Below are 56,452 nucleotides of genomic sequence, written 5' to 3' on the forward strand. Positions count from 1 at the left end.
CAGCCGCCGGTGCGCGATGCGGGCGGAGATCCGGTGACCCCGGCGCGCGGCTCGGCGGTGCCCACCACCCGTCCCGGCCGCCCCCGCGAAAACGACGGCGGCATGGAGCCCCAGCCCCAGGCGTAACAGGGGGTAGGCACCCGCGTATTACCCGGGACGCTCGCCGAAAGGCGAGCGTTCTTTTTTGTTTACCCGAACCCTCTACTTTCAATGGGGCAAGAGGATTCTCGCAGCCTGTAATAATTGCTCATCACATGTGATGAGACTTGGCAGGGCGAAGTCTTGACCCGGATCGGAGGGAGATGCTTTGAGGAAAGCAAAGCGCGGGATTGTGCAAAGAAAAGGGGAGACCAAGCCCATGCGGAAATACTTTGGGACCGATGGGATCCGGGGGCGGGCCAACGGGATCATCACGCCCGATCTGGCCCTTCGGGTCGGCCAGGCGGCCGGAATCATGTTCAGCCAGTGCGGCGATTACCGCCACCGGGTCGTCATCGGCAAGGATACGCGCCTGTCCGGCTACATGATCGAGAACGCGCTCGTCGCGGGCTTTACGTCAGTGGGCATGGACGTGCTCGTCCTCGGCCCCATGCCGACCCCTGCCGTGGCCATGCTCACGCGCTCCATGCGCTGCGATCTCGGCGTCATGATCTCCGCCTCGCACAATCCGTACGAGGACAACGGGATCAAGCTCTTTGGCCCGGACGGCTTCAAGCTCAACGACGAGGTCGAAAAGCAGATCGAGGCCCTCATCGACTCGGACCTGACGGCGCGGCTCGCGGGTCCCGCCGCCCTCGGGCGGGCCAAACGCCCCGAGAGCATCCACGCCCGCTACATCGAATTCGCCAAGCGCACCCTGCCGCGCCAGATCGATCTGGAAGGCATGCGGGTTGTGGTCGATTGCGCCAACGGCGCCGCCTACAAGGTCGCGCCCGAGACCCTGTGGGAACTCGGGGCCGAGGTGGTGAGCATCGGCGTCGATCCCAACGGCTTCAACATCAACCACGAGGTCGGCTCCACCGCTCCCGAGGCCTTGGTCCACAAGGTGCGCGAGCTGCGCGCGGATGTGGGCATCGCCCTCGACGGCGATGCGGACCGCGTTCTGATCGTGGACGAGAAGGGCCAGAAGGTGGACGGCGACCAGCTCATGGCGGTGGTCGCCCGCTCCTGGAAAGAGGACGGACGCCTCGCTCAGCCGGGTATCGTCGCGACGATCATGTCCAACCTGGGCCTGGAGCGCTATCTGAACGGTCTCGGTCTCAACCTCGTGCGAACCGCCGTGGGGGACCGCTACGTGCTCGAGCACATGCGCGCGCATGGCTACAATCTCGGGGGCGAGCAGTCCGGCCACATCATCATGTCGGACTACACAACGACCGGCGACGGCCTCGTCGCTGCCCTTCAGCTGCTCGCCGTGGTCAAGAGCATGGGCAGGACCGTGTCCGAGGTCTGCCATTGCTTCGAGCCGCTGCCGCAGGTTCTGAAGAACGTACGCTACAAGGCAGGCAAGCCGCTCCAGGACGCCTCCGTGATCAAGGCCATCGAGGCGGGGCGCGAGCGCCTCGGAGCCTCCGGCCGCCTCGTCATCCGGCCCTCCGGCACGGAACCGGTGATCCGCGTGATGGGGGAGGGCGACAACGAGGCCCTCGTGACCCGCGTGGTCGACGATGTGGTGGATGCCGTCACCCAGGCGGCCTCGCAAGTCGCCGCTTAAAAGCCGCAGGCCACCCATCCGGAACAGCGGAAGGCATGGATGGACGCATCCATGCCTTTCTTACGTTCGGCATCGGCCTGCCCAGGCATGTCCCGGGAATCCGCGGCTTCCTTCGCTCGCCTCATTCGTTTTGCCTCGTCATCATCGGCCTTGAGCCGGTGATCCCGATGGAGAAAAGCGCAGCTCCCTGAGAATCAAGTTTAACGTTCTATTCAACATGTAACGTTATATACTTGAGGGTCCGCCGATAAATTCGCGGCACACGGTTCGTTGAATGAAGAAGAGTTCCATGAGTTTCATGAAGACTGCGTTCCTGGCGGGTCTCGCCGGCATGACCGCTCCGGCTGCGACGGCAGCCGATCTCCCGCGCCGCGTTCTCCTCCCGCGTGCGCCGGTCCTCGACACAACCGAAAGCTGGTATCTGCGCGGCGATGTCGGCTACACTCGTTACAAGCGCCCGGGAGCAGATTTTGCGCTCGGTCAGGTCGAGGGCGACATGGCCCGTGAAGGCTTCCGCGGCAATGGGGTTGCCGGCGTCGGCATCGGCTATCGCTTCGGCCCGCTGTTTCGGGCCGACCTGACCGTAGACCATCGGTTCGACACGCGCTTCAAGGGCCTTCCGTCCGATGCGGGCATCGTGGCCGGATCCGTCTCCGACAGGGGCCGCTTCCAATCCTCGAGCCTGATGCTCAATGCCTACGCGGATCTCGGCACTTACAAAGGCTTCACGCCGTACCTGGGCACGGGTATCGGCGTCGCGCACAACATCCTGAGTGACTACACGCGCACGGGCGCGGCCTTGGGGACGGTAGAGCGTCTAGCCGGTGAAGACGATTACGACCTTGCCTGGGCGCTCATGGCGGGCGTCGGCTACAAGCTCTCGAGCAGCTCCACCGTGGATCTCGGTTACCGCTATGTGAGCCTGGGAGACGTGAAGACCCGCGGCTACGAGAGCGGCGCAGGCGCCGACGTGGAATCCATCGGCTCGCACGAGGTGCGCCTGGGCGTGCGCTATGCCCTTCCATAGAGCATCGGCTCTTACTCCGCCGGATGGGCAGGCGGCTGCGACAAACGCGGCTCCTCCCCGTGGGGACGCTGACCGGTTTGCGCCCGCAAGCGGTCGAGCATGTCGCTCACATAGGTCGCGGGCTTGGTGTAGCCGCCGATGAGAAGATAGATCGCGGGCACCACGAGCACGGTCATCAGCGTCGACATGGTCACGCCGCCCACGATCACCGTGCCGATTGCGCTGCGGGCCTCCGCGCCCGCGCCCGTGGACCAGGCGAGCGGGATCGCGCCGCCGATCATGGCGATGGACGTCATGAGGATCGGGCGAAGGCGCAGCACCGAGGCCTCGATCACCGCATCCCATACCGACATGCCCCGTTCGCGCAGCTGATTGGCGAATTCCACGATGAGAATGCCGTTCTTCGTCATCAGGCCGATCAGGAGGATCATGCCGATCTGGCTATAGATGTTGAGGGACTGTCCGGTGATCACGAGCGCCGCCAGGCCGCCGGTGACGGCGAGCGGCACGGTGAGCATGATGATGAAGGGGTTGATCCAGCTCTCGAACTGCGCCGCCAGCACCAGGAAAACCACCAGCAGCGCCATGCCGAAGGTGACATAGATCGCGCTCGAGGATTCGAGGAATTCCTTCGATTGGCCGCTATAGCCGATGCGCGCGTCCGCCGGCAGGTTCTCGCGCACGATCTGCTCCAGAACCGCGAGGCCCTCGCCGATGGAGGCGTTGCCCTGGAGGCCGGCGTCGATGGTGATCGAGCGCATGCGGTCGAAGCGGTTGAGCGTCTGCGGGGCGGCGGCCTCGGTCAAGCTGACGAAGGAGGAGAGGGGGACGAGTTCGCCGTTCGTGGCGCGCACGAATGTATTGGCAAGATCGTTCGGGGTCGCGCGGTCCTCGGCGCGTCCGCGCATGATGACGGCATATTCCTCGCCGCGGTTGACGAAGGTGGAGACCTCCCGCTCGCCGAACATCAGCTCCAGCGTGCTGCCGATATCCTGCACCGACACGCCGAGGTCGGCGGCGCGCTGCCGGTCGATCTGCACGCGGATGTCCGGCTGGGATTCCCGGTAGTTGGAATCCATGTTCACGAACATGCCGGTTTCCTGCGCCTTCTCCATGACGATGTCGCGCCACTCGCGCAGGGTGTCGTAGTCCGGGCCGCCCAGCACGAACTGGATCGGCTTCGACGGTCCGCGCTGGCCGAGCGAGCCGGGGCTGATCGGGGCCACGCGCGCGCCGGGGAAGTTCGCGACCTTGCGGTTGATCTCCTGCACCAGCTCCTGCTGCGTCATGGTCCGCTGATCCCAGGGCACGAGGCGCACGATGATCATGCCGGAATTAACCGGCGAGGGACGCGCGAAGCCCGGCGCCACCTGGCTGGTGATGGAGGAAACGACGCCCTGCTCCCGATAGGGCAGAAGAATCTTCTCGACCTCCTTCACGCGCTCGCGGGTGTAGTCCAGGCTCGAGCCCTCGGGCGCTTCGATGCGCACGATGATCGCGCCGCGGTCTTCCGTCGGAGCGAAGGTTTTCGGCAGCATCTGGAACAGGCTATAGGCCGAGAGGCACACCATGAAACCGATGGCGAGAATGACCAGGGGAGCCTTGAGAACCCGGGTCAGGATCTTGCGGTAGACGTTGTTCATGCCCGTGAAGAAGGGCTCGGTCATCGTCTGAATGCGGCCATGAGCCGGCACCATCAGCTTGGAGCACATCATCGGGGTGAGGGTTCGCGCCACGACGCCGGAGAAGAAGATGGCGGCGGCCAGGGTGATGCCGAATTCCCGGAAGAGCTTGCCCGTGTTGCCGGTCATGAAGGCCAGCGGCACGAACACCGCCATCAGCGTGGCCGTGGTGGCGATCACCGCGAAGCCGATCTCGCGCGCACCGTCGAAGGAGGCGAGCAGCGGGGGCTGGCCTTCCTCGATGCGGCGGTGAACGTTTTCGATCTCCACGATGGCGTCGTCCACCACGATGCCGATGGCGAGCACCACGGCAAGCAGGGTCAGCACGTTGATGGAGGCATTGAAATAGGCCATCACCATGCAGGCCGCGATGATCGATACCGGGATCGCCACGATGGCGACGATGGTGGAGCGCCAGTCGCGCAGGAAGACCAGGATCACCAGCACGACGAGACCAACGCCTTCCAGCAGGGTCTGCAGCACGCCCTTGATGGAGGCGCTGATGAACTGGCTCTCGTCATAGGAGATCTGCGCCGAGGTACCCGGTGGAAGCGAGGACTTGAGGTTCTCCAGTTCCGCGCGCACGCCTTCCGCCACCGCAAGGGTGTTGGCTGTCGACTGACGCACGATGCCCAGGCCCATGGCGACCTTGCCGCCCTCATAGAACTCGAAGCGGTTGTCCTCCGGGCCGACCTCGACCTGGGCGACCTCGCCCAGGCGCACGAGATAGCCGTTCTTGTTCGAGACGATGAGCTGCTGGAAATCCTCCCGGCTGGAAAGGCGGGAATCCGTCTTCACGGTGAATTCGCGCTGCGAGGATTCGATGCGCCCGCCCGGAAGCTCCACGTTCTGCCGCTTGATGGCGCTTTCCAGGTCCTGCACGGTCAGGCCGCGGGCGGCAAGGGCGGCGCGGTCGACCCAGATGCGCATGGAATACCGGCGCTCGCCCGCGAGATAGACGTTGGCGACGCCGGGCACGGTCGAGAGACGATCGACATAGACGCGCTTCAGGAAATCGCTGAGTTCGAGCGCATCATAGGTGGAGGAGGTGACGCTGACCCACATGATGGCGGATGCATCGTCGTCGACCTTGCGGATGACGGGCTGATCGACGCCGTCCGGCAGGCGCCCGACCACGCGGAACACCGCGTCGCGCACGTCCGACGTCGCGCCCTCGGGATCGCGCGACACGTCGAACTCGATGGATACGGAGGAGCGCTCGTCCCGGCTCTGCGAACGGATCTGCTCGATGCCTTCGATGCCGGCGATCGCGCCTTCGATCACTTCCGTCACGCGGCTCTCGATGACCTCGTTCGAGGCGCCGCGATAAACGGTGGATATGGACACGACTGGACGGTCCACGCTCGGGTACTCGCGGATCGGCAGGTTCATGAGCGCGGACAGGCCGCCCACGATCAGCAGCAGGCTCACCACGACGGCGAAGACGGGACGGCGGATAAAGAGGTCGGAAACCTGCATGGCTCTGGTCGTTCCGGTAGGATCAGAATAACTCGACGGCATTCTCCTCCCCCACCGGGGGGAGGGGACAAGGGCGGGCCCTCAACACCGCAACTATCGGGCCTCCGCGGCCTGCGCCGTACCGATGGCGTGCGGCAGGTTCAGCGAGGAGCGCGAGGGCTGTTGGCGATTGGCGGCCGGGGTCCCCTGCGGCTCGCCGCTGGAGCCGAGCGGACGGGCGATCACCTCGGCTCCGGGGCGCACGCGCTGAACGCCCAGCACGACAATGGTTTCGCCCGCCTTCAGTCCTTCCACCACCTCGGCCTTGCCGCCCTGACGCTGGCCTAGAACGACGACGCGGCGCTCAACCCTGTTGTCTTTCACGGGATAGACCACGTGGCGCAGGCCCTCGCTGACGATCGCCTCCTCCGGCACCACGACGGCTTCATCGTTGGACGAAACCTCGAGCTTGACCGCCAGGAACATGCCGGGCTTCAGGGCCTCGTCGGGATTGTCGAACTCGGCAGTCAGGCGCGCGGTGCGGGTCGCCTGATCGATACGGGGGTCGATGGTGGACACCTTGCCGGTGAAGCTGCGGTTCTTGTAGGCCGCGGAGACGGCGGTCACGGGCTGGCCCGGCTCCAGGCGGCCGAGGAGGTTTTCGGGCACGGCGAAGTCGAGGCGCACCTTGGAGAGATCGTCGAGGGACGTGATCCGGGTGCCCGGCGCGACATAGGCACCGAGCGAGACGGAGCGCGTTCCGACGCGCCCCTCGAAAGGAGCGCGGATCGTCAGGTCCTCCAGCCGTGCCTCGGCGGCCTTGCGCTGCGCCTGTGCCGAGGCGATGGCACCCTCGAGCGATTTCATCTGCGCGGTCAGGTCCTCGACCTGGGCGCTGGTGCCGGCTCCGGTGCGGTTGAGGGCCTGGGCGCGCTCCAGCTTGATGGCGACCTCGTTGCGCTGGGCGACGGCCCGGTTCGCCTCGGCAATGGCCTGGTCGATGTCGGCCTGACGTTCGGCGGCATCGAGCTGGACCAGCACGTCGCCCGCCTTGACCTTCTGGCCCTCCTCGAATCCGATCTCGGAAATCACCCCCGCCACCTTGGCGGTCACGGTGATCGATTCGTAAGCGCGCACGGTTCCGATGGCCTCACGCGTCTCCACGATGCGCCCGGTCCTGACCATATCGACCTCCACCAGCGCCGGACCGGTCGCGCCACGGTTGCCGCGGCCCCCGGAGGAAGCGCCCTGCTGCTCGGCCGAGGGGGTTCCCAGGTATCCGCCCTGATACGCATACCACCCGCCAAACCCTGCTGCCCCCAGCAAGGCGATGACGGCGAGTTGACCGGACACACGCATGCTCGCTCCTTGAACTCTCGGAAGTCTTTTATCAGTCAAGAATGAATTTGATTGGCCTGACACATCTCGGGTCAGGCTTTACGACTATAACGCAGCAGGCCCGATGTTTTGTATTACGTTTTCGTAATCTGACGATTTTCCTGCTGTCTATCCTTTCAGCACCTGCCTTGACCGCGGGCATGGCTTCCGCCATACCGGTCGGCGGGACACCTCTCCCCACCGAGAGGCGCCCATCTGTAAGGATGGATCACATGACAGACCTGCCCAGCGCGCGTCCGCGCGCGCCTTTCTTTTCGTCCGGCCCCTGCGCCAAGCGCCCCGGATGGTCCCTGCAAAACCTGAAAACCGAATCCTTGGGCCGCTCGCACCGCGCCAAGCTCGGCAAGGCGCGCCTGAAGCTCGCCATCGACCTCACCCGCGAGGTGCTGGAAGTGCCGACCGATTACCGCATCGGGATCGTGCCCGCGTCCGATACCGGCGCGGTGGAAATGGTTCTCTGGTCGATGCTGGGCGCCCGCCCGGTCGACATGCTGGCCTGGGAGAGCTTCGGCGAGGGCTGGGTCACCGACGTGGTCAAGCAGCTCAGGCTTCCCGATGCCCGCGTGATCAGCGCCGCTTATGGCGAGCTTCCCGATCTCTCGCAGGTCGATACGAAAACCCGTGACGTGGTCTTCACCTGGAACGGCACGACCTCTGGCGTTCGCGTGCCGAACGCCGACTGGATCGCGGCGGACCGCGAGGGTCTCACCATCTGCGACGCAACCTCCGCGGCCTTCGCGCAGAAGCTCGATTTCGCCAAGCTCGATGTGGTCACCTTCTCCTGGCAGAAGGTGCTGGGCGGCGAAGCGGCTCACGGCATGCTCATCCTGTCCCCCCGCGCGGTCGAGCGGCTCGAGACCTACAAGCCCGCATGGCCGTTGCCGAAGATCTTCCGCATGACCAAGGGTGGCAAGCTCATCGAGGGCATCTTCCAGGGCGAGACCATCAACACCCCGTCCATGCTGGCCGTCGAGGATTACATCGACGCACTCGAATGGGCGAAATCCATAGGCGGCCTCGACGCGCTCGTCGCCAAGGCCGACGCCAACGCGAAGGTCGTTCACGATTGGGCCGCGAAGACTCCGTGGATTGCCAATCTCGCGAAGGACCCGGCGACCGCCTCCAACACCAGCGTGTGCCTCGTGGTCGCCGATCCGGACGTCGTCGCGAAGGGACCTGAGGCCGTGGCGCAGGTCGCCAAGGGCATCACGGCGGCGCTCGACAAGGAGGGCGTCGCCTTCGACATCGGCGCCTATCGCGATGCGCCTCCGGGCCTGCGCATCTGGTGCGGCGCGACGGTAGAGCAATCCGATCTGGAAGCCCTGACGCCCTGGCTCGACTGGGCCTTCGCGCAGGAAAAGGCGAAGCTCGCGAAAGCGGCCTGACGCTCGAATTCTACATGCACGTCATCCCCGGGCTCGTCCCGGGGACCCACGCCCTTTCTGGCACGTGAGCTTGTACCCCGGCAGACGTGAATGGCCGGGTCGAGCCCGGCCACGACGACATGAGGTTTTGCCCATGCCCGCTCCCCGCGTTCTGATTTCCGACGCTCTCTCCCCCGCCGCCGTGCAGATCTTCAGGGATCGCGGCATCGAGGTCGATTTCCAGCCCGATCTCGGCAAGGACAAGGAAAAACTCGCCGCCGTCATCGGCAACTATGACGGCCTCGCCATCCGCTCGGCCACGAAGGTGACGGCCAAGATCCTCGAGCAGGCGAAGAGCCTGAAGGTGATCGGCCGCGCCGGCATCGGCGTGGACAATGTCGAGATTCCCGCCGCCACGGCGAAGGGCATCATCGTCATGAACACGCCCTTCGGCAATTCCATCACCACTGCCGAGCATGCGATCGCAATGATGTTCGCGCTCGCGCGCCAGATTCCGCAGGCCGACGCCTCCACCCAGGCGGGCAAGTGGGAGAAGAACCGCTTCATGGGCGTCGAGCTGACGGCCAAGGTTCTCGGCGTCATCGGCTGCGGCAATATCGGCTCCATCGTCGCCGACCGCGGCATAGGCCTCCGCATGAAGGTGATCGCCTTCGATCCCTTCCTCTCGCCGGAGCGCGCCGTCGAGCTCGGCGTCGAGAAGGTGGAGCTCGACGACCTGCTCCGCCGCGCCGACATCATCACCCTGCACGTGCCGATGACCGAGAAGACGAAGAACATCCTCTCGGCCGAGAACATCGCCAAGACGAAGAAGGGCGTGCGCATCGTCAACTGCGCGCGGGGCGGCCTCGTCGACGAGGTGGCTCTGCGGGCGGCGCTCGATTCCGGCCATGTGGCGGGTGCGGCCTTCGATGTGTTCGTCGAGGAGCCCGCGCTCACAAACCCGCTCTTCGGCCATCCCAACGTGGTCTGCACGCCGCATCTGGGGGCTGCCACCACGGAAGCGCAGGAGAACGTGGCGCTCCAAGTGGCCGAGCAGATGTCCGATTACCTGCTCCAGGGCGCGATCCAGAACGCGGTGAACTTCCCTTCGATCACCGCCGAGGAGGCGCCGCGCCTCAAGCCCTTCGTGGCGCTTGCGGAGAAGCTCGGCTCCTTCCTCGGGCAGCTTACGGAAGCCTCCATCAAGGGCATCCGCATCGAGTACGAGGGCGCGGTCGCCGACATGAATACCCGCGCGCTGACATCGGCCGCCGTGACCGGCGTGCTGCGTCCCTTCCTGCAGGATGTCAACATGGTGTCGGCCCCCGTGATCGCGCGCGAGCGCGGCATCACCGTGGAAGAGGTCAAGCGTGAGAGCGCGGCGCGCGATTACGAGAGCTTCATCCGCATCGTCGTGGATGCCGAGGACATGCCGCGCCACGCTGGCGGAACCGTGTTCCAGGACGGCAAGCCGCGCGTCGTCGAGATCCGCGATATCGCGGTGGATGCCGAGTTCGCGCCGCACATGGTCTATGTGCGCAACGACGACAAGCCTGGCTTCATCGGCCGTTTCGGCACGCTGCTCGGTGAGGCGGGCGTGAACGTGGCGACCTTCGCCCTCGGCCGCGACAGGCCGGGCGGCGACGCGATCTGCTTCGTCTCGGTGGATCAGCCCGTGTCGGAAGAGCTTCTGCGCCGGATTGAGGAGATCCCGCAGGTCAAGCGCGCCCGCGCGGTTCACTTCTAACGGAGGCATCGTCCGGCGAAGCGGCCGCCCATTCGCCGGGAAGAGGATGCCGGAAGAAGGGTAAAGTCATGGCTCATGTCCCGTCGCAACGCTTCGTCCTCACGCTCGCCTGCGCGAACCGCCCCGGCATCGTCGCCGCAGTGGCGGGGCATCTGTCCGAGGCCGGCCTCAACATCCTTGACGCCCAGCAATACGACGACACGCAGACGGATCGCTTCTTCATGCGTGTCGTTTTCAATCCGGTGTCCGGACGGGGTGATATCGACGCCCTGAAGGACGGCTTCGTGCCCCTGGCCGATCGCTTTGGCATGACCTGGACCCTGCGCGACATCGGCGAGAAGCGCAAGGTCATGCTGCTCGTCTCGAAATTCGATCATTGTCTGGCTGACCTGCTCTATCGCTGGCGCATCGGTGAGCTGGACTTCGAACCCGTCGGTGTGATCGCCAATCATCCCGCCGAAACCTACGCCCATGTCGGGCTGGGCGATGTTCCGTTCCACTACCTTCCCGTCACGAGGGACACCAAGCTCGAGCAGGAGGCCAGGGTATGGGAGGTCATCCGCGACTCGCAGGCGGATCTCGTGGTGCTCGCCCGCTACATGCAGGTTCTGTCCGACGGGCTCGCTGCGAAGCTCGCGGGACGATGCATCAACATCCACCACTCGTTCCTTCCCAGCTTCAAGGGTGCCAGGCCCTATCATCAGGCCCATGCCCGGGGCGTGAAGCTGATCGGCGCCACCGCTCATTACGTGACCTCCGATCTCGACGAAGGCCCGATCATCGCGCAGGACGTGGAGTCGATCACTCACCGCGACAGTGCGGAGGATCTCGTGCGCAAGGGGCGCGACATCGAGAGACGCGTCCTCGCCCGCGCGGTGCGCTACCACCTGGAGGACCGCATCCTGCTCAACGGCCGCAAGACGGTGGTGTTCGCGGATTGAGTTCGGTCCTTCCTGTGTCATCCCCGGGTTTGCCCCGGGGATCCCGACGATCTGAAACGTCGCGCCTTTCCGACCGGGACGGCCGGGGCGAGCCCGGCCATGCGGAGGACCGGCGAGGGAGCTACTTCCGCTCTGCGAGCCAGATGCCGCCGAGCACCAGGAACAATCCGAGCGCGTGATAGAAAGCAAAGGGTTCGGCCAGGAGCAGCACGGCGAGAAGTGCGCCGAAGACCGGCACCAGGTTGACGAAAAGGCCCGCCCGCGCAGGGCCGATCAGCTCGACTCCGCGGATGAAGAAGAGTTGCGAGATCAGGGATGGGAACAGGCCGATATAGAGCAGGATCAGCCAGCCTCTCGGCGTTGGCCATTGCATGGCGCCTTGCACGATCTCTATCGCGAGGAGGGGAATGGAGGTGAGGAAAGCCACGCCTGCGAGGGCCGTGAAGAAGACGAGGCCGGACACCGGCGGACGGCGGCGCAGGCCCAGCGTGTAGCCCGCGTAGAACACGCAGGCGATGAGCATCCACACGTCGCCGATGTTGAGCGCTAGGGCCTTGAGAATCTCCCAATCCGCCTTCACCGACACCAGCACCACGCCGAGGATCGTCACGATCATCCCGAGGATCTGCAGCGGGATCACGCGGGCGCCGAAGAACAGGATGGTGCCGATCAGCACCAGGACCGGAATGGCGCCCTGGAAGATCGTGAGATTGACTGCGGTGGTGTGGTAGGCGGCCGCATAGAAGAGGGCGTTGAAGGCGGTGAATCCCGCGGAGCCCATGAGGATCGTATAGAACCAGCGTGAGCCGATCTTCGGCCATTCCGCGACGACCTGCTGCCCGACCAGGGGGCTGAGGATGAGGACGACGATGATCCAGCGGAGGCAGGTGAGCAGCATGGGCGAGACATGGCCGACGGCGAGGCGCCCGGCGATGGCGTTGCCGCCCCACATGAGGGTCGTCAGAATCAGAAGCAGATAGGCCTGTCCCCAAAGACCCTTCCAGAGTGATTGCAGGGTTTTCATGGAAAATGGGACCTCGTGCCTCTTGCCGCCCTGCGCCGTTTCGATAAACCAGCGCCCAAAGCAGGGGTGACGGTTATGGCCTTAAGGTTTCTGGTGGTCGAGGGCAATACGCGTGGCGCAAGGGAGGCCCACAGGGCAGCCTATGGGCAAATGCTGTCGGAGTCCTATGCTCATGTGATTCACGATATCGAACGGGACGCGGTGTGCGACATCGCCTTTCCGACGGACGAGGGCGCGAATCTGCCTGACCGGGCGGGGCTTGAATCCTATGACGGCATCGTGCTCACCGGCTCGCACTTGAACATCTACGACCGAACACCCGAGGTCCTCCGCCAGATCGACCTGATGCGGGCGGTCTATGCTTCGGGCACCCCGTCCTTCGGCTCCTGCTGGGGCCTGCAGGTGGCCGCCGTGGCGGCGGACGGGGACGTGCAGAAGAACCCGCTCGGCCGCGAAGTGGGCTTTGCCCGCCGTCTGAGGCGCACGGAGGAGGGACAGGGCCATCCCATGCTCGAGGGACGGCCGGAGGTCTATGATGCGCCCGCCATCCATCTCGACATGGTCACGGCGCTGCCCGAGGATGCCACGGTGGTCGCCACCAACCCGGTCTCGGCGGTCCAGGCGGCGGAGATCCGCCGCGACGGCGGCGTGTTCTGGGGCGTCCAGTACCATCCGGAATTCAGCCTTTCCGAACTGGCCGCGATCCTGCGCCAGCGGACGGAGCTGATGGTCCGCGAAGGCTTCTGCCGCACGCCCGAGGAGGTCATCGCCTATGCGGACGAGCTGACGGTTCTCGCAACCGATCCTACCCGCTTCGATTTGGCCTGGCGGCACGGGGTCGACGCCGAAGTGCTGGACTCCGCCCGCCGCACCCGCGAGATCCGCAACTTCATCGAGTATCGGGTGAAGACGGAGAAGAGCGGGCGGGGCCGGGCCTGAGCCCTTCGGGGCCGGCGGCCCTCAGAGCACATCCAGGATGATGCGCTGGGACACAGGCGTGGCGGAGGTGGGCGCGCGCACGACGAAGCCGCGGCATTTCGTGGTGACGGGATGGATCGGCGTCCGGCGCCGGTCGGAGCCGACCAGGTAGTTCACCGTATAGTAGGTGTGACCACCCACGAAATTCGTCTCCTTCGTCTCGAAGACATACCCCACCTCGGTCGGGCTGATCCGGTAGATCGCCTGCGGCGGCCCGAGGGCCGCGATGCGCTCCGAGATCGGACGCCCGATAAAGTCCGTGCATGATACCCTCGCGGCCTCATGCACGGTCGGGACGCAGCCCGCAGCGCCGAGCGCCGCACCAAAAACGACAGCAATTCTTGTCACGGATTCCCCCGGTGATGGGACATTCATCTCCCGCCCTGAGAAAAGGATCTAGATAATCGAGTGCCGTTAGGGAAGATGTCGGGGCTCCATGCTCCGCCACTCCCCGACAAGCCCCACCGGTCCCGGGGACGCTGGCGCCGGCCTTTATTCCGTCTCTTGAAAAGCCGAGAGTGAGGGACATCTGGCGCACATCAGGACGGAGCACGATGCATGGGACAAGGCGCATTCCGGCTTGACCTGACGCGCACGATCCACGAAGAGGGTCTGCAAGGTTTTTACTCAACCCTGGCCTTGCGCCGGGGTTTTTTCATGTGAGGCTTGAGCGATGGCGAACGTGGTTGTCGTGGGCGCCCAGTGGGGCGACGAAGGCAAGGGCAAGATCGTCGACTGGCTGTCCGAGCAGGCGGATGTGGTCGTACGGTTCCAGGGCGGGCACAATGCCGGCCATACCCTCGTGATCGGCGACAAGGTCTACAAGCTGTCGCTGCTGCCCTCCGGTGTGGTGCGCCCCAGCAAGCTCTCGGTCATCGGCAATGGCGTCGTGCTCGACCCCCATGCCCTGGCGGCGGAAGTCGAGCGCCTGTCGGAGCAGGGCGTGTCGATATCCCGCGACAATCTGCGCGTGGCCGAGAACGCCACGCTGATCCTGTCCATCCACCGCGAGCTCGACGCCCTGCGCGAGAGCGGCAGCGCTGGCACGAAGATCGGCACCACCAAGCGCGGCATCGGCCCCGCCTACGAGGACAAGGTGGGCCGCCGCGCCATCCGCCTCATGGATCTCGCCGATCTCCCCTCCCTGCGCGAGAAGATCGACCGCCTGCTCACGCACCACAACGCCCTGCGGCGCGGCTTCGGCCTCGACGAGTTCAAGCCGGAGGAGATCTACGAGGAGCTGGCCTCGGTCGCCCCGAAGGTGCTTCCCTACATGGATGCCGTGTGGCGCCTGCTCGACGACGAGCGCCGGGCCGGCAAGCGCATCCTGTTCGAGGGCGCTCAAGGAGCGCTGCTCGATGTCGATCACGGCACCTATCCATTCGTCACCTCCTCCAACACGGTGGCGGGCCAGGCGGCGACGGGGTCGGGACTCGGCCCGGGCGGAGTCGGCTACGTGCTTGGCATCGCGAAGGCCTATACCACCCGCGTGGGCGAGGGGCCCTTCCCGACCGAGCTCCATGACGAGACCGGCGAGCTGATCGGCCGGAAGGGCAAGGAGTTCGGCGTGGTGACGGGCCGTAAGCGCCGATGCGGGTGGTTCGACGCCACCCTGGTGCGCCAGACGGTGCGCACATCGGGCATCGACGGCATCGCGCTCACCAAGCTCGACATTCTCGACGGTTTCGAAACCATCAAGATCGGCGTCGGATACAGGCTCGATGGGCAGACCATCGACTATTTCCCGGCCAGCCAGGGGGCTCAAGGGAGGGTCGAGCCGATCTACGAGGAGTTCGAGGGGTGGAGCGGTTCCACCGCAGGCGCGCGCTCCTGGGCCGATCTCCCGGCTCAGGCGGTCAAATATGTCCGCCGCATCGAGGAGCTGATCGGCGCGCCCGTCGCGGTGCTCTCCACGTCGCCCGAGCGCGAGGATACAATCCTCATGAAGAACCCCTTTGAGGGTTGACGGCGGAGCCTCTCCGGGTCATTCCCAAAGAAATGGCAGATTATTACCCACTCATTGCACGGGCCGTCGAAGGCCTGACGGAGCAGACGCCTGCCGCGCGGCACGCTGTCTACGAGCGTGCCCGGACGGCTCTGGTCGCCCAGTTGAGGTCCCTTGATCCGCCTCTGTCAGAGGCGGACATTCGGAAGGAATGCGCGTCTCTCGACGAGGCGATTACGCGCGTCGAGACCGATCATGCACCCCCTCCGGCAGGCTTCGATCCCGACGCCTTCGCCGAGATGGTGGCAGAGGATCAGCGCCAGCAAAGCCCGGCGGATCGGTTGCGCAGCGTGATGCCCCCGCGGCAGCCTCTCCGGGCGCCCTCCCAGGTCGAGCCCGAGCCCGCCCCCCATGCCTTCGGGGAAGAGGCTCCCGTTCGTCCGCGGATCGACAGCCGGCCGCATCCGGCCATGCAGAGCAACCGGCAGATGCGGTCCGTCCTGCTCGGCGCGGCCATCGTGTTCGTCATCCTCGTCATCGGGGGGCTGGCCTGGTGGCAGAGCCGCTCGGATGCGCCCATCCCTGAAACTCCCGTCGCCGAGACGCCTCAGGAGGCGCCGGCCAGCAACGAGTCGGCCAAGATCGACGAACGGGTCGGAGGGCAGGCGCCGGCCGTCTCCCCGAACGCTGACCAGGCGATCGGCGTGGCGCATCGCGCGGTCTTCTACGAGGAGGACGCGACCAATCCTCAGACTCCGAAAGCCCATGTGGGGCGCGTGGTCTGGCGGCTCGAGGACGTGAATCCCGGCCAGGGCCAGTCGCTCGAAAAGGCGGTGACCGCCAATGTCGAGATCGCCGAGGCGGGACTGACCATGAAGATGGTGCTGCGCCGCAATCTCGACACGACGCTGCCGGCATCGCACACGATCGAGCTGACCTTCACCACCCGCGAAGGCGACAGCGGCCGCGTGATCCGGGATGTGGGTCTCCTGCAGTTCAAGAACGAGGAGGCCGCGCGCGGCACGCCGATCGCGGGCTTGCCCGTTCCCGTACGTGAGAACCTGTTCCTGATCGGCTTGTCCAACCTGCAGGGCGACGTGGAGCGCAATACCGAACTCTTCGTGCGCCGCAACTGGATCGATCTGCCGGTCCGCATGGCCTCGGGCCAGCGCGCCATCCTGAGTTTCGAGAAGGGCGCCACCGGCGAGCAGGTGCTGACCAGCGCCTTCAGCCAGTGGCAGTAGGGCACAGCGTTCAGACAGCAAAAAGCCGCGCTGAGATGCGCGGCTTTTTTATGGAGCCGAGAGGCGGTGGTCAGGCCGAGGCCTCGGCCGACGAGGTGTTCTCGATCTGAGTGAGATTCTTCTTCACCGCTTCCTGCACCTTCTCGAAGGCACGCACCTCGATCTGCCTGACGCGCTCCCGGGACACGCCGAACTCGGTCGAGAGCTCCTCCAGCGTGATCGGATCGTCCGAGAGCCGCCGGGCTTCGAATATCCGGCGCTCGCGCGGGTTCAGGACCGTGAGGGCATTGCGCAGTGCGGTCAGCCGGTTCTGGCCTTCCTCCTCCTCCACGAGCACCTGCTCCTGGCTTTCGCTCTGGTCGACCAGCCAGTCCTGCCACTCGCCGCCGCCTTCACCTTCGTCGCGCAGAGGCGCGTTGAGGGAGGCGTCGCCGCCGAGGCGGCGGTTCATGTCCACCACGTCCTGTTCGGTCACGCCGAGCTGGGTCGCGATCTGCTTTACCTGGTCAGGGCGCAGATCGCCCTCATCCAGGGCCGAGATGCGGCCCTTCGCCTTGCGCAGGTTGAAGAACAGCTTCTTCTGGTTCGCGGTGGTGCCCATCTTCACGAGCGACCAGGACCGCAGGATGTATTCTTGAATTGCCGCCTTGATCCACCACATGGCATAGGTGGCGAGGCGGAAGCCCTTGTCGGGCTCGAAGCGCTTGACGGCCTGCATCAGGCCGACATTGCCTTCGGAGACCACCTCGCTGATCGGCAGGCCATAGCCACGGTAGCCCATGGCGATCTTGGCGACGAGGCGCAGGTGGGATGTCACGAGCTTGTGGGCAGCCTCACGGTCTCCATGTTCGCGCCAGCGTTTGGCGAGCATGTATTCCTCATGCGGCTCAAGCATGGGGAAGCGACGGATTTCGTCGAGATAGCGGGAAAGGCCCCCTTCATTGGCAAGCACTGGAAGCGCTGCAGCCATATCTTCTCCTCCTTTGGCTCCCTCGTTCCATGAGGCAAGCCTGAGGCGGCCCCCTCGATGGCTGGCCGCCCAACATCCTTATATAAGCGGTTCGACCTTGTCCGGATAGAGGCGCCAGGCTTCAAGACCTGGTGAACGCTTCAAAGTCGCAAGGGTGCCAGCGTGGCAGAACTTTGCGACGCATTGACGCTTGGACGTCAGGCTCTCAGCGCGTCCAGGAGTTCGGCCAGGTTCGGCGGAATGGGGCTTTCGAAGCGCAGGAACTCCCCCGTCCTTGGGTGCTCGAAGCCCAGGACCGCCGCATGCAGGGCTTGCCCGTTGACGGCTGCCAGGGCCTGCTGCTGGGCCTGCGTGAGGCGGTTCGCCTTGGTTTTGAACCCGGAGCCGTAGACCGCGTCGCCGAGCAGCGGGTGGCCGATATGAGCCATGTGGACGCGGATCTGGTGGGTGCGCCCGGTCTCGAGTTCGCACTGGACGAGAGAGGCGACCGGATTGGCAGAGGGCAAGGGCTCCAGCACCTCGTAATGGGTGATCGCATACCGGCCGCGCTCGTTCCCGTCGGAGACGATGGCGATCTTTTCCCGGTTGTGCTGGCTGCGCGCCAGCGCCGCCTCCACCGTGCCGCGCTTGCGCTCCGGCACGCCCCAGACCAGGGCGAGGTAGAGTCTCTCCAGAGGGCCCGTGCGGCCATGGTCGGCGAATTGCTCCGCCAATCCCTGATGGGCCAGATCGTTCTTGGCCACCGCGAGAAGGCCCGAAGTGTCCTTGTCGAGCCGGTGCACGATGCCGGGGCGCTTCACGCCGCCGATGCCGGACAGGCTGTCGCCGCAATGGGCGATGAGCGCGTTCACCAGCGTGCCGGATTCATGCCCTGCCGCCGGGTGGACCACGAGCCCAGCCGGCTTGTCGATGACGATGAGGTCGTCATCCTCATAGACGATGGACAGGTCCATGGCTTCGCCCTGAGGCTGCGCAGGCATGGGCGGCGGAACCTGCAGGGTGATCCGCGCGCCGGCGCTCACCTTGCGCCCCGGATCGAGCACGGGCGCGCCATCAACGGTCACCTGGCCCTCGCGGATCAGAGCTTGCAGGCGGCTGCGCGACAGGTCGCTCGCGAGCCGCGCCAGCACACGGTCCAGCCGCTCGGCCGCCGTTGTGTCGTCCAGGGTCCATTCCTGCAGGGTCGTATCGTCCACCACGTCCTCATTTTTTGCCTGGCCCTCTCTTTTTTCGGAGAAAGGGCTTGAAGGGATTCGCGATGGTGGTTATACGAGCGGCCTCAACCTTGCTAGCTCCCTTCGTCTAGCGGTCTAGGACGTCGCCCTCTCACGGCGAAAACAGGGGTTCGAGTCCCCTAGGGAGCGCCAAAGGTTCTATAAGGCCTTTGATCGCCTTAACTTCCTCAGCTATCAGGCATTCTCGGCTCAACCTGTCACACAAAGGTGTCACACATGAGCGGGGAACTCATGCCAAAAGACGCGTACCTTTACCGGCGGGGAAAGGGCGGAAACTACTATCTCAACATGCGGGTTCCAACCGATCTGGTCACAGCTTATGGCAGTGACAAGGTCTTCGTGAGCCTTGGCACTCGCAATCGGGACGAAGCGCGGCGGTTGCGAAATCTGCGAGTTGCAGAGATACAGGCACAGTTCGATGAGTTGCGCCGGGCTGATAAGGCCAAGCTTGGTCTTCAAGAGAAGTTGGCTAGCCAAGCCTTCTCACGTGTCTCTCAAGCTGAGCTTGAGCGGATGGCGGTTGGATATTTCAAGGATGTGTTCGAGCCAATTGCTGCCGATCCGCCAACTGGTGAGGTCGATAAAAGCGAACTCATTGACGAGTGGGCCGATACTCTCGCACGTCTCCAAGACAAGGATAAGGAGCAGTGGGCAGATAGCGTCCAAGGGACAGCCGATCACATCCTTATGCAGGCTGGATGGCCGAAGAAATTTGAGAAAGTGGGCGTCATTCAGCGGGTGCTGCCGACTGCTGACATAGATAGGACGAGCAACCAATATCGTGAGTTCACCCGATTGGTGAGGCGGGCTGCCATCGAGGGTAGCCGTCTGGCCCTCTGCGAGTTGAGTGGGCAGCCCTTCATCCCTCGTGACCCGTTGTTTGCTCCTGGTTCTCGACCGACAACAGAGGGCCAGCACGGTCCACGCCTTTCAGAGGCCTTAGCATCTTGGCGTGACGGCTCAGGGGCACGAGGTAGTAAGCGCCCCCGTGAATTGACCGCCAAGGAGGCTGAAAATGCGGTCCGACAATTCATCGAACTTCATGGTGACCTCCATATCGAAGAGATGACGAAGCGACGGGTCAAGGAATACAGCGACGCCCTAGTTCGTATCCCGGCGCATCTTCCCGTACGACTTTCAAAATTGCCTGTGCCGGAACTGCTCAAGCAAGACCTAAGTGCTTATCCGCTGCGTGCTGCGGGTACCATCAATAAGTCGTTTCAGTTGCTCTCAGCTATCGTCGAGACTGCAAAGAAGGAAAGTCACTTTGAAGAGGCCGCCGGTTGGCCCAACCACTTCCGAAGCGTCCAGATCGAAGCTGACAGCACCGCCGAAGAGGGGCGTCTTCCATTTAGTTCTGATGAACTGCGCATGATCTTTGTTTCTGGGCCTGTGCATGGCTCAGGTCAGCGGTTTAGAGGCGGTCGAGGCGAAGCGCAGTTTTGGTTGCCTCTCCTAGCCTTGTTCACTGGAGCCCGCCTTGCTGAGTTGGCTCAACTCCGAGCTTGTGACATCCAAGTCAATGGATCAGGTGTGGCTTACCTTGATATTAGTACATCCGGCGGGCGCTCGGTAAAAACTAGGACCAGCATCAGGAAGCTGCCCATCCATTCGGAGCTTCGCCGCATTGGCTTCTTGGACTACGTTGAGGGTGTTCGAGCGACCAGCGGCAACGAAAGTGCTGATCTCTGGCCGGAGGTGCAGTCTGCTGAGGGAAGAGCTCGATCCGCTGCCTTCTCGCAGTGGTTCAATGGCTATCTGAGAAGCAAAAATTTGGGCATCTCCGATCCCCGGAAAGTGTTTCACTCCTTTCGGCACCAATTCAAGGATATGTGCCGTGATGCGGGCGTATCAGAGGATGTTCATGATGCTCTAACGGGTCATAGAGCGGGATCGAGTGTTGGCCGAAAGTACGGTGCAGGACATTCCATTGCCCGGCTAGCAGTAGAGCTTGATAGAGTTGCTTCACCGGTGGACCTATCCCATCTTCATAAAGGTGGATAGGGCCCCGGTTTCGCTTGATATAAATAGCTCACTCTAAGGTTAGACGGTGCATACGACGCCTAATTGACCAAACATCAACTCGATCTGATTGCGAATATTGGTATAGTAAGGGCCTCGCTCTGCTGACGCCATTTCCATTAGTTGTGCTTTGCTAAATTTCACAGTCCGTGAGCTAGCAGATAACTGCCTGAGCAGGACAGCCATCAGCGTTTTCCCCCGTAGTAATCTCTCGTAGTCTGAAGAGATTTGAGGATATATCTCTGTATCTGGTCCGGTGTAACTAATCTCCGCAAGATACTTCTTGCAAAGATTTCCATCTTCAGAAAGTACCTTTCCAGGGTGATCTGAGATACTAGCTTTACTGCCAGCCGGTGTAACGGCAAAGGAGTACCAGGCAATAATTTGGGCTAATTCACTTTTGAATAATTCCCTCTCAGAGTTTGTGAGAAGTTTCTCGATTTTTCCATCGCGATACAGGTCGTTCTCGATAGAATACCCATCGGTCATTATTATTTTGCGATGTGTGTACTCAGGAGGTGGGGAGGAGAGAACCCACATGTCCCTGTCTACTACAAAGATTACGTCATTTCTCCCGATCTCCTTGCGACGGTCAAATATATCAAGAACTTTTCCTCTTCCCCCGACTGGCAGGAATGAAACGTTCGCTGATGAAAATTCTTCCTCAATTCTTCTAAAGATCACATAGTCGTCTATACCTTCGGTAACGACGCTTGGTAGATTTGACCTCTTGAGGGTTTGGACAGCCTCATCGACAGTAAGTTCACGCTTAGGCATTAGTCAATTTCCGCAGTATCGCCGCGGTCCGGGCTAATCATGATCTCCTTCTCAGGATACTTGCTGTATATGAAAGGAGAGTGCGTAGCTATAATAAACTGATTAGAGGTCCCTTGGCTCCGCATTATGGGAAATAGCTGCCTTTGCCAATCAACATGAAGACTTAATTCTGGCTCATCAATAAAAATGAAACTATCTCTATAAAAGGCGTTGTAACAGATGAAACTTAGCATCTGCTTTTCGCCGGCAGACAAGGCTTCTGAGCTTACGGCATTTGCCGCATCGCCGAAACTCAGCCTCGCCCCTAGGCGAATACCTGAATGTTGGAACAGTTTCTCTACTAGAGCTCGCACGGCATCGAGAGGCGCTAAGATAGCTGCTCTCTCTCGATCCATATTCTCGATCACCGATCTAATGCTATCGATAACCTCTTCGGCCCTTGCAGAATGTTCCTTTATATTTTCTTTGCCTTCTAAGTAGTTATCTCTCTTATAGGCTTTGATTTGTTCGATGATGTTTTCAGAGTTAATCTTCTGTAGGTTGTTAGACAATTCTGACATCTCAGTATACTGGCGCATTAATAGGCCAACGATGTCGACAGTCGAGATTGATGCAACGAAGGTATGCTTCTCTACAGTTAAGCGACGTGACAACTGGGACAGTGCCTCCTCAATCTCGCCGCGCGCTCTGCTTGTCCGCCCTGGAAATAGCGCTCCAGGACGCGCGGATGTCAGCGAAAAGCCGCCTTCAATGCGTCGGAACGTTGGAAAGAAAACAGAACTGCCAAACTCCTTTACGAAAGTATTCGCTTCGCCTTCGGCATCGTACATCGTTCCACTTTCGTCATCGAACATATCCTCGAAAACGAATTTCTCGCCACCTCTAAGAATTTCTATTTTCGATTGAGATGAGGTGATACGATTTACGGTAATAGTATATTCGTCTGTCTCAATCGTTGCCCTGGTAAATGGTACTTCTCTGGTAGCATGTTCAATATTGCCGCTTGTGATGTACCACAGCAGCTTGAGAAGCATGGTTTTGCCCGATCCATTCCGGCCAGTGATGATATTTAGATCAGGGTGAAGTCTTCGGACTAGGGGGCGATCTGCATGTCCCGGAAGACCTGTGACTTCAAATCTCTTAATTATCATTTGTCGTTACCATGACTTGCGGCCTAGTTGTCGTAGCTCAGAGTTCGCCGTGTTGGCTTACCGATATAGCTAAGCTAAGTGTTTTCCACGTTAATTCAAAGGAGTTTATGCCCAGCAGGTAAACGGAGCGTAGCCCGGTGAGCCAAACCAGAGTGTCCTCATGTTAGTATCGCCCATCAGGGCTTGGCCAAGGCTTTTTTACTTCAGCTATCTGCTACTGACTTTTAACTTGCGTGGCAACTCTAAACGTTCGTATTGTGTTGTCACGGGAGGCGCTGGGGAGCGCTCCGGGCTAGGGGATCACGATGAAACAGGCCGTCGCTTACATCCGGGTCAGCACCGCGAAGCAGGGCAAGAGCGGCCTGGGCATGGATGCGCAGAAGGAGGCCATCGAGCGCTTCGCCGCTGCCGAGGGCATCGAGGTCGCCGCGATCTTCACCGAAGTCGAGACCGGCAAGGGCTCCGACGCCCTGGACCGCCGCCCGGAACTCGCCAAGGCCCTCGCCACGGCGCGGAAGGCCAAGGCCCCTGTCATCGTGGCGAAGCTGGACCGCCTATCCCGTGACGTGCATTTCATCTCCGGCCTGATGGCCCAGCGGGTCCCGTTCCTGGTGGCGGAGCTTGGGGCCGATACGGACCCGTTCGTGCTCCACCTCTATGCCGCCCTTGCCGAGAAAGAGCGGGCGTTGATCTCCACCCGGACCAAGGCCGCCCTCCAGGCGAAGCGGGCCGCTGGGGCGAAGCTTGGCAACCGAACGAACCTGGGCGAGGCTCAGAGGCTAGGAGCCGCCGCCAATGCGAAGGCCGCCGAAGCCTTCGCCGCCAACGTGCTCCCCATCGTGCGCAGTATCGAGGCCGCCGGGGTTACGTCCCTCCGGGGCATTGCCGAGGCCCTGAACGCTCGTGGGGTCCAGACGGTGCGGGGTGGAGCTTGGCACGCTCGCTCAGTCGCTCGGCTCCTAGAACGGGCCGCATGAGCAGGGGAGAACTTCACTCTTGAATTGCTTGTAAGGCGCGACCTTCCCTAGGCTTGTCTTCTCATAATCGAGCACCTTCTGTGAAACACGCCCTAGTCCTTTCCGCCCTTCTCTTGGCCGCTCCAGCGCAGGCCCAAACTATTCTCAACCCGGATGACATGGCCGGGTGGGACTATCCCGAACAGGTCGCGGCCACATTGCCGCCCGTGCGGAACGCTCTCGATCCCAAAGCAGCCCAGTTCCGATACATCAGGCGCGGCAAGCCCACACCGGGAAGACGCTCGTGGTGCGGTGAGGTGAACCTGAAGAACCGATACGGCGGCTATGTGGGCTTTCGGCCCTATGTCGTGGTCGTGGATGTGACCCGCCCCAAGGGCAAGGAAGAGACCGTGTGGCTCGCGGACGGGAGCGCCGATGAAGACGCACTCGTCCGAGGCGTGCAGAAGGCGAACGGCTGCTGATCGAGCCGTGTGAGCCGAAAGTGGACCACGAAGCGGACCAAGCGGACCGGACCACAGGGCGAAGCGGACCACGTCGCCGGAATTGTCAAAGGGAAGGGCCTGATTTCCTGGGGTTTTGAGCGGACCGGACCAAGACCGGGAAGCGGACCACAAAGCGGACCATGCACGGGGCCTATGGGGCTTCGGGCTCCTCGGTGTCGGACGCATCGCCTATGCTGTCGAAGAGGGCTTGGGCGTGGGTGATCCAGTCGAGGGCATCTTGGGCCAGGGGGTGACGTTCCTCCGCCTGGGCGCTCCGGGTGAAGCGGTCAAAGGCTCCAAGGCTCCGATACAGTTCCCGTAGGCTTTCGTTGTGGTGACGGCGCTCCCGGAGGACGGCCACCATGGTTTTCCGGTCCCCTGCCTTTTCCGCTTGGTCATAGAGGGCCGCGAGCTTCGCCATCTGGAGGGCGTGAGTGGTGCGCAGATCGGTGACAAGCTGCTCCGCCGTGGCTTCCTTGACGGCCGCGAGGGCTTCATCACGGGCGCGGGCGAAAAGCTCCGAGACATAGCCCTCCGTGATGCTCAGGGCCTCGGCGATCTCGGCGCGGGTGAACCCTTGTTCCCGCATCCAGAGGGCACGCCGCATCTTCTCATGCACATTGAGGGGCGCGGGATTGGCCTGGGGCACGGCTGGGGCCGCCGGGCGCTCCCGATGGCGCACGCGAGGGGCCTGGTTGTCCATGTGGTTATCCCGGTGCCGGATCAGGGCCGTTTTCGACACGCTGAACCCTTCGGCCACGGTGCGCAGGGCCACGCCGGAGCGCAGCGCTGCATCGAGGGCGCGCCGTTCCGGGTGCGAGCAACAGGAACACCGGGAGGACATGGGATCAGGCCGCTTTTCGAGATGGCTTCCGGGCCGGGCAGAGGCACACAAAGCCGATGCGCTGTTGATCCGCCCGGAGGTCGTCATGGTCACAGACGATGCCGTCTAGGTCGATGCCTTGGGCGCGGGCCACGTCCCTGATGTCGCGGACGAGCTTGTGCGCCAGGGCCGGGGAGCCGGTGAAGGTGGCGGACATAAGCACCGCCGCCAGGGTGCGGTCAGAGACGATTTTGAGGTTGACGGCACAACCGCACCGCTCCAGGGCCTCCGCCACGGGGGCAAGGTCAGATCGGACGGCTTGGGCGCGGGTGATGTGATCGGGCGTGTTCATGGTCATGCTACCGGGCAAAAGAGGGCGAGGCGTTGCTGGTCCGGCTCCAGGCCGGTGCGGGCGAGGTCGAAGCCTTCTCCGCCTAAGAGACGATGGCCCCGGCGCTCGGCTGCTTCGCGTAGCCCCTCCGCAACGGCCAGGGCCTTTTCGATGTCCCCCCGGATGATGGCAGAGAGGCGCACACCGGAGGCGTCCAGGTCGAGGGCAATGGACACTTGGTCCGCCCCGTGCCGGGCGAGGTCGCAGGCGACGAAGGCGAGAACGGAGAAGGCCGCGCGGGCCTTGGCGGTGAGCTTGGTCGAGGCCATGGCTTCAATCTCGTGGGGAAGGGTGCCCCCGGCTTACCGGCGTCAAAACGGGGCCGGGGGCGCAGCTACGGCGGAGGACGAACAACGCCGCAGCCGATGGCTCAAAGTTGAACGGTGAAGTAGTCCAGCACCCCGGCGGTGACCTGACGGCGCAGGAGCTTCCGGCGCTCCAAGTCGGAGATGATGGTCTCCGCTCGCTCCGGGGCGCACTTGATCGCACGGGCGATGTCCCCCCGCGTCACCGCGACCGACTGGCCGCCCATGGCCTTGCTGCTCCGCTCGATCACGGCCAGAGCCTCCAGCGCATCGACGCCAAGGCCGGGTTCTTTCTGGGGTAGGGCCGCGATGTGCGAGGGCAGGGCGTCCATCCGGCGGGCGATCTCTTCGCGCTTGGCATCTTCGGCCCGGATCACGGGGGCGTAGAGGTCCATCGTGCTCGCCATGCCGGAGGTCTTCGCCTGGGCCGTATCAGGGGCGCGGAAGTTGAGACCAAGACCCTTCACGCGGGCAGAGCCGCCGAAGAGCTTGGATGCCTCCTCTGCCCGGCGAGCGGCCTCACGGTCGCTGGGGCGTGTTGGGACAGGAAGGTGAAGAAAATCGGTTGGGATCATTGGACTGCTCCCTTTTCGGCGGATGTCAAAGCCACCTCTAGGGCTTCCAGGACAATGGCGGTCCGGCTCACAGCCCGGCCCTTGGTATCGGACATCCGACGACGATGTATTTCGAGGTCGATCTGCCGTCTGACCGGGTCTGGGACGCGGATTGTCATGGTCATTGTCTTGCTCATGTGCTGATCTCCTATTCACAGTAGGAGCATACAGCTTTCATTATGCACAATCAACGCATGCAGTATACGCTCGTTTTGAACCCAGTTTCAATTTTATATTCAGAAAGAACTGGACGATGTCTTTGTCACTTCTTCATGAACGGCCATGAGTTAGGTCGGTAGGGCTCAGGTCAGAGTAGCTGGAGGCCGACTACACTCATCAGTTCATAAGGTGCGGGGGTGCATCATTGCGGTTCAGCAGCCGGTCAAACATCCGGGACCAAGACGGGGCTAAGGCGTACTGAGCCTGTGGGGCTCTCTTGCGGATACGGGTACGAATGAGGATGCCCTCACGCTCTAGGGCTTGGCACACCGTGGACGGTGCGAACCCGTCGGGAATGGTCTCGCACAGTCGCCGCTGGTTAGCGAGAAGGGACACGATCACCCGCCGGTTCTCCTCTGGGACGCAGCGGTTGAGCCGGGCCATGAAATCACACAGATCAGTGGCGTTGTCCTCGATGGCGGTGAACTTCATGACCTCGTTCCATGTGCGTTGAACGTGTTTCGCGGCAGGCACTCGCAGGGCCTTGAGTTGATCCGGGACGCTCGTCCGGTAGCCAGCACGAGAATGAGTGCGGAAGCTGCGGTTGATCTTGCCTATAAACTCGATCTCGAACCGGACCCTGTTCGCTGCTTCCTTGGCGTAGATCTTGAGTGCGATCTCTGGATTGATCGTAAGCTTAATGCACTCCGCATTTCCAATCTGGTAAACCGTGAAGCGGGTGGCGTTGTCAGCGGCGAAAAGAGCTTTGCGGAACCCTGAGACCCAGGACACAGCATCCCGGTGCTCCAGTTCCCAATGCACCTCAGCCTGCACGATGGACTTGAAGATGATGGCATCGAGAACAGCGAGCCGATTGGCCGGAACGAGGGTGGCCGCGAGAAGCTCCTGCACCTTGCCCATGTAGGTGTCCATCAGCGCATCCCACCGTTCGGCGCGGTGGTCGAACACGGTTGAGCCCAGGTAGTCCACACCCAGAAGCATGTTGTCATTTCCATCAGCGGTTACGGCTCGGAGATATTGGCGCACGTTGGGATCAACCCGGAGGGCTTCGGCGGCAGGCCGCGCCTGAATGTCCGCGATCCGGGGGGTAGGTTGATGCGCCAGAAAGGTGGTCGGGTTCAGATCAAGCTCAAGTTTGAAGACGAGAAGTCCCGGCTTGGCGAGGTCTGCCGTGCCATGCGCGTTGAACAACCAGGTGTCCCGGACGGTGGACACGTTCCAACGATCAGGGCCGCGGTTTTCGAGGCGCAGCACGTCAGGGCGGCTATCAGGATCGCGATGGCTGATGTCGCCTAGGACATCCTCCAGCGCATCCGGGCTAAAATGAACCCGCGCCTCGACCTTGAGTTTGAGCCGATCATGGCGGGCATCGCCTTCGGCAAATAGGAACTTGGTCCCTCGCTCAATGCTCCATGGGCTCAGGGACTTGAGCCCGGATTGAGAACGGTACCTAACGGACGGGATGTTGGGATTGGAAGGCATAGGGATCTCAGAATGGATTTATGGCCCCCTCTATAGAGGACCAACGACTGGGACTCGAACAGGTGACTGGGTGGAGGAGGATGGTGACTGTTATTCTCGCCCTAGACCAGATTGATAAGCTTTTGCCACGTCACCGGTCCGGCGTCCATATCTGTAAACTTCGGAAGAAGTGCCACACTTCTAGAGACGTATACTGTCTTTGTCACCGGTCATTACATATGAAATACTTAGGCAGATTGGGGCGAGACAAAATTTTTGGTTCAGGTCAGCGAGGCATTCCCAGACTTGATGCTGAGGCGCAAAGCAGCGCGGGCGGTGGTGGATCATGGGATGCGCGGCAATGCTGGCGCAGGTGCGGAGGTTCGGTGCCAAACAGCGTTTTCCTCTCACCACGCTCTACGAGGTGTCTTTGCCTGTGCCACACAAAGCTGTTACACAACGTCGGAGATAGGCAAAGCTAAGTGTTTGATTTCGAAAGAGGTTAGAGAATAGGCGACCGCTCCCCTAGGGAGCGCCAAAGGTTTGAAGGATGAAACCCCGCCCGCGCGGGGTTTTTGCGTCTTGCGCCGGGAGAGGCGTGAGCCAAGGCATTGGGCTTCGTCCGTCCATGCATGTGCTTGCGCTGCGGGAACAATATCAGCGTAGGCCTCCCGGTTGATTGGATCTGGAGGTTCCTTCTCCTGGCCTTGTCCTAGGCGCCCGATAACGAGTACTACCTGATCGCCTCCGCCATCATCCGCGCCCACCAGCAGGCGGAGAGCGGTATGGGGGCACCCAACCAGGCTCTGGGGCGCTCCCGAGGCGGATTGGGTACCAAGGTCCACTTATCGGCCGGTAGTTTGGGCCGCTCGGGCAAGATCGCCATTGCGCCGGGTCAGAGCCCCGATTCGGCCCCGGCCCGCCAAATGATTGCCGATCAGAGCGCCAGCTTCGTGTTGGCGGATCGTGCCGATGATGCTGGCTGCTCCCGGGAGGCCGTTCACGGAGCCGGTGAACACACCCAATCCAACCCGCAACCGCATTGAACGCCTCCTCGGCCGTCTCAAACGCTTCCGACGCATCGGCACCCGCTACGACCAAAGGGCCATCTGCGTGCTCGCCACGATCCACCTCTCGCGAGTCTCGAATAGCTGCCGGATGTCGATTCAGCCTAGAAGCCTTCGGCCATCTGTCAGCAATTGAGGCTCCCGCCTCGTTCTGCTGATCAGATTTTCAAGCAGATTACCTACAATGGCATCTGGTCTACTCATAAATGCGGACAGATGATCAGTGTTTCTGATGAGTAGCATGTGAGGCACTAGAGGCTCAGCGGCCAACCCCCAATCTGCGGTATTCAAGACAGCCGAGGGATGGACATGGAGCAGGATCTCACCCGATTTCATATCAGTCGGCCGGCTGCGTTTCTGAAGTGTGTCAAGGCTCGCAATTATAGCTGCGCCCTCATCATCGACGCTGCCATCAGGCACCATTTGGAAGTCCACCACATTGAGGGGCTCTCATATGTCTTGTCGGGAAATGGCAGAGAGGTCTTCTTCCACAAGCAAATGGCGGGACAGGTCGCGTTTGGAGCCATGCAGATCGTACAAAGCAAAAGTATTACGATCCAGATCCTGAACCGCAAAGGTATTCCTACTCCGCGCTCCAAGAGGTTTGGAAAGCATCAAAAAAATGATGCCCTACGCTTCTTCAACAAGGTTCGAACCGATCGTGCAGTGATGAAGCCCGTTGAAGCAGCCTATGGCAAGGGCGTCCACACAGGCATTCGGACGCAGGGCGACTTCGAGGAGGCGTGGAGCACGATCTCCCGGAAATGGGGTTCCGTAATCGTAGAGGAGTTCGTCCCAGGCGTGGAATGCCGATACTTCGTCCTCGACTCCAAAGTTCTTGCCGTCACCAACCGAGTGCCGGCTCATGTGGTTGGTGACGGCATCAGCTCCGTCGCGAACCTTATCAGTCAAAAGAACGATGAAGCGCGAACGCAGAATGTTGCGCTCAAGCCCGTGCCTGATGATGACCTATCGGCCCGAGTGCTGGCGGAGCAGGGATTGGATATGAGCAGCGTCCCCGAGGGGAAGAGAATCGTCTATCTGAGGAACGTCTCCAACATTTCGCAAGGGGGCGACAGTATCGACATGACAGAAGCGGTACATCCTTCGCTCAAGCAGCTTGCCATCGATGCGGTCCGCGCAATACCGGGGCTGATCTATGCCGGTCTGGATATGATCGCAGAGGATCATCGCCGGCCGCTGCAAGGGCAAATCGCGCGCATACTTGAAATCAACGATTATCCTATGCTGTCCATGCACCATTTCCCGGCTCAGGGCACAGCGAGACCGGTCGCAGACGCAGTCATCCGACACATTTTCTTTGATGACGGCCCGGTTGATCCGAGCTGGATTCCCTTCGATCAGAATCTCTTCATGCTGAGATGCTTCGGCCCAGGATCTGTGAGGTTCCGCGATGAGATCTTATCCGCGGCCTCACCGTCAAATGGTGAGGTGCCGGGGGCCTCATAGGCCAGCTTCCGCATAGGTGCTGGCCGCCGCGCTGCTGACTGAACCGGACCGGTCGTGGAGCTGAACGCCTGTCGAGGCCATGATGATGTCGATCTGCCGGAGTCTGAGCTGAGCCGTCATGGGCTGGGCCCTTTTTATGGCCTTAGCGGTCGAGGAAGGCCAACTAGCCTAATCCTCCCGTCGAGCCGGGCAGCGAACTCGCCGAAGGGCTGCCGCACAGCCTGGAGGCTGACCTCACGAGCGACGTGAAGGGTATCAGCGGATGCCGCTGGCCGTGTGTTCAGGGCTGCGGGACCGGATTCATGCAATCTGAGCCCACGGGCCGATCGTTGGAGCGTTCTTCGGCGAAGGCGATCCTGTTCGCCGTCAAGGAATGCGGTAAACCAAAGACATGAGGTGATTCCACATCCACGGAAACAGCTCTAGCGGCTTTGCGGGCGGCATAGATGAAGCTGGCCGATCCGAAGACGTCGGCCGCGGGCGCGTCGGGGCCGAGCCGTCGCCGATCAAGATCACTGTGCCGCCATCATCCATGTCGGTTTCAAGACCGGCATCTTTGCGGGCCTATGCTATGGAACCGCGGATGACGCGCCCTGTTCCTGCACGGGCGGTGAGGACCTGGCCCTGGCTGGCCGCGCAGGAATCTGCGGGACCGTCGCTGGCACTCGATCTGAATGCTTTCCTGCGGTGGCCCGGGGCGTCGTTCGTCCGTTTCCAGCGAAGTCATGCCCTATCGGAAGAAATGCTCACCGAAGCGGTTGCAACGGGGACGGGAGCGGTCGCCCTCACAGGGTGCGTAGCTCAGAAATCCGAACAATAATTCACCTCTGTCACGATTTCGCCCCATTGTGTATAGAAAAGGCTTTCGTCAGTTTAGCGAAATGGTATTTCGACGAACTGAAGTAAAGTGATGTATATGAAAAACAAGTCATCGTTTATGATGATCTAGTTGCGTATAATTTTCCAATCCGACTGATTTTTGTTAAAAAACCATCAAGCGTGTCTCGAAAGCCTCGGAAAAGAAGGCTCAGGAGACACTGGGGCAATGCTCATGACTTTGAATCCCAATGTCGCTCCGAGCGGCAACTTCAACCTGTCCGATTGGAAGATCACTCTTCCTGTCGACTCCTCTGGCAAAACCTCCGGTACGGCTATCGAAGTCAAGAACCTGAGCGGCTATCAAAGCAAGTATTTCTATACGGGCTCCGACGGCGCAATGGTCTTCTATGTCCCCGTCGACGGAGCGACCACCAGCGGTTCGTCCTATGCACGTTCCGAACTGCGTGAGATGAATGGCACTGCCAAGGCGGCCTGGAACCTCAAGACCGGCGGTTTCATGTCTGCCACTCTCGAGGTCGATGCGGCCCCGATGCGCGACGGGCAGGGCCGTAAGATCGTGGTCGGGCAAATCCACGGTCAGGATGACGAGCTCGTTCGCCTTTATTGGCAGGACAACAAGCTCTATTTCGCCAACGACCAATCGGGTTCCGACAACGAGGAGCACGACTTCACCTTCAAGGCGACTGACGGCTCGGCACCGGATGTGTCGCTGAACGAGAAGTTCTCGTACACGATCAACGCCAAGGGCAACGTTCTTGATGTCGACATCTACGCCGACGGCAAGGTCTATCACTCGCATACCACCATCAATTCGGTTTGGCAGTCGGACACGTTCTATTTCAAGGCCGGTGCTTACCTTGGCGCAAACGAGACGAATGGTTCGGGTTACGGCCAGACGTCCTTCTATGCCTTGTCGTTCAACCATGACGGAACGACCACGACGCCGTCCACGCCTGCTCCCACACCCACACCCACACCTACTCCCACTCCCACTCCCACTCCTACACCGACACCGGATGACCAATCCTCGACCCTGCCTGTAACGACCAGGACCATTCAAGGGTCGAACAGCCACAACTACGTCAAGGGAACTTCGGGCAACGACCTGCTCAAGGGTAACGCGGGCCGTGACGTGCTGTGGGGCAAGACCGGCTCCGATGTAATGTATGGCGGCAATGATTCGGATGCCGATGCGTTCGTGTTCAACACCGCCATCGGCAAGGACGTGGACTGGATCATGGACTTCAATCCGTCCCATGACCTGATCCGTCTCGAGAACAGCATCTTCAGGAAGCTGACCAAGACCGGGTCCTTGTCTTCGAGCTTCTTCACGGAGGGCGAGAAGGCGAAGGATGCGAATGACCGCATCGTCTATGACAAGAACACGGGCGATCTCTTCTATGACGCCGACGGTACCGGTGGAGGCGCAGCTGTGAAGTTCGCCGTGATCCACAACAAGGCCGCTCTGACCGCCGCCGACTTCATCGTCATCTGACGCATCTGCGCCGAGTGGAGGCGGCTCTCATGTCCAGAGAAGCCGCCTTTGCTCATCATCATTGCGCCGGATGCATTTTCATCCACTGCAATGTCGGCTGTTCAGCTTTTCTGCCTCAAATTTCTTTCCAAGAATTGCTCCTGCCCAAATCATATAGAGCAGACATTTCATGAGCGGCCCCGCCAATGGCGGGGCCTTTTCTTTTGCGGCTGTGTGACGGCCGTTACTCGGCAGGAGACATCCTGGCAGCCGGCCCGGATTCAACGGCCCGGGCCGGACGGAATACGAAATAGGCGAAGATCAGCATCGCCGCGAGAACCGCGAGCGACGCAATCGCGGCAAGGGGATCGGCCGCGCTGTAGCCGAGATGAAGGGCCGCGACGGCAATGGTGAGAACGATCGTGCCTACGGACCATAGGACAACCTGGATCATGGCCAACCGGCTGACGTCCAGGGCAGGGCGGCGCTCGTAATAGATGCCGAACAGGAACAGGGATACCCAACCCAGCAGGTTCAAATGCGCATGGGCTGGCATGATCGAATGGTCTTGCGTGGCTGCCATTCCAATGCCCATGACCATTCCGGCGATGACGCAAATAACCGCGAATCTGAAGCTCAGGGATGAGGCGCTCATGACGATCCTCCCGACATAGGAATCCCCTCATTGAATTGTGACCTTCTATTTTGGTCACAATCCTTTCGGTGGATCCGTGCGAAAAATCACAGAAGGACATCGACACATCATGCCAAAGCAACGACCGGCATCTTAGAGAGCGTCGGGCGCGGAGAGAGGGTTTGCACGATGCGGCCGTTGCGGGCAGGGCTGTCACGCTCTCGCAAGTAGAAATCGGCCTGATCGATCAGGCCGATTGCAATGGAGATGTCCGGAGCTTTCAACTGCGCTGCGTGACGCGTTTCTTGCGCGACCCAGAAGGTTTGTCTTTTCGGCGCTTGTGCTTCTTCCAGGACGGTCTCATCCGGGCTTTTCCTGCCATGGCGGCTCCTCAAGGTTTGTATCGATCGTCCGGCGTCGGGCGTTCAGGATCGGCTTCCTCCAATCCCTCCCGCTGCTGGTTCTCCGTCAGAGCGCGATCGCTAGCGGACCGGTCGCCCTGCTCCTGGTGATCCGGGCTGCTCTGGCTGGGATGGACGGTGCTGGTATTCACGCTCCGCTCGGCCAAGCCTTGAGCGCGGTCCTCGCCCTTGCCGCTCATGGTTCACCCGTTGCCCTGAACGTCACGGCGGTGAGCGCCCGCTCCCGCATCCTGCTGGCTTTGCAGGGCGCGCTCGCAGCGCTCCACGTGGCTCACCGCGCGTTGCTGCATTTGTTGGGCATTGTGGCACGGATCGTCCACGTCCTGATGGCAGAATTGGCATTTCATGACAGCCTCCTTGCTGGCTTGGTGTGAGGCAACGTGATGAGGCAGGGCATGTTCCGGTGTCGTGCGCTCTATCCGGGTCGGAGTGAACCAACCTCAGCCATAGAGATAATTGGGCAGCCAAAGGCCAAGCTGTGGAAAGGCATAGAACATCACCATCGCGATCACGACGAGGAACAGAAACGGCATCACGCCCCTGAAGATCTCGTTGATGGTCACGTGGGGCGGCGCAATTCCTTTCAGGTAGAAGGGCGCCATGGCCACGGGCGGGGATAGGAACGAAGTCTGGATGTTCAGCGCGATCAGAACGCCGAAGAAGATCGGATCGATGCCGAAATTGTCGAGGAGCGGCAGGAAGATCGGGACGAAGATGACGACGATCTCCGTCCATTCCAGCGGCCAGCCGAGCACGAAAATGATCGCCTGTACGAGAATCAGGAACCAGAATGGCGAGAGATTCAGGTGTGTGACGAAGTTCTCGATGGGCTGGTGCCCGCCGAGAAAGGCGAAGATCGATGAGAAGATGAAGGAGCCGACGAAAAGCCAGCACACCATGGCCGAGGTGCGGGCGGTGAGGATCACGGATTCTTTGAGCTTGGTCAAAGAGAGCGAGCGGTAGGCGGCTGCGAGAAGAAGGCTGCCCAAGGCACCCACTGCCGCGGCCTCGGTCGGAGTCGCGATGCCGAAAAAGATTGCGCCGAGCACGGACAGGATCAGGAGTGCGAGCGGAAAAAAGGATGTGGCGAGGGCCCATACGACCTTTGTGAAAGAGGCCTTCCGTTGCTCCGGTGGAAGTCTCGGTGCGAGGCTCGGGTTGAGCGTGCAGCGGACGACGACATAGAGCACATAAAGCCCTGCCAGCAGGAGTCCGGGAAAGAGCGCGCCCGCATAGAGCTTGGGCACGGAAACGCCCGCCGTCGCGCCATAAAGAATGAGCATGACGCTCGGCGGAATGAGAATGCCGAGGCATCCGCCCGCGCAGACGACACCCGAGGCGAGGCGCGTATCGTAGCCTGCGCGCAGCATGGCCGGGAAGGCGAGCAGTCCCATCAGCGTCACGACGGCGCCGACGATGCCGGTGGCGGTGGCGAACAGCGCGCAGGTGAGGAGCGTCGCGACGGCGAGCGAGCCTGGAACGCCCCCGACGGCGATCTGGATCGAATAGAAGAGCCGGTCGAGGATGTTGGCCCGCTCGATGATGTAGCCCATGAAGACGAAGAGCGGGATGGCGACCAGCGTGTCGTTGGTCATGACCGAATAGGCGCGCTGCACCACGAGCGCGAACACGATGTCGCCCATGGCCATGTAGCCGAACCCGAACCCCAGCGCCATGAGCGTGAATGCAATCGGAAACCCGAACATGATGAACACGATGAACAGGCCGAGCATCAGCACGCCCAGTTCGGGATTCCCGAGCCCCCATGACGCGAACATCAGACAGTTCCTTTCGTGAGGCCCTCTTGCTCGGCCTGTTCGAGAATGAGTTTTTCCGTCTCCTCAACGTCGTGAAGGCGAGGAGGCCACACGCCTCTGCGAAGGCAGGCGATGCAGCGAACGACTTCGGCTGCGCCTTGAATAGCCATCAATGCTCCAACGATCGGGATGAGAGCCTTGAACGGGTAGATGGGCGGCCCGTTCGGCGAGTTCATCGAATGCTCGTTCATGAGCCAGGACATCTGTGTGAAAGGGATGCCGGCGTAGACGAGCGCGAGGATGCCGGGGAAGAAGAAAAGAAAGTAGAGGACCAGATCCAGCCCTGCCTGCCTGCGAGGAGACCAGGAACGATAGAGAAAGTCGCCTCTCACATGGTTGTTGCGGGCAAGGGTGTAGGGCCCGGCCACCATGAAGAGCAAGCCGTACAACATGTAGCTTGCATCGAAAGCCCATTCGGTCGGCGCGCGCAGCACGTACCGCGCAAAGACTTCGTAGCAGACCGCGAAAGTCAGCACCAGAATGGACCAGCTCACTGTCTTGCCAATGAAGGTGTTGATGCGGTCAACGAGATAGACGAAGCGCATGCAGGGGACTTTCCCAGAAGGTGCAGGAGACGTATGGCGAGGACGGCAGGGGTGATGCCGTCCTCGATCTTGCGGGTTCGGCCCGCGCCTTATGTCGCCTTGAAGAAGTGATCGTAGGCCATGTCGCGAGATGGCTCGTTGAGGCGCTCATAGGCATAGGTCCGCTGCACCCAGGCCTTTTGGCTGTCGATCACCTTCTTGAAGAACGGGTCCTGCGAGAATTCGTCGATCACCTTGTTCCAGGCGTCGAGCTGCGCCTGCAGAACCGACTCCGGCGTCGTCTTCACGGTTACGCCACGTGACCTGATCGTCTCCAGATCCTTCGAGTAGCGATCCAGAGCCTTCCACGACATGTCGGCGGACGATGCTTCGGCCGCGTATTTTACGATCGCTTTCAGCTCTGCCGGAAGCGCGTCGTATTTCGCCTTGTTGAAGATGATCTCGAAGGTTTCTCCAGACTGATGGTAGCTCTGCAGCATCAGGTTCTTCGAGACGTCGGGGAACCCGAGCACCAGATCGGAGGAGGGATTGTTGAACTCCGCACCGTCGATGACGCCACGCTCCAGGGCAGGAACGATCTCGCCGCCTGCCAGGATCGTGACGGCGGCGCCCAGCTGTCGGTTCAGGTCCGCTGCGAGGCCGACGGTGCGATATTTCAGCCCTTTGAATGCGTCGGCCGATGTCACCTCGCTCTTGAACCAGCCGAGGGGCTGGGCGGGCATGGGACCGGTGAGGAAGCCGACGATGTTGAGTTTGAGGATCTGCTGCTGCAGCTCGTTGTAGAGATCGTAGCCGCCACCGTAATTCATCCAGCCGAGGAACGAATTGGCGTTCCACCCGAACGATGGACCCGTGCCGAACAGGGCGAATGCCTTGTTCTTGCCGTACCAATAGGCGGCCACGCCATGTCCGCCGTCGAGAATGCCGGCATGGACCGCATCCTGCAGCTGAAAGGCGGGGACGACGGCGCCGGAGGCAAGAACGTCGAGCTTGAGGCGCCCCCCCGACATGTCGTTCACGCGCTTGGCGAAGTCGCTGCAGAATTCGTGGAAGATGTCCCGATTGGGCCAGGTTGACTGGAATTTCCAGGTGGCGGTTTGTGCCTTCGAGATCTGTGGCGATGCGATGGCTGCGGCACCGCCAATGCCTGCGACCTGCAGAAAGCGACGACGCGAATGCTTGACCGAGCCCGGATTTTTACCTTCCGGGGATCTTATTTTCTTCATGATTTCCTCCCTCACCCCCTGCTCGTTGTGAAGGATCGCGTCTTCTTGTTAGGGAACGCGTTCATCCTTTGGGGATGGTGCGTCACATTGTTGAGGAATTCAAGAGGTGATCCCCCGATAGCATAGGAAATATGTCGGAGAATGCTGCTTTCTACTTGCCTCGAATGGGGTATTGTTCTTCGAATTTGCAAAGAGTCTTAGGCCGACCGTAAATTTCGCGTGATGCGGCCTCACGGGCGGGTCAGGCCGTTTCGAGAGCATCGACGAGATCCGCCAGCAAATCCTCTCGATGCTCCAGGCCCACCGACAGCCGCACGAGCCCGTCCGAAATTCCCATTTCGGCGCGCAGCTCCGGCGCGAAGCGCTGATGGGTGGTGGTGGCAGGGTGGGTGACCAGGCTCTTCGCGTCGCCGAGATTGTTCGATATGCGGATCAGCCGCAATGCGTTCATGAAACGGAACGCCGCCTCCTTTCCGCCCTTCACGTCCAGTGCGATCATCGTCGAGCCGCCGCTCATCTGGCGACGGATCAGCTCGGCCTGGGGGTGATCCTCGCGTCCGGGATAGATCAGGTCCTTGAGTTTGGGGTGATCGTGCAGGGAATCGGCTAGGAAGCCCGCGTTGGCCGTCTGACGCTCCACCCTCAGAGACAGCGTCTCCAGTCCCTTGAGAAGAACCCATGCGTTGAAGGGTGAGATCGAGGGGCCGGTCATGCGCAGAAATTGCTGCACCTTGGTCTCCACGAATTCGGTGGAGCCGAGAATGACGCCGCCCAAACAGCGGCCCTGACCGTCGATATGCTTCGTGGCGGAATAGACGACGCAGTCCGCACCGAGGGCCAGGGGCTTCTGATAGAGCGGCGTGGCGAAGACATTGTCGACGGTGAGCATTGCCCCTGCCTCACGCGCAATTCGGGCGACGGCGGCGATGTCGATGATCTGCAGACTGGGATTGGAGGGCGTCTCCAGGAGGAAGGCCCTCGTCTCGGGCCGGACGGCCTTGCGCCATGCTCCCAGGTCGATGCCGTCGACCAAGGTGCATGCCACCCCGAAACGCGGGAGCAAGTCCTCGACCACCCAGCGGCATGAACCGAAGAGGCCGCGGGCGGCCACCACATGGTCTCCCGCCTGGACCTGGCTCATCATGGCCGCTGTCACCGCAGCCATGCCGCTTGCGGTCGCACGGGCGGTCTCGGCCCCCTCCAGAGAGGCCATGCGCCGCTCGAACATGTCGATGGTCGGATTGGAGTAGCGGCTGTAGCTGTAGCCCGGCTCTTCGTTGAGGAAGCGGCGCTCGGCGCTCTCCGCGCTTTCATAGACAAAGCCCTGGGTGAGGAACAGGGCCTCTGACGTCTCGCCGAAGGGTGTCCGCAACTGGCCCTCGTGAACGAGGCGGGTTTCGAGGCGGTAATCAGGATCGCGGTGCTCGGTCATGAACTGATACTATGTATGTTCTTTAAAAAGAACAATCGTTTTTCGTGAGGGATGGCGCTTCTCGTGGATCAACGAACGCCTCCTGTCCGAAGCTCGGCGATGAGCCGCTGGAGACAGGGCTCCAGCGAGGCCTGCCAGGGGGGAAGACGGATTGCGTGAGCCGCTTCGAGCTTCGCGCAGTCGAGGCGCGAATTGGCCGGCCGCCTCGCCGGGGTCGGATAATCGGCGGTGGAAAGAGCGCGGACCCTGGCCGCGGGGCCTCCCAGACGTCCCGACAGAGCAAAGATTTCCGCCGCGAACTCGGCCCAGCTCGCGAAACCCGCGCCGGCCATATGGAAGATGCCGCGCAGGCCCTTCTCGCCCGGTCTCTCGAGAAGGTTTCTGGCAACACCGTAGATGCCGTCGGCGAGATCGAGGGCGCTTGTCGGTGAGCCGACCTGGTCGGCGACGACGCCAATCTCGTCCTGCTCCAGGGCCAGTCTCAGCATCGTCTTCGCGAAGTTCTTGCCGAAGGGGCTGTAGATCCAGGACGTACGCAGGATCACATGGTCCTCGGTCTCGGCGGCGACCGCCGTTTCGCCAAGGAGCTTGGATGCTCCATACGCACCTAGAGGCTTGACCGCGTCGTCTTCCCGGTAGGGACGGTCCAGGGTGCCGTCGAAGACATAATCCGTCGAAAGCTGAATGAGAGGCACGCCCATGGCTGCGGCTGCCCCGGCAACCACGCCTGCGCCGATGCCGTTGATCGCGTCGGCCAGTTCCGGCTCCGCTTCCGCTTGGTCGACAGCCGTATAGCCCGCCGCATTGACGATGAGGTCGCCGCCTTTCTCACGGAGAATGTCTTCGATCCCGGAGGGATCGGCGAGGTCCAGCTTGGGCCTTCCCAGCAGAACGGCTTCAGCTTTGTGACGATGGGCGCGCTCCGAAAGAGCGCGGGCGACTTGCCCCTCCTTGCCGATCACGATGATGCGCATGGCCGTTTTCTCTCCTGTGGCAAGACTGTCCCTGTCCTGAATCCGCGCCCTGAGACTCGCCCGAGGCTCGCCGCCGCTTCTTGCTGCGCTGCAACATCACACTCCCGTCATGGTTTGCCTGTATGCCTTGATTCGAATGATGATGAGACAGGTGGGAAGTTCAAGGATGGAGGAGGGCATGTACGCTTACAACCTGTTCCGCAGCACGCAGCAGGACGGCCTGGTCTGCGCGGTTCCGGAGGAGCGTTCGGTTCCTGCCTTCGTGGCTGGGCCTCGGTGGCAGTTCGGGGGACGCCTCGATCAGGACGAGCCCCTCCTGGGTTTCGACAGGCAGGCGGCCAGAACCGGAGTCCGGTTCAACGGGTACTATCTGTTTGCGAGCTTTTCCAAGGAGCCGCCGCACCAATGATCTGGACGGATCGGCCGCACGATACCCTCTAAAGAAGCAGCGACACGGAGGGAAACGGGCTTGATATTGCGGGACGTCTGCTCTCTATTTCGTGAGAACGGCGCCCGTCCTTGCTCTCCCCCGCGTGGATCGTGAATTTTTCTCTTGCTCTTATCTGGACCATTACGGCTGCCACAACCTTGTTGCAGGCTGGCAACGGGCTGCTCCAGGCTCTGATGCCTCTGCGCATGCAGGCTGAAGGTCTCTCGGTCTCGGCCATCGGTGTCGTGGCCGCGGCCTACGGCCTCGGTTTCTCGACCGGCTGCTTCCTGGCTCCCGCCTTCATCCGCCATGTGGGCTATATACGGGCCTTCGCCAGCCTGGCGGCCATGGTCGCCGTGCTGGTGCTTGTTATGACGCAGGCCCACTCGACCCTCGCCTGGGTGTTGCTGCGCGGGCTTACGGGCGTGACGTTCGCCTGCATCTTCACCGTGACCGACGGCTGGATCAGTGCGCGCGCCACCTCGAGCCATCGCGGGCGGGTTCTGTCGTTCTACATGGTTTGCACCAAGATCGCCCTGATGCTGTCGCCGCTCGGCATCGCTCTCGGGGATCTGAGGACCGATGGATTGTTCATGGCCGTGAGTGCCGTGATCTCGCTTTCACTGCTTCCGATCGCAGCCACGAGCACGCAGGAGCCGCCGGCACCTCTAGGCGTGAAGATCGAAGTTCGGGACCTCTTCGCGCTCGCTCCATCGGCGGTTGTCGGATCTTTCGTGGTCGGTCTCGTCAATGGTCCTGTGATCGCCATCACTCCCGTCTTCGGCGTCAGCATCGGCCTGGCACAGGAGCGGGCGGCGGCGCTCCTTTTCGCGCTGCAGGCCGGAAGTCTTCTCCTGCAATGGCCCCTCGGCTGGCTCTCCGACAGAGCGGATCGGCGCTATGTGATCGCGGGTCTGGCGGCGGGAACGAGCCTGATTTCAGTGCTGATCCTGGTCGCGAGCGCGCAGGGAGCCCAAGACCTGATCCTCTGGAGCTTCGCAGCCTGGGGCGGATTGGCGCTCTGCATCTATTCGGTATGCGTGGCGCATGCCTGCGACATCGTCGATCCCGGCCGCATCGTCTCGACAGTCGGTACGCTTCTCTTCGCATGGGCGGCGGGCGTGACGGTCGGCCCTCTGTTCGGCGCCGTTGCGATGGAACTGCTCGGGCCGGGCGGCCTGTTCATCTACTCGGCCGTCGCTTCGCTGGGGCTCGCCGTCTTTGTCATCCTGCGAATCGTCCAGATCCAGCGAGCACCCGTCAAAGGCGGCTTCGTCGTTGCCTCCACCAGCTCCGCGGCTCCCACTGTGGTCGCCCGCACCGAAGGGATTGCGAGCAGCCAGGATGGAGACGGTGGAGTTCCCGCTCAGAACTCCGCTTCGGCAGTGACGCGGGAGGAAACGTCCTCGTAACGGTTCAGGCGCTTGTCGATCATCGTGTCGATCTTGCCATAAACCTCGGACACGCTGAGCTGCCGGGTCTTCTTGCCGTCCTTGGCATAGAACAGCGACTTGTTCGACTTCGCAGCTCTGGGGAACACGCTCTTTGCGCTCTTCTTCGGTGTGTCGTCCACAAGGGCGATGAACTTGCTCGCGCTGTCCACTCCGAAGAAGTGCGAGAGATAGAACTCGGAGCGACTGAGCTTGCGACCCAGTCTGGCCTCGATCTTCGCCTTATCGCGCTGCATCATCTCCGCAGCCATGAGCGCCGAGATATAGGGATTGCGGCGCAGGCCGAGAATATGTTCGCGCTTTGCTTCGTCCGGAACCGAGAGTTTGCCGCCCTTTTTCTCGATGGATGACGCTTCCATGAGCAGACCGTATTTCGGCCCGAACGAATGCACGGCATAGAGCCATGTGCTCGTGATGAACTGGAAGAGGCCGACCGCGGACGACGTCGACGCCTTGTTGCCGGGGAGAAAGCTCGACTCCTTGTCCGCAAGCGCCATCATGTAGACGGGATCGGCGCCGGTGATTTCGGACGCGCGCAGGATGGTATCGACGATCCAGCGCGGTACCCGCATCTCCTCGAACTCCACGTACTCGACAGGCGTCACGTCGATATCGTCCTCCGCGTCACCTTCCGCGGCAGGCGGATTGGTGAGCGGCATCGAGGTAATGAAGAGTTCCTGCAATTGCGCGTAGGAAAGTGTCTGCGCAGGCTCCGCGGGAACAAGGGCTTCCAGAGGGTCGGCCTGGCGGGGCAGCGCCGCTGACTTCGGCATTGCCGCGGAAGAGGACGCTGCGTGCTTCTGATAGCTGGCAGCAAGACCCGGAGTTGCGGTGAAACCGGCAATGACGCAGCCGCTCAAGCCTGCACACGCAATGATGTTGAGCAGATTAGGCCGGACACAGAGTGCCGAAAGGCTCTGCCGCGCATCGCGTGCTGGACGCCTGGTAGAACGATAGTCTTTGGAACGAAGCACCGATGACTGGCACGCGCGGCGAAGCGCTGTCAGAGCAATCTGCATTCGAAGTAGCCCCCCAAGATTGACTGCTTCTCCGCAGAGCGGGTGCGCAGTCCTTCTTCATTGACGAGGGGGAGTATGTGCTAGGTCGATATGTCCAGAATAGGTCAGCTTGACCTTTGCGTGAGCAAATCTTCCGCTTTGCGGCAAACGGTCACCCGTTCATATGCAGAGGAAAGCCCTCTAAACAAAGGGGATTTTTGCTCGCTCCATTGAGTTCCAGGTGGCGCGCAGGGCAACTTGTCGCAAGGTGATTTTAGCGATCTCGTAGAGGCGGAACAGCCTTGGACAGACGGTTTGCGACGGCCCGGTTGCACCAAACTGCCACAATTTCTCAAGCAAAGGTCGGGCGTTGTTGTGCGCCCGACCCCGCAAACCGTGTCGGTTCCTGTTGGAGCGTCCGATGTGAAAAGTGGAATCCGTCGTAGGATCGATCCGATGCCCTGGGATCCCGTGCCATGGCCGTTTCGGGGCTGCACCTGCGCTGGGGCTCGTTATCTACCAAGTCGCGCGCAACCCCGCGTAGAAGGAGCGGCCTGCAGTGCCGTAACCGTATACTTCCTGATAGCGTGCATCGGTCAGGTTTTCTGCCCGGGCATAGATGCTGAAGGTCTCGCTGATCTCGTAATCGGCATGGAGGTCGAAGCGCGCATAAGGCGCAAGCTCGTACAACTCACCCGGCGAGGAGAAGCGGCTTCCGACGAGAACGACGGAGGGCTCGATGGAGAGGCCCGGTACGGGGGTGATTGAAAAGCCGAGACGGCCCTGGTGCTGCGGTCGGCGGGCGAGGCGCAGATCCGTGTCTTCATCGAAGGCTTCGAGGTAAGTGTAGGTTGCCTTCACGCGAAGCCACGCAGGGATGACAACCATGTCGGCTGAGAGCTCGACGCCGCTCGTGCGTGCGTGCCTCACATTGATGAAGCAGCCATACATCTGCTCCGGGCGGCAGGTGTCCGCCACCCCATAGGCGATGAGATTGCGGAAGCGATTGGCGAAGAACGTCGCCGAGAGCAGCACGCGATCATCCGCAAGGCTCTGATCGAAGCCCATGTCGAAGCCGATGGAGCGCTCCGATTCCAGGTTCGCGGTGCCGGAGAACGGATCGAACTTCTGGTAAAGGGTCGGCGCCTTCGCGCCCGTGCCCAGGCTGGCGCGCAGTTTCGTGCCGGACTTCGGGATCTCGTATGCCGCCGTCGTGCGCCACGTGCCGAAAGTGTCGCCATCGTCGATATCGTCGATGCGGCCGCCGAGCGAGAGATGAAGGTTCTGGATCGGGCTGAACTGATGAAGGGCATAGACGGACCGCGTCGTCTGCGAAGCGTCGACATTTTCATATGTCGGGGTTTCGATCGGCAGGACGTTGCTGGTGGTGGAGACCAGTTTCTCTTCCTCGACCTTGGCGCCCAAGGTCAACAATCCGAACGATCCGAGCTTCAGATCACCCTGGTACTCCGCGGACAGGCGATCACCCCGGTAGCCATATTCGTCCCAGTACAGGCTCGGCAGGCCGTACGAGCCGATGAGCCGGTAGTCGCGATCCGTGCGGCTGCCGGAAACGAGAAAGCTGTTCTTGAGGATGCCAGCGAAGGCATCGACCGTCAGGCGCGCATGGCTTTCGTAGAGATGCTGCCGCGCCGATGAAGGGCCATCCGGCAGAGCATCGAAGCCCGGATCGTTGTCGAGATCGACCTTGTTGCGGCTCGCATAGCCGCCGATCTCGAATTCCACACCCGGCAAAATGGCAACCGAGACACGGCCCGCCGCACCGAGGCGCCGGGCGCCGTCGGCCTCGAGAGGGGCGGTGAGCGCATCCTCGATGCGGCCGATGCGGTAGCCGTACCGGGAGAAGCCCCCCGTGTCGAAGCCCGATGTGGAGAAGGCATAGGATACTGGACCCCCGCTGCCCGAAACGGCGGCGCGTCCGGCCTTGGTGCCGTAGCTTCCGCCTTCCACGCCAATGGTGACGCGCGGCGGGCCGTTGCCCTTGCGCGTGATGATGTTGATCACGCCGCCGATGGCATCAGAGCCGTAGATGGCGGATTGCGGTCCGCGCAGAACCTCGATCCGTTCGATGTCGATGGCTGAGAGGTTCGAGAAGTCGAACTCGCCCGCATCGGAGGATGGGTCGTTCACGCGGATGCCGTCGATCAGAACGAGCGTGTGGCCGGCGTCGGCGCCGCGCAGGCGCACCGTCGTCGTCGATCCCGGCCCACCGGTTTCAACGACGGTGACGCCTGGAACGCGGCGCAGAACGTCCGCCGGACTTTTCAAGGATTCCTTTTCGATGTCCTCGCTGGTGATCACCGAAATTGCGCTGCCCGCCTGCGAGATCGCGAGCGGCGAGCGCGTGGCCGTGACGACGATGTCGGGAAGCGGCATCGATTCGGTGACGGTTTGACTGTGGGCTGTGCCCAGCGAGAATGCGCAGAAAGACACGGATGCCGCGAATGCGCGGCGCAAAGGCACGATCATGAGACCTCCTGTCCGCCCCGCCGGCGAACAATACGGGTTGCGTTCTCGACGCAGGCCGGTCTCCTGGCTTGCGGGTCGTCGCGAGCAATCCGCCTTCCCAAATCCTCTTGAGCTTGTCCGGCCCAAAGATTCAGTGGCATGAAGGATTGCCGCTAGCCGCTTACAGTTGCGGGGGCAGCCACGGAATAGGACAGGGTCCGCACCGTGTTCCCGTTTCACCTCGATGATCCGAGGCACCAACGTCGGTTCCTCCTTTACGGACTTGTCCGCCATGCCGCAACTGCGCTTCGGTTGGTTTTCCAGATGGATATTGCCAATCTGCATCGCCCTCGCCCCTGGAGGCGTCGCGGAGGCACAGCGGATCCCGCGCCGTGTGGTGTCCCTCAATCTCTGCACGGACGAGATGCTTCTGGCCTTTGCCGAGCGCGGGCAGATCGCCTCGTTGAGCTACCTCGTCACGGATCCCTCGATCTCGACCATGGCCGGACAGGCCCAAGGTTATCCCATCAATGACGGGACGGCGGAGACGATCCTGTTCAGCGAGCCGGATCTCGTGCTGTCCGGGACCTATGGACAACATCATCAGACGGCGCTCCTCGAGGCGCAGGGGCTCAAGGTCCTGGCATTGGGGCCGTGGAAGAATCTGAAGGAGGGACAGGAGCAGATCCGCACGATCGCGCGCGCGCTCGGCCATCCTGACCGCGGCGAGGCATTGATCGGGCGGATCGAGGCCGCACTCCGACGCACCAAGGGTATCGTTCGGGACAATCCCAGCATTCTCGTCTACGACCGGGGCGGGTGGGTTTCCCCGGCGGCTTCACCCTTGAGCGAACTCTTGATGCATATGGGATTCCGGCTCCATCATGAGGCCGTGGGACTGCCCTACGGGGGCATGGTTCGCCTGGAGTCGATCGTCACCTCGCCACCCGATTACCTGCTCGTGGACGAGGTTGCGGGAGCTGCGGTCGATAACGGGACGGCGATCTTCTCTCACCCGGCCCTCATGAACGCGGTGCCGCCCCCGCGGCGCCTCGTGGTGCCGGGCAGGCTCGCGCTCTGTGGCGGACCCTCGACGCCCGCACTCATCGAAGCGCTGGCGGCGGAGATCGAAGCAAAGGTGCGTTGAAGGCTCAGCCCAGGTGCAGGTCGAGGGGAGGGGCAGGCTTGAGGAGGAGCGGGCATCCGGCGGCGACGAAGACAACCGCGTCGCAGACTTCCGCAATGCGCTGATTGAGCCGTCCTTGCTCATCCCGGAAGCAACGGCCCAGGGGCGTGGCGGGGACAATGCCTTGGCCAACCTCGTTGGACACCAGCACCACAGGCCCCTCGATCGTTCCGAGCGCATCCACAAGCGCGTCGATCTCGCGATTTACATCCCGCCCGTCGAGCATGACGTTCGAGAGCCACAAGGTCAGGCAGTCGACGAGAACGATCCTGCCGGCACGGGCGTTCGAGCGAAGGGCCTCGGCCAGACCGAGCGGCGCGTCTTTCGTATGCCAGGAGGAATCTCGCGCCGCCCGGTGATGCGCAACGCGCTCGCGCATGTCTTCGTCCAGGATCTGCGCCGTCGCGATAAAGATGCGTGTCGGCGATGCGGCCTCGGCCCATTGCTGGGCCATGCGGCTCTTGCCTGAGCGGGCTCCGCCCAGAACGAGGACGCGGCGATGAGGGGGCATGTGCGAATCCGGAGGAATGGAGCCCGCGGCCGTCAGCCAGTCAGGCGATTGAGAGGCAGGGTAATATGGACACGCAGGCCTTCGCGCAACCATTCCTGCTCCAATGTGCCGCCGAGCTGGCCGGCGATGCTTCTCTGGGAGAGCTGGGTGCCGAAGCCTTCGAAATCCGGTGGGCTCTCCACGACGGGACCGCCGCTTTCCGTCCACAGGAGACCGACCGCGTCGCCGTGAGTCGTCCATTCGATGGTCAGGTGACCTTCCGGGCTGGACAGGCATCCATACTTCGCGGCGTTGGTGGCCAGCTCGTGAAGCACGAGGGCAAGGCTCGTCGTGGTGTTGGAGCCCACGCGCACGCTGGGACCTTCGATGGCGACCCTGGTTGTGCCGTTCTGCCGGTAGGGTTCGAGAACGGCCTCGCACAATTGAGCAAGTTCGACGTCCGAGCCAGAGCCATGCCTCATCACGGCGGCGGGCTGCACGAGTTCGTGAGCCCGCGAGAGCGCGCTCAGACGGCCGCGCAGCGCGGTGGCCATTTCCTTGGGATCTTTGGCAGTGCGCGCGGTCATCGAGACCATGCCGTTCGCGATGGCGAAAAGGTTCTTCACGCGGTGATTCAACTCGCGTGTCAGGAGCTGCTGGGCCTCCTCGAAAGCATGCCGCTCGGTGATGTCGCTGACCACGCCGGAGAGGATCACGGCATGGGGCTGGTCGTCGTCGACGGCGAAGAAGGCCTGCCCGATGGAGCGGAACCAGCGAAGTGTCCCGTCGGGCAGGATCGCCCGGTATTCGCTTTCATAATGGCCGTCGAATTGCGGGTCGCAGGCTTCGGCGATGCGGGCCCTCACGGCCTCCTGGTCATCGGGATGAACCATGGCGATGACCTGATCGAAGGGCATGCTGAGCGGTCCGTCGTGCGGCATTCGATAAAGCGCGCAGGCTCCCTCGTCCCAGAGGATCAGCTTCTTCTGCAGATCGATCTGCCACGTACCGAGACTGGCGGCCTCAAGGGCGAGGCGATAGCGCGTTTCAAGGTTGCGGACGGCTTCCTCGGCCTTCTTCTGAGCATCGATATTGGTGCTGGTCCCGAACCAGCGCATCGTATGTCCGGTGAGATCCTGAATGGGCACGGCCCGGCTGAGCACCCATTCGAAGCGGCCAGCGGCATTCCGGATCCGATACTCCACTTCATAGGGCTCGCGGGTCTCGACGGCCCGGCGCCATTGCGCCTGGACCTCGGGCAAATCCTTGGGGTGAACCGCGCTCTGCCAGCCGTTCCCCTCGGATTGCTCGGCGGTCAGACCGGTGAACTCATGCCATCGGCGGTTGAAGTAATCGTGAGCTCCGTCGGCACGGGCGGACCAGACGAGCTGGGGCAGGGACTCCGCCAGAACGGCAAAATGGTTTTCCGTTGCGCTGAAATCCACTCGGATCTCCCCGGTGCCGCGACTTGCCGCCTGTTCTCTTGCCAAAGGGAGCTTCATTCTTGAGGGCCTTTTCGATGCTGACAACCTAAATCGTGCTCAATTTGTGATTTTGAAGGTCAAAGAGTAGCCCCGGAAAGGGGAAAGGACTAAGAAACCGCCTCACGTCTGGCGCTTCGGCGCCGGAGCGCATAGATGCAGGACAGCTCTTGGACCCTGAAGCGGCGTTTCACGCCGAGGCTTGTTGAACCTTTTCATGAACGATATGAGCCCCCATCCGGTCTCTCCGCCGGACATTGCATCTGCCGACGCCTTGCACCCCAGGGAGCGCCGCTCTCGACGCTTCGCCTGGATCGGTATGGCGGCCAGCGTAATTCTGTTCGGGGCATCCCTCGTCGTTCTCTGGCAGATCATTTCCGAAATCGACGTGAACGAACTCAAGGCCGCCTTCACGGCGGCGAGCCTGCGGCAGATCGGCCTCGCGGTGCTGTTCACGACCATCAGCTACAGCCTGCTGACCTGTTATGACGCCATCGCCCTCAGGCAGCTCAAGCTGAGGATCCCCTATCGAACCACGGCCATGGCGTCCTTCACCTCCTATGCGGTGAGCTTTACCCTGGGTTTTCCCCTGCTCACCGCGGGCACAGTTCGTTATTGGATCTATTCACCCAAGGGCATCAGCCCCGGGCGGGTGGCAAGCCTCACGGTGATCGCCGGCGTCACCTTCTGGCTCGGCATGGCCTTGGTCCTGGCCTGGAGCCTCATTCGGCAGGCGGCTGAGCTCGCGAGCCTCGTTTACACCCATATCTGGGTCAACCAGCTGATCGGCCTTGCTGCGGCCGTCTTCGTTGCAGGCTACCTGGTCTGGGTGTCGTTCAAACGCCGGATCGTGCGGATCCAGGGGTGGAAGCTGGAGCTCCCGGGCTTGCGCCTGTCCCTGGCGCAGATCCTGATCGGCGCCTGCGATGTCTGCGCCGGGGCGGGGGTTCTCTTCATTCTCCTGCCTGGCGGGCACGGCCTGAGCTTCGAGACGTTCCTGGCTGTCTACATCTTCGCCGTCATGCTGGGGGTGGCGAGCCATGCGCCTGGGGGACTGGGCGTGTTCGAGGCGACGATTCTCGTCGCCCTCTCGAGCTATCCGCGCGAGCCGGTCCTCGGGGCGCTCCTGCTGTACCGGCTGTGCTATTACCTCATTCCTTTCGTTCTGGCCCTGGCTCTTCTGGGGGCTTACGAGATCCGAAATCGCCTGCGCTCCTCGCGAGGGGCTTTCAAGCCGGCCGAGGAGGAAAGCTAAGCAGGAAGATGACTCTTTGGAGAGCGCGTCCTAAAACCTGACGCGACATTCATCCGGGGCTCCACGCCAACATGAACGATCCCAGCGAGATTAGGCAGGAAGGCGGCTTCTCAAACGCCGTTTCTCTGCGCGTTGCGGCTTTTCGCGGAGCGGCTCTGGCAAGCCTGCTTCTGAGTGCCGTCGCCCTTTGGCGTGGTTACGGCGACGGTTGGTTCGTCGCCGGAGCTCTTGTCGCCATCGCGTTGAGCGCCGGGATCGGCGGCCTGCGGCGCAGGCGATCGGGGCACACCCTGCAGGCGCGCCCCAAGGCATCCGCGAGGAGCGCCATCGCCGAGGCCGTGCTCGCGCATATTCCAGATCCGGTGATCCTGGTCGACCGGCGCGCGGTCGTGATCGAGGCTAACAAGGCGGCCCATCTTCTGCTGCCGGGCTTGAAGATCGGTCATCCCCTTTCGTTCTTTCTCCGCAGTCCCGATGTGCTCGACGGGATTCAGGAGGTGATCGAAGCAGGCGGGCCGTTGCGGGTCGAGTATTCCGAGCGTGTGCCCACGGAACGGACTTTCGAGGTCCATATCGGCCACCTGCAGGCCGAAGCCCCGAATGCGGCAGTGCAGCCCGGTGTGGTGCTGTTCTTTCGCGATCTCACGTCGGCGCGGCGACTGGAGGCGATGCGGGCGGATTTCGTGGCGAATGCGAGCCACGAGCTTCGCACTCCTCTCGCGTCTCTCCTGGGCTTCATCGAGACCCTGCAGGGGCCGGCCAAGGGCGATCCCAAGGCGCGGGAGCGATTCCTCGAGATCATGCGCGTCCAGGCCCAGCGCATGAGGCGCCTGATCGACGATCTTCTGTCCCTCTCGCGCATCGAGATGCGCGAGCATGTGTCGCCGACGCAGATCGTCGATCTCGGATCCCTCGTCACCCCCATGGTCGAAGCGTCCTCTCCGGCTGCAAAGGACAAGGGAGTGGCGATCCGGGTCGCGCTTCCGTCGCAGCCCGTTCACGTGCTCGGCGACAGGGACGAACTCCTGCGCGTGATCGAGAACCTGATCGAGAACGCCGTGAAGTACGGCGAGAGCGGCGGCGCCGTCGACATTTCCATCGAGAGCGCGGGGGCCGGTCATGGCCTCCAGGGCCGCTGCGCGGTCCTGTCCGTTCAGGATTACGGTCCCGGCATTGGGCCGGAGCACCTTCCGCGTCTGACGGAGCGCTTCTACCGGGTCGACGGGGCCCAGAGCCGGGACAAGGGCGGCACGGGATTAGGATTGGCCATCGTCAAGCATATCGTCAATCGCCACCGCGGCCGCCTCGACATCTCCAGCGAACCAGGGAAGGGCGCGCGTTTCACCGTTACGCTCCCGGAGGCCCCGCCAGGCGGATAAGGTCGGCTTCCAAGCCTTTGCCGCTGGATCCTTTTGGGGTGTCATTTAATTGTCATCCAACTGTCGTAGAGCCGACACGCGCCGGGCCTAGCTGTCCATCTGCGCGGCCCGGACGAGGCTTTGAGCTGCTTGCCGCGCTTGTATGAACAGGGAGATTTACCGTGAAGATCATGTCCTTCGCCATTGCGGCCGGCCTTGCCGTCGCGAGCCTTACGACCACGGCGTCCGCTGCCGACATCACGGGCGCAGGCGCGACTTTCCCCTTCCCGGTCTATTCGAAGTGGGCCGAGGCCTACAAGAAGGAGACCGGCAACGGCATGAACTATCAGTCGATCGGCTCCGGAGGCGGGATCAAGCAGATCCAGGCCAAGACCGTCGATTTCGGCGCGACTGACGCGCCGCTGAAGGGTGCGGATCTCGAAAAGAACGGTCTCGTTCAATTCCCGACCGTGATGGGTGCCGTCGTTCCTGTCGTGAACATCCAGGGCATTCAGCCTGGCCAGATCAAGCTGACGGGCCAGGTTCTGGCCGACATCTTCCAGGGCAAGATCGCCAAGTGGAACGATCCCAAGATCGCCGAGCTGAATGCCGGGGTCACCCTTCCCAATGCCAATATCACGCCGGTCTATCGCTCCGACTCCTCGGGCACGACCAGCGTGTTCACCACCTACCTGTCTCAGGTTTCAAAGGAGTGGGACAGCGAGCTCGGCGCCAACACCACGATCAGCTGGCCGGTGGGTCAGGGCGGCAAGGGCAACGAGGGCGTCGCTGCCACCGTGAAGCAGGTTCCGAATTCCATCGGCTATGTGGAATATGCCTACGCCAAGCAGAACAATATTCCCTACACTCTGCTCCAGAACCAGGCCGGCAAGTATCCGCAGCCTGAGATCAAGTCGTTCCAGGCGGCTGCCGCCAGCGCCAACTGGTCGTCGGCTCCCGGTTACGGCATCTCGCTGACCAACCAGCCCGGCGACGACGCCTGGCCGATCACGAACCCCACCTTCATCCTGGTCCACAAGACCGCGGAGAAGCCGGAGCAGACCGCCGAGGTGCTGAAGTTCTTCGATTGGGCCTACAAGAACGGTGACAAGCTCGCCGCAGACCTTGATTACGTGCCGCTTCCCGACAATGTCGTCGAGCAGATCCGCACGACTTGGGCGAACGAGATCAAGAGCGCCTCGGGCCAGCCGGTCTACAAGAAGTAAGACTGACGGCTCTATGGAGCCTGACGAGAGGAGCGAGGCGGATGGCTGTCGTGTCTGATAAGGTCAATCTATCGAGCATGCCCGCTGTCCGCCGCCGCACCTCTCCCGCTTTCGATCAGGGCTTCCGCTGGGCCAGCTACGGTTCCGCCCTGATCGTTCTCTCCGTCCTTGCCGGCATCATCGGCACGATGATGTATGGGGGATGGCCCGCCTTCCGGGAGTTCGGGTTCGGTTTCATCACCTCGAGCGCGTGGAACGTCGGCAAGGATCAATACGGGGCATGGGTTGCCATCGCCGGCACTCTTACATCGGCTCTCATCGCTCTCGTGATCGGCGTTCCCATCTCCCTCGGCATCGCGATCTTCCTGACGCAGTTGTGCCCGCCTTGGCTGCGCCGCCCGGTCTCGACGGTCATCGAGCTCCTGGCCGCAGTGCCCAGCATCATCTACGGCATGTGGGGCCTTTTCGTCTTCGCTCCGCTTTTCGCCAAATACGTGCAGATGCCGCTGACCTCCATTGTCGAGGGCATGCCGATCCTGGGTACCGTCCTCTATGCCCGCGTGCCGTCTGGTGTCGGCATGATGACGGCGGGGATCATCCTCGCGATCATGATCATTCCCTTCATTGCTTCGATCACGCGCGACATCCTCGATCAGATACCGACGGTGCTGCGCGAGAGCGCCTACGGCATCGGCTGCACGACATGGGAGGTGGTGCGCCACGTTCTGCTCCCGCAGGCGGGCGTCAGCATCATTGGGGCCGTCATGCTCGGTCTCGGCCGTGCGCTGGGCGAAACCATGGCGGTGACCTTCGTGATCGGAAACGCCAACCGCCTGTCGCTCTCGCTCTTCGACCCGAGCTCGACCATCGCATCCCGCATCGCCAACGAGTTCAACGAGGCGTCCGGTATGCAGATGAATGCTCTGCTTGCTCTGGGCTGCATTCTGTTCGTCGTCACGTTCATCGTTCTGGCTCTTGCGCGTCTCCTGATCGCGCGCGTCAAGACGCATTGAAGAGGCCTATGATGGATACCGTTGCTGCCTACAACCATTCCGGCGCTGCCACGCCACCGTCCTGGGGGCGCGTGCGTCGCAGCCGCTACGTCGCCGACCGCGCTTTGAAGATCATCTGCACGCTCTTTACGGCTCTCGGGGCCTTCGCCCTGGGATGGATTCTGCTGATGCTGCTGGTCGAAGGCATCGGCGGTCTTTCGCCTGCGGTCTTCACGGAAACGACCCCCGGTCCAGGCACGGAGGGCGGCGGCATTGCCAATGCCATCGTCGGCAGCCTCATCCTCACCGTTCTCGGGATCCTGGTTGCGACCCCCATCGGCGTTCTCGCGGGAACCTATCTGGCCGAATACGGCAAAGGCTCGAAGCTCGCGGCCGTGATCCGCTTCGTCAACGACATCCTGCTCGCAGCTCCCAGCATCCTGATCGGCCTCTTCGTCTACATGCTGATGGTGGAGCCCATGGGCGGCTACTCCGGCTGGGCCGGAGGCGTGGCGCTCGCGATCATCGCCGTTCCCGTCATCGTGCGTTCGACGGAGGACATGCTGCGCCTCGTTCCCGGGTCGCTCCGCGAGGCTGGTGCGGCCCTTGGCGCGCCCATGTCGACGGTGATCGTCAAGATCAGCTGGAAGGCCGCCCGGGCCGGCATGGTCACGGGCGTGATCCTGGCCACCGCCCGCATCGCCGGCGAGACCGCCCCTCTGCTGTTCACTGCGCTCAACAACAGTTTCTGGTTCAGCCCGAACCTGATGGGCGGTGTCTCCAACCTTCCGGTTACGATCTATCAGTTTGCGCTGGCGCCTTATCAGAACTGGCGTGAACTCGCCTGGGCTGGCGCGCTCATCATCACCCTGTCCATCCTGGCGCTCTCCATCGTAGCGCGCCTGCTCTTGAAGAAGGATCAAGTCCGATGAGCACGATTGCCGTCGACACGAGCAGCGCCATCGGGAATGCGGCCGCTGCCGATGCGGATGTGCCGGTTCGCATCGCCGTGAAGAATCTCGAGTTCTACTATGGCGATTTCCGCAGCTTGAAGAACATCTCTCTTGATTTCTACGACCGGCAGGTGACCGCGCTCATCGGCCCTTCCGGCTGCGGCAAGTCGACTTTGCTGCGCACGTTCAACCGCATCTACAGTCTCTATCCCGAGCAGCGCGCGGAAGGCCAAATTCTTCTCGATAGCCAGAACATCCTGTCTCCCTCCATCGACGTGAACGAGTTGCGGGCGCGGGTTGGCATGGTGTTCCAGAAGCCGACTCCGTTTCCCATGTCGATCTACGACAACATCGCCTTCGGGATCCGTCTTTACGAAAGGCTTGCGAAAAGCGAGCTCGACGGCCGCGTGGAGGAGGCCCTGCGCAAGGCCGCCCTCTGGGACGAGGTGAAGGACAAGCTGCGCCAGTCCGGCATGGGGCTCTCCGGCGGTCAGCAGCAGCGTCTGTGCATCGCGCGCACCATCGCCCAGCGTCCGGAGGTGATCCTGCTCGACGAGCCGACCTCCGCTCTCGATCCGATCTCTACGGGCAAGATCGAGGAGCTGATCGAGCAGCTCCGGTCCGAATTCACCATCGTGATCGTCACCCACAACATGCAGCAGGCGGCGCGCATCTCGCAGTTCACCGCCTTCATGTACCTGGGCGAACTCGTGGAGTTCGGACCGACGACCAGGATGTTCATGAACCCGTCCAAGAAACAGACACAGGACTACATCACGGGCCGCTTCGGCTGATCGAAGCGCTTCAAGGAGGCTTTCCATGGCGGAGCATATCGTCAGCTCCTACGACAATGACCTGCAGGCTCTCCGGCGACGCATCTCCGAGATGGGCGGCATCGCCGAGAAGATGCTCGTCGATGCGATCAGCGCCCTCGTGCGGCACGATACGGCCCTGGCGCAAACCGTCATCTCCTCGGACAAGCGTCTCGATCTGCTGCAGCGCGAGATCGAAGAGAACGCCATTCTCACCATCGCTCGCCGCCAGCCGCTGGCGGTGGACCTGCGCGAAACCATCTCGGCCATCCGTGTCTCCGGCGACGTGGAGCGCATTGGGGATCTCGCCAAGAACATCGCCAAGCGCGCCCTTGCCATCGGCAGCGATTTTCAGCCGCAGAAGATCGTTCTCGGCCTTCAGCACATGAGCGATCTGGTGCTCGGACAGCTCAAGGACGTGCTCGATGCCTATGCTCAGCAGGACACGGCGCGCGCGCTCGACGTCTGGAAGCGCGATGGTGCCATCGATGCGCTCTACACCTCGCTCTTCCGCGAACTTCTGACCTACATGATGGAGGACCCGCGCAACATCTCGTTCTGCACGCATCTCCTGTTCTGTGCCAAGAACATCGAGCGGATCGGCGACCACACGACCAATATCGCCGAGACTGTGCACTATCTGGTGACGGGCGAAACGCTGGCCATCGACCGGCCCAAGAACGATCGTTCCATCGATGCGGGCAGCGAGGCGGGAGCCTGACGATGGGGCCGCGCATTCTGATCGTGGAGGACGAGGAGCCGTTGACGCTGCTCCTGCGCTACAATCTCGAGGCCGAAGGCTACGAGGTGGACAGCGTATCCCGGGGAGACGAAGCCGAGATCCGCCTGCGGGAGCAACTGCCTGACATAGTGTTGCTCGATTGGATGCTGCCGGGACTCTCCGGCATCGAACTCTGCCGCCGCATCCGCGTTCGTCCGGAAACGGAGCGCCTGCCGGTGATCATGCTGACCGCGCGAGGCGAGGAGGGCGACCGCATCCGCGGCCTGTCCACGGGGGCAGACGATTACATCGTGAAGCCCTTTTCGGTCCCTGAACTCCTCGCCCGGGTAAGGGCGCTTCTGCGCCGCACGAAGCCCGGGCATGTGGCGACCCTGCTCAGGGCCGGCGACATGGAACTCGACCGCGAGACCCATCGGGTGCGCCGCGCCGGCACCGAACTGCACCTCGGGCCCACGGAATTCCGTCTGCTCGAGTTCCTCATGCAGAGCCCGGGCCGCGTCTTCTCCCGCGAACATCTGCTCAACGCAGTCTGGGGTCACGACGTGTACATCGACGAACGCACGGTGGACGTTCATGTGGGCCGTCTGCGCAAGGCCATCAATCTTCCCCAGTTGCCCGACCCGATCCGTACCGTGCGCGGGGCGGGCTATTCCTTCGATGAAACCTTCGCCCGCGCCGAGGCGACGGCGAGCGCCGGGCGCTGAACCCTCGCTGTCAAGAAAAGGGCCGCGCCGATCACCTCGGCGCGGCCCTTTTCATGAAGATCCGAGTTCGCCCCTCAGGCGCGGGCCAGCTTGC

The 56,452-nt window shown here is 62.1% G+C and carries 53 protein-coding genes, 1 tRNA gene and 1 riboswitch (1 of these 55 cut by a window edge); of the genes, 25 read left to right on the forward strand and 29 right to left on the reverse strand.

Features of this window, described 5'->3' with window-relative positions:
* The first annotated feature begins 358 nt into the window (after positions 1-358).
* Positions 359-1,714 carry a phosphoglucosamine mutase gene (gene glmM / locus GR328_RS21310; protein ID WP_160887436.1) on the forward strand — a complete coding sequence of 452 codons (1,356 nt, stop codon included), beginning with the start codon at positions 359-361 and terminating at the stop codon, positions 1,712-1,714.
* Positions 1,715-2,003: 289 nt separating this feature from the next.
* On the forward strand, positions 2,004-2,741 hold the full coding sequence (locus GR328_RS21315) for an outer membrane protein (protein ID WP_160887438.1): 738 nt from the start codon (positions 2,004-2,006) through the stop codon (positions 2,739-2,741).
* Positions 2,742-2,752: 11 nt separating this feature from the next.
* On the opposite strand, the gene GR328_RS21320 is transcribed toward GR328_RS21315, so the two are convergent.
* Both GR328_RS21320 and GR328_RS21325 read right to left on the reverse strand, forming a co-directional pair.
* A complete protein-coding gene (locus GR328_RS21320) occupies positions 2,753-5,902 on the reverse strand; it encodes an efflux RND transporter permease subunit (RefSeq protein WP_160887440.1) in 3,150 nt (1,049 codons plus the stop codon).
* 93 nt (positions 5,903-5,995) lie between these two features.
* Positions 5,996-7,240, reverse strand: a complete 1,245-nt coding sequence (locus GR328_RS21325; RefSeq protein WP_160887442.1) for an efflux RND transporter periplasmic adaptor subunit — start codon at positions 7,238-7,240, stop codon at positions 5,996-5,998.
* 251 nt (positions 7,241-7,491) lie between these two features.
* Here GR328_RS21325 and GR328_RS21330 point away from each other — a divergent pair, with 251 nt between their 5' ends.
* The 3 genes from GR328_RS21330 to purU all read left to right on the forward strand — a co-directional run bounded on the left by GR328_RS21330 (position 7,492) and on the right by purU (position 11,331).
* Positions 7,492-8,664: a phosphoserine transaminase gene (locus GR328_RS21330; protein WP_160887444.1), complete on the forward strand. Its 1,173-nt coding sequence runs from the start codon at positions 7,492-7,494 to the stop codon at positions 8,662-8,664.
* A gap of 133 nt (positions 8,665-8,797) precedes the next feature.
* The gene (gene serA, locus GR328_RS21335) at positions 8,798-10,390 is read left to right on the forward strand and encodes a phosphoglycerate dehydrogenase (protein WP_160887446.1); all 1,593 of its coding nucleotides are present in this window, start codon (positions 8,798-8,800) and stop codon (positions 10,388-10,390) included.
* 68 nt (positions 10,391-10,458) lie between these two features.
* The gene (gene purU / locus GR328_RS21340; RefSeq protein WP_160887448.1) at positions 10,459-11,331 is read left to right on the forward strand and encodes a formyltetrahydrofolate deformylase; all 873 of its coding nucleotides are present in this window, start codon (positions 10,459-10,461) and stop codon (positions 11,329-11,331) included.
* A 121-nt stretch (positions 11,332-11,452) separates the two neighbouring features.
* Here the strand turns inward: purU and GR328_RS21345 are convergent, their stop codons facing one another.
* The gene (locus GR328_RS21345; protein ID WP_160887450.1) at positions 11,453-12,355 is read right to left on the reverse strand and encodes a DMT family transporter; all 903 of its coding nucleotides are present in this window, start codon (positions 12,353-12,355) and stop codon (positions 11,453-11,455) included.
* Positions 12,356-12,430: 75 nt separating this feature from the next.
* Between GR328_RS21345 and GR328_RS21350 the strand changes: the two genes are divergently transcribed.
* Positions 12,431-13,294, forward strand: a complete 864-nt coding sequence (locus tag GR328_RS21350; protein ID WP_160887452.1) for a type 1 glutamine amidotransferase — start codon at positions 12,431-12,433, stop codon at positions 13,292-13,294.
* A gap of 21 nt (positions 13,295-13,315) precedes the next feature.
* On the opposite strand, the gene GR328_RS21355 is transcribed toward GR328_RS21350, so the two are convergent.
* Positions 13,316-13,681 carry a hypothetical protein gene (locus GR328_RS21355; RefSeq protein ID WP_160887454.1) on the reverse strand — a complete coding sequence of 122 codons (366 nt, stop codon included), beginning with the start codon at positions 13,679-13,681 and terminating at the stop codon, positions 13,316-13,318.
* A 325-nt stretch (positions 13,682-14,006) separates the two neighbouring features.
* Between GR328_RS21355 and GR328_RS21360 the strand changes: the two genes are divergently transcribed.
* Together GR328_RS21360 and GR328_RS21365 are read left to right on the forward strand one after the other, a co-directional pair.
* Positions 14,007-15,299: an adenylosuccinate synthase gene (locus tag GR328_RS21360; RefSeq protein WP_160887456.1), complete on the forward strand. Its 1,293-nt coding sequence runs from the start codon at positions 14,007-14,009 to the stop codon at positions 15,297-15,299.
* A gap of 32 nt (positions 15,300-15,331) precedes the next feature.
* On the forward strand, positions 15,332-16,522 hold the full coding sequence (locus tag GR328_RS21365) for a histidine kinase (RefSeq protein WP_160887458.1): 1,191 nt from the start codon (positions 15,332-15,334) through the stop codon (positions 16,520-16,522).
* A gap of 70 nt (positions 16,523-16,592) precedes the next feature.
* On the opposite strand, the gene rpoH is transcribed toward GR328_RS21365, so the two are convergent.
* Together rpoH and GR328_RS21375 are read right to left on the reverse strand one after the other, a co-directional pair.
* On the reverse strand, positions 16,593-17,492 hold the full coding sequence (rpoH, locus tag GR328_RS21370; RefSeq protein WP_160887460.1) for an RNA polymerase sigma factor RpoH: 900 nt from the start codon (positions 17,490-17,492) through the stop codon (positions 16,593-16,595).
* 197 nt (positions 17,493-17,689) lie between these two features.
* Entirely contained in the window at positions 17,690-18,688 is a 999-nt protein-coding gene (locus tag GR328_RS21375) for an RluA family pseudouridine synthase (protein ID WP_160887462.1), read from the reverse strand.
* Between the two features lie 95 nt (positions 18,689-18,783).
* Between GR328_RS21375 and GR328_RS21380 the strand changes: the two genes are divergently transcribed.
* Positions 18,784-18,859 (forward strand) — tRNA-Glu (locus GR328_RS21380).
* Positions 18,860-18,943: 84 nt separating this feature from the next.
* Complete coding sequence (locus GR328_RS21385) at positions 18,944-20,731, forward strand: site-specific integrase (RefSeq protein WP_160887464.1); 1,788 nt, start codon at positions 18,944-18,946, stop codon at positions 20,729-20,731.
* A gap of 39 nt (positions 20,732-20,770) precedes the next feature.
* On the opposite strand, the gene GR328_RS21390 is transcribed toward GR328_RS21385, so the two are convergent.
* Together GR328_RS21390 and GR328_RS21395 are read right to left on the reverse strand one after the other, a co-directional pair.
* Positions 20,771-21,526: a DUF4435 domain-containing protein gene (locus GR328_RS21390; RefSeq protein WP_160887466.1), complete on the reverse strand. Its 756-nt coding sequence runs from the start codon at positions 21,524-21,526 to the stop codon at positions 20,771-20,773.
* Complete coding sequence (locus GR328_RS21395; RefSeq protein ID WP_160887468.1) at positions 21,526-22,677, reverse strand: AAA family ATPase; 1,152 nt, start codon at positions 22,675-22,677, stop codon at positions 21,526-21,528. The genes GR328_RS21390 and GR328_RS21395 overlap by 1 nt, the downstream gene beginning before the upstream one ends.
* 305 nt (positions 22,678-22,982) lie before the next feature.
* On the opposite strand from GR328_RS21395, the gene GR328_RS21400 reads away from it, so the two are divergent.
* Positions 22,983-23,654: a recombinase family protein gene (locus tag GR328_RS21400; RefSeq protein WP_160887470.1), complete on the forward strand. Its 672-nt coding sequence runs from the start codon at positions 22,983-22,985 to the stop codon at positions 23,652-23,654.
* A gap of 80 nt (positions 23,655-23,734) precedes the next feature.
* A complete protein-coding gene (locus tag GR328_RS21405; RefSeq protein WP_160887472.1) occupies positions 23,735-24,115 on the forward strand; it encodes a hypothetical protein in 381 nt (126 codons plus the stop codon).
* 172 nt (positions 24,116-24,287) lie between these two features.
* Here GR328_RS21405 and GR328_RS21410 read toward each other — a convergent pair whose 3' ends face one another.
* The 6 genes from GR328_RS21410 to GR328_RS26735 form a co-directional block, all read right to left on the reverse strand.
* On the reverse strand, positions 24,288-24,839 hold the full coding sequence (locus GR328_RS21410) for a sugar-binding transcriptional regulator (protein WP_160887474.1): 552 nt from the start codon (positions 24,837-24,839) through the stop codon (positions 24,288-24,290).
* 145 nt (positions 24,840-24,984) lie between these two features.
* Complete coding sequence (locus GR328_RS21415; RefSeq protein WP_160887476.1) at positions 24,985-25,311, reverse strand: hypothetical protein; 327 nt, start codon at positions 25,309-25,311, stop codon at positions 24,985-24,987.
* A gap of 2 nt (positions 25,312-25,313) precedes the next feature.
* Positions 25,314-25,619: a hypothetical protein gene (locus GR328_RS21420; RefSeq protein WP_160887478.1), complete on the reverse strand. Its 306-nt coding sequence runs from the start codon at positions 25,617-25,619 to the stop codon at positions 25,314-25,316.
* A gap of 101 nt (positions 25,620-25,720) precedes the next feature.
* On the reverse strand, positions 25,721-26,230 hold the full coding sequence (locus GR328_RS21425) for a hypothetical protein (RefSeq protein ID WP_160887480.1): 510 nt from the start codon (positions 26,228-26,230) through the stop codon (positions 25,721-25,723).
* Positions 26,231-26,605: 375 nt separating this feature from the next.
* Positions 26,606-27,931 (reverse strand): hypothetical protein, encoded by a 1,326-nt coding sequence (locus tag GR328_RS21430; RefSeq protein WP_160887482.1) that lies wholly within the window; start codon positions 27,929-27,931, stop codon positions 26,606-26,608.
* 824 nt (positions 27,932-28,755) lie between these two features.
* The gene (locus tag GR328_RS26735; protein ID WP_170304150.1) at positions 28,756-28,953 is read right to left on the reverse strand and encodes a hypothetical protein; all 198 of its coding nucleotides are present in this window, start codon (positions 28,951-28,953) and stop codon (positions 28,756-28,758) included.
* Positions 28,954-29,286: 333 nt separating this feature from the next.
* Between GR328_RS26735 and GR328_RS21440 the strand changes: the two genes are divergently transcribed.
* Positions 29,287-30,447, forward strand: a complete 1,161-nt coding sequence (locus tag GR328_RS21440; protein ID WP_160887486.1) for a hypothetical protein — start codon at positions 29,287-29,289, stop codon at positions 30,445-30,447.
* Here the strand turns inward: GR328_RS21440 and GR328_RS28085 are convergent.
* Positions 30,442-30,567 (reverse strand): hypothetical protein, encoded by a 126-nt coding sequence (locus tag GR328_RS28085; protein ID WP_281352047.1) that lies wholly within the window; start codon positions 30,565-30,567, stop codon positions 30,442-30,444. The genes GR328_RS21440 and GR328_RS28085 overlap by 6 nt on opposite strands.
* Positions 30,568-31,492: 925 nt before the next feature.
* Between GR328_RS28085 and GR328_RS21445 the strand changes: the two genes are divergently transcribed.
* A complete protein-coding gene (locus GR328_RS21445; protein WP_160887488.1) occupies positions 31,493-32,782 on the forward strand; it encodes a polysaccharide lyase family 7 protein in 1,290 nt (429 codons plus the stop codon).
* Between the two features lie 223 nt (positions 32,783-33,005).
* Here GR328_RS21445 and GR328_RS21450 read toward each other — a convergent pair whose 3' ends face one another.
* The 9 genes from GR328_RS21450 to rfbD all read right to left on the reverse strand — a co-directional run bounded on the left by GR328_RS21450 (position 33,006) and on the right by rfbD (position 39,811).
* The gene (locus GR328_RS21450) at positions 33,006-33,416 is read right to left on the reverse strand and encodes a hypothetical protein (protein ID WP_160887490.1); all 411 of its coding nucleotides are present in this window, start codon (positions 33,414-33,416) and stop codon (positions 33,006-33,008) included.
* Between the two features lie 107 nt (positions 33,417-33,523).
* Entirely contained in the window at positions 33,524-33,679 is a 156-nt protein-coding gene (locus GR328_RS21455; RefSeq protein ID WP_160887492.1) for a hypothetical protein, read from the reverse strand.
* 107 nt (positions 33,680-33,786) lie between these two features.
* Positions 33,787-33,996, reverse strand: a complete 210-nt coding sequence (locus GR328_RS21460; protein ID WP_160887494.1) for a hypothetical protein — start codon at positions 33,994-33,996, stop codon at positions 33,787-33,789.
* 3 nt (positions 33,997-33,999) lie between these two features.
* Complete coding sequence (locus GR328_RS21465) at positions 34,000-34,164, reverse strand: hypothetical protein (protein WP_160887496.1); 165 nt, start codon at positions 34,162-34,164, stop codon at positions 34,000-34,002.
* Between the two features lie 93 nt (positions 34,165-34,257).
* Positions 34,258-35,595 carry a TRAP transporter large permease gene (locus tag GR328_RS21470; protein ID WP_160887498.1) on the reverse strand — a complete coding sequence of 446 codons (1,338 nt, stop codon included), beginning with the start codon at positions 35,593-35,595 and terminating at the stop codon, positions 34,258-34,260.
* On the reverse strand, positions 35,595-36,179 hold the full coding sequence (locus GR328_RS21475) for a TRAP transporter small permease subunit (protein ID WP_160887500.1): 585 nt from the start codon (positions 36,177-36,179) through the stop codon (positions 35,595-35,597). The genes GR328_RS21470 and GR328_RS21475 overlap by 1 nt, the downstream gene beginning before the upstream one ends.
* 89 nt (positions 36,180-36,268) lie before the next feature.
* Complete coding sequence (locus GR328_RS21480) at positions 36,269-37,405, reverse strand: TRAP transporter substrate-binding protein (protein ID WP_160887502.1); 1,137 nt, start codon at positions 37,403-37,405, stop codon at positions 36,269-36,271.
* A gap of 241 nt (positions 37,406-37,646) precedes the next feature.
* Positions 37,647-38,837: an O-succinylhomoserine sulfhydrylase gene (locus GR328_RS21485; protein WP_160887504.1), complete on the reverse strand. Its 1,191-nt coding sequence runs from the start codon at positions 38,835-38,837 to the stop codon at positions 37,647-37,649.
* Positions 38,838-38,905: 68 nt separating this feature from the next.
* Complete coding sequence (gene rfbD / locus GR328_RS21490; RefSeq protein ID WP_160887506.1) at positions 38,906-39,811, reverse strand: dTDP-4-dehydrorhamnose reductase; 906 nt, start codon at positions 39,809-39,811, stop codon at positions 38,906-38,908.
* Between the two features lie 178 nt (positions 39,812-39,989).
* On the opposite strand from rfbD, the gene GR328_RS21495 reads away from it, so the two are divergent.
* Positions 39,990-40,220, forward strand: a complete 231-nt coding sequence (locus GR328_RS21495; protein ID WP_160887508.1) for a hypothetical protein — start codon at positions 39,990-39,992, stop codon at positions 40,218-40,220.
* A gap of 131 nt (positions 40,221-40,351) precedes the next feature.
* Positions 40,352-41,653, forward strand: a complete 1,302-nt coding sequence (locus GR328_RS21500; protein ID WP_160887510.1) for an MFS transporter — start codon at positions 40,352-40,354, stop codon at positions 41,651-41,653.
* Here GR328_RS21500 and GR328_RS21505 read toward each other — a convergent pair.
* Entirely contained in the window at positions 41,608-42,552 is a 945-nt protein-coding gene (locus GR328_RS21505; protein WP_160887512.1) for a transglycosylase SLT domain-containing protein, read from the reverse strand. The genes GR328_RS21500 and GR328_RS21505 overlap by 46 nt on opposite strands.
* 654 nt (positions 42,553-43,206) lie before the next feature.
* Positions 43,207-45,180, reverse strand: coding sequence for a TonB-dependent receptor plug domain-containing protein (locus GR328_RS21510; RefSeq protein ID WP_160887514.1), 1,974 nt, complete (start codon positions 45,178-45,180; stop codon positions 43,207-43,209).
* A 36-nt stretch (positions 45,181-45,216) separates the two neighbouring features.
* Positions 45,217-45,436, reverse strand: a riboswitch (cobalamin riboswitch).
* Positions 45,437-45,451: 15 nt separating this feature from the next.
* Here GR328_RS21510 and GR328_RS21515 point away from each other — a divergent pair.
* Entirely contained in the window at positions 45,452-46,306 is an 855-nt protein-coding gene (locus GR328_RS21515; protein ID WP_160887516.1) for an ABC transporter substrate-binding protein, read from the forward strand.
* Positions 46,307-46,310: 4 nt separating this feature from the next.
* On the opposite strand, the gene cobU is transcribed toward GR328_RS21515, so the two are convergent.
* Together cobU and GR328_RS21525 are read right to left on the reverse strand one after the other, a co-directional pair.
* A complete protein-coding gene (cobU, locus tag GR328_RS21520) occupies positions 46,311-46,856 on the reverse strand; it encodes a bifunctional adenosylcobinamide kinase/adenosylcobinamide-phosphate guanylyltransferase (RefSeq protein ID WP_160887518.1) in 546 nt (181 codons plus the stop codon).
* Positions 46,857-46,888: 32 nt separating this feature from the next.
* Complete coding sequence (locus tag GR328_RS21525) at positions 46,889-48,280, reverse strand: PAS domain-containing protein (RefSeq protein ID WP_160887520.1); 1,392 nt, start codon at positions 48,278-48,280, stop codon at positions 46,889-46,891.
* Positions 48,281-48,533: 253 nt separating this feature from the next.
* Here GR328_RS21525 and GR328_RS21530 point away from each other — a divergent pair, with 253 nt between their 5' ends.
* The 8 genes from GR328_RS21530 (at position 48,534) to phoB (ending at position 56,358) form a co-directional block, all read left to right on the forward strand.
* Entirely contained in the window at positions 48,534-49,571 is a 1,038-nt protein-coding gene (locus GR328_RS21530) for a lysylphosphatidylglycerol synthase domain-containing protein (protein WP_160887522.1), read from the forward strand.
* Between the two features lie 71 nt (positions 49,572-49,642).
* On the forward strand, positions 49,643-50,950 hold the full coding sequence (locus GR328_RS21535; protein ID WP_160887524.1) for an ATP-binding protein: 1,308 nt from the start codon (positions 49,643-49,645) through the stop codon (positions 50,948-50,950).
* A gap of 170 nt (positions 50,951-51,120) precedes the next feature.
* Positions 51,121-52,155, forward strand: a complete 1,035-nt coding sequence (gene pstS / locus GR328_RS21540; protein WP_205790201.1) for a phosphate ABC transporter substrate-binding protein PstS — start codon at positions 51,121-51,123, stop codon at positions 52,153-52,155.
* Between the two features lie 77 nt (positions 52,156-52,232).
* Entirely contained in the window at positions 52,233-53,168 is a 936-nt protein-coding gene (gene pstC / locus GR328_RS21545; protein ID WP_425487064.1) for a phosphate ABC transporter permease subunit PstC, read from the forward strand.
* Positions 53,169-53,179: 11 nt separating this feature from the next.
* Positions 53,180-54,079: a phosphate ABC transporter permease PstA gene (gene pstA / locus GR328_RS21550; protein ID WP_160887530.1), complete on the forward strand. Its 900-nt coding sequence runs from the start codon at positions 53,180-53,182 to the stop codon at positions 54,077-54,079.
* Positions 54,076-54,894, forward strand: coding sequence for a phosphate ABC transporter ATP-binding protein PstB (pstB, locus tag GR328_RS21555; RefSeq protein ID WP_160887532.1), 819 nt, complete (start codon positions 54,076-54,078; stop codon positions 54,892-54,894). The genes pstA and pstB overlap by 4 nt, the downstream gene beginning before the upstream one ends.
* Positions 54,895-54,919: 25 nt before the next feature.
* Entirely contained in the window at positions 54,920-55,633 is a 714-nt protein-coding gene (gene phoU, locus GR328_RS21560; protein ID WP_160887534.1) for a phosphate signaling complex protein PhoU, read from the forward strand.
* 2 nt (positions 55,634-55,635) lie between these two features.
* Positions 55,636-56,358, forward strand: coding sequence for a phosphate regulon transcriptional regulator PhoB (gene phoB, locus GR328_RS21565; protein WP_160887536.1), 723 nt, complete (start codon positions 55,636-55,638; stop codon positions 56,356-56,358).
* Between the two features lie 74 nt (positions 56,359-56,432).
* Here the strand turns inward: phoB and GR328_RS21570 are convergent, their stop codons facing one another.
* Positions 56,433-56,452, reverse strand: partial view of a GcrA family cell cycle regulator gene (locus tag GR328_RS21570; RefSeq protein ID WP_160887538.1) — the 3' end only. The gene runs 514 nt beyond the window's last position; 20 of the gene's 534 nt are visible here — the last part of the coding sequence; the start codon falls outside the window, past its right edge; its stop codon occupies positions 56,433-56,435.

The sequence above is a fragment of the Microvirga makkahensis genome (assembly GCF_009830105.1).
Lineage (GTDB): Bacteria > Pseudomonadota > Alphaproteobacteria > Rhizobiales > Beijerinckiaceae > Microvirga > Microvirga makkahensis.

Excerpts from the sequence above, each read along its gene's own strand:
- glmM (WP_160887436.1), top strand. The coding sequence starts at position 359 with ATGCGGAAATACTTTGGGACCGATGGGATCCGGGGGCGGGCCAACGGG.
- GR328_RS21315 (WP_160887438.1), top strand. The coding sequence starts at position 2,004 with ATGAGTTTCATGAAGACTGCGTTCCTGGCGGGTCTCGCCGGCATGACC.
- GR328_RS21320 (WP_160887440.1), bottom strand. The coding sequence starts at position 5,902 with ATGCAGGTTTCCGACCTCTTTATCCGCCGTCCCGTCTTCGCCGTCGTG.
- GR328_RS21325 (WP_160887442.1), bottom strand. The coding sequence starts at position 7,240 with ATGCGTGTGTCCGGTCAACTCGCCGTCATCGCCTTGCTGGGGGCAGCA.
- GR328_RS21330 (WP_160887444.1), top strand. The coding sequence starts at position 7,492 with ATGACAGACCTGCCCAGCGCGCGTCCGCGCGCGCCTTTCTTTTCGTCC.
- serA (WP_160887446.1), top strand. The coding sequence starts at position 8,798 with ATGCCCGCTCCCCGCGTTCTGATTTCCGACGCTCTCTCCCCCGCCGCC.
- purU (WP_160887448.1), top strand. The coding sequence starts at position 10,459 with ATGGCTCATGTCCCGTCGCAACGCTTCGTCCTCACGCTCGCCTGCGCG.
- GR328_RS21345 (WP_160887450.1), bottom strand. The coding sequence starts at position 12,355 with ATGAAAACCCTGCAATCACTCTGGAAGGGTCTTTGGGGACAGGCCTAT.
- GR328_RS21350 (WP_160887452.1), top strand. The coding sequence starts at position 12,431 with ATGGCCTTAAGGTTTCTGGTGGTCGAGGGCAATACGCGTGGCGCAAGG.
- GR328_RS21360 (WP_160887456.1), top strand. The coding sequence starts at position 14,007 with ATGGCGAACGTGGTTGTCGTGGGCGCCCAGTGGGGCGACGAAGGCAAG.
- GR328_RS21365 (WP_160887458.1), top strand. The coding sequence starts at position 15,332 with ATGGCAGATTATTACCCACTCATTGCACGGGCCGTCGAAGGCCTGACG.
- rpoH (WP_160887460.1), bottom strand. The coding sequence starts at position 17,492 with ATGGCTGCAGCGCTTCCAGTGCTTGCCAATGAAGGGGGCCTTTCCCGC.
- GR328_RS21385 (WP_160887464.1), top strand. The coding sequence starts at position 18,944 with ATGAGCGGGGAACTCATGCCAAAAGACGCGTACCTTTACCGGCGGGGA.
- GR328_RS21390 (WP_160887466.1), bottom strand. The coding sequence starts at position 21,526 with ATGCCTAAGCGTGAACTTACTGTCGATGAGGCTGTCCAAACCCTCAAG.
- GR328_RS21395 (WP_160887468.1), bottom strand. The coding sequence starts at position 22,677 with ATGATAATTAAGAGATTTGAAGTCACAGGTCTTCCGGGACATGCAGAT.
- GR328_RS21400 (WP_160887470.1), top strand. The coding sequence starts at position 22,983 with ATGAAACAGGCCGTCGCTTACATCCGGGTCAGCACCGCGAAGCAGGGC.
- GR328_RS21410 (WP_160887474.1), bottom strand. The coding sequence starts at position 24,839 with ATGGACAACCAGGCCCCTCGCGTGCGCCATCGGGAGCGCCCGGCGGCC.
- GR328_RS21415 (WP_160887476.1), bottom strand. The coding sequence starts at position 25,311 with ATGAACACGCCCGATCACATCACCCGCGCCCAAGCCGTCCGATCTGAC.
- GR328_RS21420 (WP_160887478.1), bottom strand. The coding sequence starts at position 25,619 with ATGGCCTCGACCAAGCTCACCGCCAAGGCCCGCGCGGCCTTCTCCGTT.
- GR328_RS21425 (WP_160887480.1), bottom strand. The coding sequence starts at position 26,230 with ATGATCCCAACCGATTTTCTTCACCTTCCTGTCCCAACACGCCCCAGC.
- GR328_RS21430 (WP_160887482.1), bottom strand. The coding sequence starts at position 27,931 with ATGCCTTCCAATCCCAACATCCCGTCCGTTAGGTACCGTTCTCAATCC.
- GR328_RS26735 (WP_170304150.1), bottom strand. The coding sequence starts at position 28,953 with ATGCGGTTGCGGGTTGGATTGGGTGTGTTCACCGGCTCCGTGAACGGC.
- GR328_RS21440 (WP_160887486.1), top strand. The coding sequence starts at position 29,287 with ATGGAGCAGGATCTCACCCGATTTCATATCAGTCGGCCGGCTGCGTTT.
- GR328_RS28085 (WP_281352047.1), bottom strand. The coding sequence starts at position 30,567 with ATGACGGCTCAGCTCAGACTCCGGCAGATCGACATCATCATGGCCTCG.
- GR328_RS21445 (WP_160887488.1), top strand. The coding sequence starts at position 31,493 with ATGCTCATGACTTTGAATCCCAATGTCGCTCCGAGCGGCAACTTCAAC.
- GR328_RS21450 (WP_160887490.1), bottom strand. The coding sequence starts at position 33,416 with ATGAGCGCCTCATCCCTGAGCTTCAGATTCGCGGTTATTTGCGTCATC.
- GR328_RS21460 (WP_160887494.1), bottom strand. The coding sequence starts at position 33,996 with ATGAGCGGCAAGGGCGAGGACCGCGCTCAAGGCTTGGCCGAGCGGAGC.
- GR328_RS21465 (WP_160887496.1), bottom strand. The coding sequence starts at position 34,164 with ATGAAATGCCAATTCTGCCATCAGGACGTGGACGATCCGTGCCACAAT.
- GR328_RS21470 (WP_160887498.1), bottom strand. The coding sequence starts at position 35,595 with ATGTTCGCGTCATGGGGGCTCGGGAATCCCGAACTGGGCGTGCTGATG.
- GR328_RS21475 (WP_160887500.1), bottom strand. The coding sequence starts at position 36,179 with ATGCGCTTCGTCTATCTCGTTGACCGCATCAACACCTTCATTGGCAAG.
- GR328_RS21480 (WP_160887502.1), bottom strand. The coding sequence starts at position 37,405 with ATGAAGAAAATAAGATCCCCGGAAGGTAAAAATCCGGGCTCGGTCAAG.
- GR328_RS21485 (WP_160887504.1), bottom strand. The coding sequence starts at position 38,837 with ATGACCGAGCACCGCGATCCTGATTACCGCCTCGAAACCCGCCTCGTT.
- rfbD (WP_160887506.1), bottom strand. The coding sequence starts at position 39,811 with ATGCGCATCATCGTGATCGGCAAGGAGGGGCAAGTCGCCCGCGCTCTT.
- GR328_RS21495 (WP_160887508.1), top strand. The coding sequence starts at position 39,990 with ATGTACGCTTACAACCTGTTCCGCAGCACGCAGCAGGACGGCCTGGTC.
- GR328_RS21510 (WP_160887514.1), bottom strand. The coding sequence starts at position 45,180 with ATGATCGTGCCTTTGCGCCGCGCATTCGCGGCATCCGTGTCTTTCTGC.
- GR328_RS21515 (WP_160887516.1), top strand. The coding sequence starts at position 45,452 with ATGCCGCAACTGCGCTTCGGTTGGTTTTCCAGATGGATATTGCCAATC.
- cobU (WP_160887518.1), bottom strand. The coding sequence starts at position 46,856 with ATGCCCCCTCATCGCCGCGTCCTCGTTCTGGGCGGAGCCCGCTCAGGC.
- GR328_RS21530 (WP_160887522.1), top strand. The coding sequence starts at position 48,534 with ATGAACGATATGAGCCCCCATCCGGTCTCTCCGCCGGACATTGCATCT.
- GR328_RS21535 (WP_160887524.1), top strand. The coding sequence starts at position 49,643 with ATGAACGATCCCAGCGAGATTAGGCAGGAAGGCGGCTTCTCAAACGCC.
- pstS (WP_205790201.1), top strand. The coding sequence starts at position 51,121 with ATGTCCTTCGCCATTGCGGCCGGCCTTGCCGTCGCGAGCCTTACGACC.
- pstC (WP_425487064.1), top strand. The coding sequence starts at position 52,233 with ATGCCCGCTGTCCGCCGCCGCACCTCTCCCGCTTTCGATCAGGGCTTC.
- pstA (WP_160887530.1), top strand. The coding sequence starts at position 53,180 with ATGGATACCGTTGCTGCCTACAACCATTCCGGCGCTGCCACGCCACCG.
- pstB (WP_160887532.1), top strand. The coding sequence starts at position 54,076 with ATGAGCACGATTGCCGTCGACACGAGCAGCGCCATCGGGAATGCGGCC.
- phoU (WP_160887534.1), top strand. The coding sequence starts at position 54,920 with ATGGCGGAGCATATCGTCAGCTCCTACGACAATGACCTGCAGGCTCTC.
- phoB (WP_160887536.1), top strand. The coding sequence starts at position 55,636 with ATGGGGCCGCGCATTCTGATCGTGGAGGACGAGGAGCCGTTGACGCTG.